General features: G+C 67.7%; 51 protein-coding genes and 1 other RNA gene (2 of these 52 cut by a window edge). 36 read left to right on the forward strand and 16 right to left on the reverse strand.

Translation table 11 applies throughout. The features are described 5' to 3' along the window. Window positions 1-738, forward strand: partial view of a type I glyceraldehyde-3-phosphate dehydrogenase gene (gene gap, locus H0X95_RS17300; protein WP_006485712.1) — the 3' portion only. Its footprint begins 273 nt before the window's first position; 738 of the gene's 1,011 nt are visible here — the last part of the coding sequence; its start codon lies beyond the left edge, outside the window; the stop codon is at window positions 736-738. Window positions 739-815: 77 nt separating this feature from the next. Here the strand turns inward: gap and H0X95_RS17305 are convergent, their stop codons facing one another. Continuing rightward, a complete protein-coding gene (locus H0X95_RS17305; protein WP_006496730.1) occupies window positions 816-1,706 on the reverse strand; it encodes a LysR family transcriptional regulator in 891 nt (296 codons plus the stop codon). Between the two features lie 150 nt (window positions 1,707-1,856). On the opposite strand from H0X95_RS17305, the gene H0X95_RS17310 reads away from it, so the two are divergent. Beyond that, window positions 1,857-2,630: an SDR family NAD(P)-dependent oxidoreductase gene (locus H0X95_RS17310; RefSeq protein WP_034201869.1), complete on the forward strand. Its 774-nt coding sequence runs from the start codon at window positions 1,857-1,859 to the stop codon at window positions 2,628-2,630. A 13-nt stretch (window positions 2,631-2,643) separates the two neighbouring features. After that, window positions 2,644-3,702: an L-idonate 5-dehydrogenase gene (locus H0X95_RS17315; protein WP_006496728.1), complete on the forward strand. Its 1,059-nt coding sequence runs from the start codon at window positions 2,644-2,646 to the stop codon at window positions 3,700-3,702. 125 nt (window positions 3,703-3,827) lie between these two features. On the opposite strand, the gene H0X95_RS17320 is transcribed toward H0X95_RS17315, so the two are convergent. Further along, a complete protein-coding gene (locus tag H0X95_RS17320) occupies window positions 3,828-5,027 on the reverse strand; it encodes an MFS transporter (protein WP_059721664.1) in 1,200 nt (399 codons plus the stop codon). A 309-nt stretch (window positions 5,028-5,336) separates the two neighbouring features. Between H0X95_RS17320 and cynR the strand changes: the two genes are divergently transcribed. Then, window positions 5,337-6,227 (forward strand): transcriptional regulator CynR, encoded by an 891-nt coding sequence (cynR, locus tag H0X95_RS17325; protein WP_196446126.1) that lies wholly within the window; start codon window positions 5,337-5,339, stop codon window positions 6,225-6,227. A 30-nt stretch (window positions 6,228-6,257) separates the two neighbouring features. On the opposite strand, the gene H0X95_RS17330 is transcribed toward cynR, so the two are convergent. After that, a complete protein-coding gene (locus H0X95_RS17330) occupies window positions 6,258-6,980 on the reverse strand; it encodes a FadR/GntR family transcriptional regulator (protein WP_006484666.1) in 723 nt (240 codons plus the stop codon). Between the two features lie 212 nt (window positions 6,981-7,192). Between H0X95_RS17330 and H0X95_RS17335 the strand changes: the two genes are divergently transcribed. The 3 genes from H0X95_RS17335 to H0X95_RS17345 all read left to right on the forward strand — a co-directional run bounded on the left by H0X95_RS17335 (window position 7,193) and on the right by H0X95_RS17345 (window position 10,172). After that, window positions 7,193-8,512, forward strand: a complete 1,320-nt coding sequence (locus tag H0X95_RS17335; RefSeq protein ID WP_006484664.1) for a C4-dicarboxylate transporter DctA — start codon at window positions 7,193-7,195, stop codon at window positions 8,510-8,512. Window positions 8,513-8,616: 104 nt separating this feature from the next. Further along, window positions 8,617-9,624, forward strand: a complete 1,008-nt coding sequence (alc, locus tag H0X95_RS17340; RefSeq protein WP_006476931.1) for an allantoicase — start codon at window positions 8,617-8,619, stop codon at window positions 9,622-9,624. 14 nt (window positions 9,625-9,638) lie between these two features. Further along, the gene (locus tag H0X95_RS17345) at window positions 9,639-10,172 is read left to right on the forward strand and encodes an ureidoglycolate lyase (RefSeq protein WP_059721692.1); all 534 of its coding nucleotides are present in this window, start codon (window positions 9,639-9,641) and stop codon (window positions 10,170-10,172) included. 94 nt (window positions 10,173-10,266) lie between these two features. On the opposite strand, the gene fur is transcribed toward H0X95_RS17345, so the two are convergent. Continuing rightward, complete coding sequence (fur, locus tag H0X95_RS17350) at window positions 10,267-10,695, reverse strand: ferric iron uptake transcriptional regulator (RefSeq protein ID WP_006400349.1); 429 nt, start codon at window positions 10,693-10,695, stop codon at window positions 10,267-10,269. Between the two features lie 141 nt (window positions 10,696-10,836). On the opposite strand from fur, the gene bamE reads away from it, so the two are divergent. The 9 genes from bamE to H0X95_RS17395 all read left to right on the forward strand — a co-directional run bounded on the left by bamE (window position 10,837) and on the right by H0X95_RS17395 (window position 20,156). Next, a complete protein-coding gene (gene bamE, locus H0X95_RS17355; RefSeq protein ID WP_006496725.1) occupies window positions 10,837-11,634 on the forward strand; it encodes an outer membrane protein assembly factor BamE in 798 nt (265 codons plus the stop codon). Between the two features lie 65 nt (window positions 11,635-11,699). Next, window positions 11,700-12,497: a 4-hydroxy-tetrahydrodipicolinate reductase gene (dapB, locus tag H0X95_RS17360; RefSeq protein ID WP_006485630.1), complete on the forward strand. Its 798-nt coding sequence runs from the start codon at window positions 11,700-11,702 to the stop codon at window positions 12,495-12,497. Window positions 12,498-12,515: 18 nt separating this feature from the next. Further along, window positions 12,516-13,184, forward strand: coding sequence for a MotA/TolQ/ExbB proton channel family protein (locus H0X95_RS17365; RefSeq protein WP_196446127.1), 669 nt, complete (start codon window positions 12,516-12,518; stop codon window positions 13,182-13,184). Between the two features lie 24 nt (window positions 13,185-13,208). After that, entirely contained in the window at window positions 13,209-13,667 is a 459-nt protein-coding gene (locus H0X95_RS17370; protein ID WP_196446128.1) for an ExbD/TolR family protein, read from the forward strand. A gap of 264 nt (window positions 13,668-13,931) precedes the next feature. After that, on the forward strand, window positions 13,932-16,526 hold the full coding sequence (gene leuS, locus H0X95_RS17375) for a leucine--tRNA ligase (RefSeq protein ID WP_059721662.1): 2,595 nt from the start codon (window positions 13,932-13,934) through the stop codon (window positions 16,524-16,526). Between the two features lie 38 nt (window positions 16,527-16,564). Next, complete coding sequence (locus H0X95_RS17380) at window positions 16,565-17,116, forward strand: LPS-assembly lipoprotein LptE (protein WP_006483412.1); 552 nt, start codon at window positions 16,565-16,567, stop codon at window positions 17,114-17,116. 18 nt (window positions 17,117-17,134) lie between these two features. Next, window positions 17,135-18,229, forward strand: a complete 1,095-nt coding sequence (gene holA / locus H0X95_RS17385; RefSeq protein WP_006483419.1) for a DNA polymerase III subunit delta — start codon at window positions 17,135-17,137, stop codon at window positions 18,227-18,229. 209 nt (window positions 18,230-18,438) lie between these two features. Beyond that, window positions 18,439-19,710: a glutamate-5-semialdehyde dehydrogenase gene (locus tag H0X95_RS17390; RefSeq protein WP_059721661.1), complete on the forward strand. Its 1,272-nt coding sequence runs from the start codon at window positions 18,439-18,441 to the stop codon at window positions 19,708-19,710. 23 nt (window positions 19,711-19,733) lie between these two features. Continuing rightward, window positions 19,734-20,156: a CopD family protein gene (locus H0X95_RS17395; protein WP_089434541.1), complete on the forward strand. Its 423-nt coding sequence runs from the start codon at window positions 19,734-19,736 to the stop codon at window positions 20,154-20,156. A 108-nt stretch (window positions 20,157-20,264) separates the two neighbouring features. On the opposite strand, the gene H0X95_RS17400 is transcribed toward H0X95_RS17395, so the two are convergent. Next, the gene (locus H0X95_RS17400; protein ID WP_006483414.1) at window positions 20,265-21,113 is read right to left on the reverse strand and encodes a MurR/RpiR family transcriptional regulator; all 849 of its coding nucleotides are present in this window, start codon (window positions 21,111-21,113) and stop codon (window positions 20,265-20,267) included. 294 nt (window positions 21,114-21,407) lie between these two features. Between H0X95_RS17400 and edd the strand changes: the two genes are divergently transcribed. The 4 genes from edd to H0X95_RS17420 all read left to right on the forward strand — a co-directional run bounded on the left by edd (window position 21,408) and on the right by H0X95_RS17420 (window position 26,008). Next, on the forward strand, window positions 21,408-23,264 hold the full coding sequence (gene edd / locus H0X95_RS17405) for a phosphogluconate dehydratase (protein WP_059721660.1): 1,857 nt from the start codon (window positions 21,408-21,410) through the stop codon (window positions 23,262-23,264). 19 nt (window positions 23,265-23,283) lie between these two features. After that, window positions 23,284-23,910, forward strand: coding sequence for a bifunctional 4-hydroxy-2-oxoglutarate aldolase/2-dehydro-3-deoxy-phosphogluconate aldolase (gene eda / locus H0X95_RS17410; protein ID WP_006483410.1), 627 nt, complete (start codon window positions 23,284-23,286; stop codon window positions 23,908-23,910). Window positions 23,911-24,129: 219 nt separating this feature from the next. Beyond that, entirely contained in the window at window positions 24,130-25,491 is a 1,362-nt protein-coding gene (locus tag H0X95_RS17415) for a GntP family permease (RefSeq protein ID WP_006483417.1), read from the forward strand. 13 nt (window positions 25,492-25,504) lie between these two features. Continuing rightward, a complete protein-coding gene (locus tag H0X95_RS17420; protein ID WP_059721659.1) occupies window positions 25,505-26,008 on the forward strand; it encodes a gluconokinase in 504 nt (167 codons plus the stop codon). A 71-nt stretch (window positions 26,009-26,079) separates the two neighbouring features. Here H0X95_RS17420 and H0X95_RS17425 read toward each other — a convergent pair whose 3' ends face one another. Beyond that, window positions 26,080-26,727, reverse strand: a complete 648-nt coding sequence (locus tag H0X95_RS17425; RefSeq protein WP_006483411.1) for a TetR/AcrR family transcriptional regulator — start codon at window positions 26,725-26,727, stop codon at window positions 26,080-26,082. Window positions 26,728-27,004: 277 nt separating this feature from the next. Between H0X95_RS17425 and H0X95_RS17430 the strand changes: the two genes are divergently transcribed. Next, window positions 27,005-28,426 (forward strand): NAD(P)/FAD-dependent oxidoreductase, encoded by a 1,422-nt coding sequence (locus H0X95_RS17430; protein WP_059721658.1) that lies wholly within the window; start codon window positions 27,005-27,007, stop codon window positions 28,424-28,426. Window positions 28,427-28,492: 66 nt separating this feature from the next. Here the strand turns inward: H0X95_RS17430 and purB are convergent, their stop codons facing one another. Then, the gene (gene purB / locus H0X95_RS17435) at window positions 28,493-29,881 is read right to left on the reverse strand and encodes an adenylosuccinate lyase (RefSeq protein ID WP_006483408.1); all 1,389 of its coding nucleotides are present in this window, start codon (window positions 29,879-29,881) and stop codon (window positions 28,493-28,495) included. Between the two features lie 255 nt (window positions 29,882-30,136). On the opposite strand from purB, the gene H0X95_RS17440 reads away from it, so the two are divergent. The 6 genes from H0X95_RS17440 to H0X95_RS17465 all read left to right on the forward strand — a co-directional run bounded on the left by H0X95_RS17440 (window position 30,137) and on the right by H0X95_RS17465 (window position 35,999). Then, on the forward strand, window positions 30,137-31,099 hold the full coding sequence (locus tag H0X95_RS17440) for a LysR substrate-binding domain-containing protein (RefSeq protein ID WP_006483851.1): 963 nt from the start codon (window positions 30,137-30,139) through the stop codon (window positions 31,097-31,099). Window positions 31,100-31,375: 276 nt separating this feature from the next. Next, entirely contained in the window at window positions 31,376-32,662 is a 1,287-nt protein-coding gene (locus H0X95_RS17445; protein ID WP_006483853.1) for a Glu/Leu/Phe/Val family dehydrogenase, read from the forward strand. A gap of 219 nt (window positions 32,663-32,881) precedes the next feature. Further along, the gene (locus H0X95_RS17450) at window positions 32,882-33,775 is read left to right on the forward strand and encodes a glutamate/aspartate ABC transporter substrate-binding protein (RefSeq protein WP_006483860.1); all 894 of its coding nucleotides are present in this window, start codon (window positions 32,882-32,884) and stop codon (window positions 33,773-33,775) included. Between the two features lie 84 nt (window positions 33,776-33,859). Then, window positions 33,860-34,600 (forward strand): amino acid ABC transporter permease, encoded by a 741-nt coding sequence (locus tag H0X95_RS17455; RefSeq protein WP_006483858.1) that lies wholly within the window; start codon window positions 33,860-33,862, stop codon window positions 34,598-34,600. Beyond that, window positions 34,600-35,277 carry a glutamate/aspartate ABC transporter permease GltK gene (gltK, locus tag H0X95_RS17460; RefSeq protein ID WP_006483854.1) on the forward strand — a complete coding sequence of 226 codons (678 nt, stop codon included), beginning with the start codon at window positions 34,600-34,602 and terminating at the stop codon, window positions 35,275-35,277. Before H0X95_RS17455 ends, gltK begins: the two co-directional genes overlap by 1 nt. Beyond that, window positions 35,274-35,999, forward strand: a complete 726-nt coding sequence (locus H0X95_RS17465) for an amino acid ABC transporter ATP-binding protein (RefSeq protein WP_006492344.1) — start codon at window positions 35,274-35,276, stop codon at window positions 35,997-35,999. The genes gltK and H0X95_RS17465 overlap by 4 nt, the downstream gene beginning before the upstream one ends. An 85-nt stretch (window positions 36,000-36,084) precedes the next feature. Here the strand turns inward: H0X95_RS17465 and H0X95_RS17470 are convergent, their stop codons facing one another. Together H0X95_RS17470 and H0X95_RS17475 are read right to left on the reverse strand one after the other, a co-directional pair. Then, the gene (locus tag H0X95_RS17470; protein ID WP_059721691.1) at window positions 36,085-41,367 is read right to left on the reverse strand and encodes an autotransporter outer membrane beta-barrel domain-containing protein; all 5,283 of its coding nucleotides are present in this window, start codon (window positions 41,365-41,367) and stop codon (window positions 36,085-36,087) included. Between the two features lie 614 nt (window positions 41,368-41,981). Further along, the gene (locus H0X95_RS17475; protein ID WP_006483857.1) at window positions 41,982-42,896 is read right to left on the reverse strand and encodes a class II glutamine amidotransferase; all 915 of its coding nucleotides are present in this window, start codon (window positions 42,894-42,896) and stop codon (window positions 41,982-41,984) included. A 205-nt stretch (window positions 42,897-43,101) separates the two neighbouring features. Between H0X95_RS17475 and pyrC the strand changes: the two genes are divergently transcribed. The 3 genes from pyrC to rnpB all read left to right on the forward strand — a co-directional run bounded on the left by pyrC (window position 43,102) and on the right by rnpB (window position 45,477). Further along, window positions 43,102-44,166 carry a dihydroorotase gene (pyrC, locus tag H0X95_RS17480; protein WP_006492342.1) on the forward strand — a complete coding sequence of 355 codons (1,065 nt, stop codon included), beginning with the start codon at window positions 43,102-43,104 and terminating at the stop codon, window positions 44,164-44,166. Further along, window positions 44,163-45,053, forward strand: coding sequence for a DUF3025 domain-containing protein (locus tag H0X95_RS17485; RefSeq protein ID WP_006497531.1), 891 nt, complete (start codon window positions 44,163-44,165; stop codon window positions 45,051-45,053). The genes pyrC and H0X95_RS17485 overlap by 4 nt, the downstream gene beginning before the upstream one ends. Window positions 45,054-45,065: 12 nt before the next feature. After that, window positions 45,066-45,477: RNase P RNA component class A (gene rnpB, locus H0X95_RS17490), an RNA gene on the forward strand. A gap of 68 nt (window positions 45,478-45,545) precedes the next feature. Here rnpB and H0X95_RS17495 read toward each other — a convergent pair. Continuing rightward, window positions 45,546-46,010 carry an OsmC family protein gene (locus H0X95_RS17495; RefSeq protein WP_012492957.1) on the reverse strand — a complete coding sequence of 155 codons (465 nt, stop codon included), beginning with the start codon at window positions 46,008-46,010 and terminating at the stop codon, window positions 45,546-45,548. A 410-nt stretch (window positions 46,011-46,420) separates the two neighbouring features. After that, entirely contained in the window at window positions 46,421-46,729 is a 309-nt protein-coding gene (locus H0X95_RS17500) for a DUF1090 family protein (protein ID WP_006497529.1), read from the reverse strand. Window positions 46,730-47,040: 311 nt separating this feature from the next. Here H0X95_RS17500 and rplM point away from each other — a divergent pair, with 311 nt between their 5' ends. The 3 genes from rplM (at window position 47,041) to erpA (ending at window position 48,472) form a co-directional block, all read left to right on the forward strand. Then, complete coding sequence (gene rplM, locus H0X95_RS17505) at window positions 47,041-47,469, forward strand: 50S ribosomal protein L13 (protein WP_009687896.1); 429 nt, start codon at window positions 47,041-47,043, stop codon at window positions 47,467-47,469. An 11-nt stretch (window positions 47,470-47,480) separates the two neighbouring features. After that, window positions 47,481-47,873: a 30S ribosomal protein S9 gene (rpsI, locus tag H0X95_RS17510; RefSeq protein ID WP_006476904.1), complete on the forward strand. Its 393-nt coding sequence runs from the start codon at window positions 47,481-47,483 to the stop codon at window positions 47,871-47,873. Window positions 47,874-48,100: 227 nt separating this feature from the next. Then, window positions 48,101-48,472: an iron-sulfur cluster insertion protein ErpA gene (gene erpA / locus H0X95_RS17515; protein WP_006476903.1), complete on the forward strand. Its 372-nt coding sequence runs from the start codon at window positions 48,101-48,103 to the stop codon at window positions 48,470-48,472. Window positions 48,473-48,579: 107 nt separating this feature from the next. Here erpA and H0X95_RS17520 read toward each other — a convergent pair whose 3' ends face one another. Continuing rightward, window positions 48,580-49,728 carry an anhydro-N-acetylmuramic acid kinase gene (locus H0X95_RS17520; protein WP_006483425.1) on the reverse strand — a complete coding sequence of 383 codons (1,149 nt, stop codon included), beginning with the start codon at window positions 49,726-49,728 and terminating at the stop codon, window positions 48,580-48,582. Window positions 49,729-49,870: 142 nt separating this feature from the next. Here H0X95_RS17520 and tyrS point away from each other — a divergent pair, with 142 nt between their 5' ends. From tyrS to H0X95_RS17535, 3 genes are read left to right on the forward strand one after another with little or no spacing between them, the layout of a single operon-like run. Further along, window positions 49,871-51,112 carry a tyrosine--tRNA ligase gene (tyrS, locus tag H0X95_RS17525; protein WP_006483424.1) on the forward strand — a complete coding sequence of 414 codons (1,242 nt, stop codon included), beginning with the start codon at window positions 49,871-49,873 and terminating at the stop codon, window positions 51,110-51,112. After that, entirely contained in the window at window positions 51,109-51,567 is a 459-nt protein-coding gene (gene dtd, locus H0X95_RS17530; protein WP_006483442.1) for a D-aminoacyl-tRNA deacylase, read from the forward strand. The genes tyrS and dtd overlap by 4 nt, the downstream gene beginning before the upstream one ends. 23 nt (window positions 51,568-51,590) lie before the next feature. After that, window positions 51,591-52,253 (forward strand): histidine phosphatase family protein, encoded by a 663-nt coding sequence (locus H0X95_RS17535; protein ID WP_006483446.1) that lies wholly within the window; start codon window positions 51,591-51,593, stop codon window positions 52,251-52,253. Window positions 52,254-52,315: 62 nt separating this feature from the next. Here H0X95_RS17535 and H0X95_RS17540 read toward each other — a convergent pair whose 3' ends face one another. From H0X95_RS17540 to ruvA, 4 genes are all read right to left on the reverse strand, one after another. Continuing rightward, window positions 52,316-53,440, reverse strand: coding sequence for a ParB/Srx family N-terminal domain-containing protein (locus H0X95_RS17540; RefSeq protein ID WP_034178361.1), 1,125 nt, complete (start codon window positions 53,438-53,440; stop codon window positions 52,316-52,318). Between the two features lie 153 nt (window positions 53,441-53,593). Then, a complete protein-coding gene (locus H0X95_RS17545) occupies window positions 53,594-54,547 on the reverse strand; it encodes an oxygenase MpaB family protein (RefSeq protein WP_006497524.1) in 954 nt (317 codons plus the stop codon). 23 nt (window positions 54,548-54,570) lie between these two features. Further along, window positions 54,571-55,641: a Holliday junction branch migration DNA helicase RuvB gene (ruvB, locus tag H0X95_RS17550; RefSeq protein WP_006483430.1), complete on the reverse strand. Its 1,071-nt coding sequence runs from the start codon at window positions 55,639-55,641 to the stop codon at window positions 54,571-54,573. Between the two features lie 108 nt (window positions 55,642-55,749). Beyond that, a protein-coding gene (gene ruvA / locus H0X95_RS17555; protein ID WP_021162490.1) for a Holliday junction branch migration protein RuvA crosses the window boundary here: on the reverse strand, window positions 55,750-55,776 show its end. It continues 555 nt past the right edge of the window; only the last 27 of its 582 coding nucleotides appear in the window; its start codon lies off the right edge, out of view; its stop codon occupies window positions 55,750-55,752.

Genomic DNA, 55,776 nt, shown 5'->3' on the forward strand with positions numbered 1-55,776 from the left:
GGCGTCGACGTCGTGATGGAATGCACGGGCTTCTTCACGACGAAGGAAAAGGCGAGCGCGCACCTGAAGGGCGGCGCGAAGAAGGTGATCATCTCGGCGCCGGGCGGCAAGGACGTCGACGCGACGATCGTCTACGGCGTGAACCACGACGTGCTGAAGGCCGAGCACACGGTCATCTCGAACGCATCGTGCACGACGAACTGCCTCGCGCCGCTCGTCAAGCCGCTGAACGACAAGATCGGCCTCGAAACCGGCCTGATGACGACGATCCACGCGTACACGAACGACCAGGTGCTGACGGACGTCTATCACGAAGACCTGCGCCGCGCGCGTTCGGCCACGCACAGCCAGATCCCGACGAAGACGGGCGCGGCATCGGCCGTCGGCCTCGTGCTGCCGGAACTGAACGGCAAGCTCGACGGTTACGCGATCCGCGTCCCGACGATCAACGTGTCGATCGTCGACCTGTCGTTCATCGCGAAGCGCGACACGACGGTCGAGGAAGTCAACGCGATCATGAAGGAAGCATCGGAAGGCGCGCTGAAGGGCATCCTCGGCTACAACGACGCACCGCTGGTGTCGATCGACTTCAACCACAACCCGGCTTCGTCGACGTTCGACGCGACGCTGACCAAGGTGTCGGGCCGCCTCGTGAAGGTGTCGAGCTGGTACGACAACGAGTGGGGTTTCTCGAACCGCATGCTGGATACGGCTGTCGCGTTCGCGAACGCGAAGTAATCCCGCACGTCGCGCGGCCGTCGCAACGCGGCCGGCGTGGCGAACGAGCCCGGCCCGGGGTTTCCCGGCCGGGTTTTTTATTGCCCGGCGTTCGCCGTCACGTGCTCGATCGCATCGACGAACGCGCGCTTCAGCGGGCTGTCGAGATCGGTCCACGCGAGGCCGATGCCGCTGCGATGCCCGGCCAGGTCGAGCGGCCGCGCGAGCACGTTCGGCGGCAGCGCGCTGGCCGCTTCCGCCGGGATCAGCCCGATCCCCATTCCCGCCGCGACGAGCGCGAGCATCGTCGTGAATTCGCCGAACTCCTGCGCAATGTCGAGCGTCGTGCCCGCACGGCTCAGCGCGAGCAGCATGTCGTCGTGAAAGCCGGGCGCGTAGCGGCGCGCGAGCACGAACACGGGCTGGCCGCGCAGTGCGGCTGCCGAAACCGTGTGGTGCGCGGCGAGCGGATGGTCGAGCGGCAGCGCGACGACGAACCCTTCCTCGAGCACCACGCGCGTGTCGATGCCCGCATACGCGGCCGGCAGCCGGATCATCCCGAAGTCGATCCGGCGGTCGCGCAGCGCGGCGACCTGGTCGGGCGTCGGCATGTCCTTCAGTTCGAGCGCGATCAGCGGGTAGCGCTCGCGCATCGTGCGCAGCACGGCCGGCAGCAGCGCCGGCAACACCGACGATACGAACGCGATCCGCAGCGTGCCGATTTCGCCGCGGCTCGACAGCCGCGCGATCTGTTCCGCGCGCGCGGCCTGCTGCAGCGTCGCCCGCGCTTCCGGCAGGAACACGCGCCCGGTGTCGCTCAACTCGACCTTGTGCCGGTCGCGCTCGAACAGGCGCGCGCCGAGTTCCGCCTCGAGCGCCTTGATCTGCATGCTCAGCGCGGGCTGCACGATGAACAGGCGCTGCGCGGCGCGCCCGAAATGCAGCTCTTCCGCGAGCGTGACGAAGGCGCGCAATTGCTTGAGTTCCATGGGTGGCGGGGACGACGCGACGGTAATCAGTTTTCATGATAACCGGATCAAAAAAGACCATTGGCGCGGGCCGGGCCGGCGGCCGAAGATATCGTGAACAGGAGACCGGGCGCGACGGGCGGCCGGCTCGACTGGCACGAGGAGACATCCATGACCCATGCGCTTGACCGGTTCCGCCTCGACGGCCGCCGTGCGCTGATTACCGGTTCCGGCCGCGGGATCGGACTGACGCTCGCCCGCGGGCTCGCGGAAGCCGGCGCGGCGATCGTCATCAACGATCGCAATGAAGAGAAGGCCGCGACGCTCGCGCGCCGGTTTCGCGACGAAGGCTTCGCGGCCGACCATGCGGTGTTCGACGTGGCCGAGCACGCGCAGGTCCGTGCGGCGATCGACGAGTTCGAGGCGCGCGTCGGCGCGATCGACATCCTCGTGAACAATGCGGGCATCCAGCGCCGCGCGCCGCTCGACGCTTTCGACCCGGACGACTGGCATGCGCTGATGCGCGTGAATCTCGACGGCGTGTTCAACGTCGCGCAGGCCGTCGCGCGGCACATGATTGCGCGTGGCCACGGCAAGATCATCAACATCTGCTCGGTGCAGAGCGAGCTCGCCCGGCCCACGATCGCACCGTATGCGGCGACCAAGGGCGCGGTGCGGATGCTGACCAAAGGGATGTGCGCCGACTGGGCGCGCCACGGCATCCAGGCGAACGGCCTCGCACCCGGCTATTTCGAAACCGAACTGAATCGCGCGCTGGTCGACGACGCGGCGTTTTCTGACTGGCTGTGCAAGCGTACGCCCGCCGGCCGCTGGGGGCAGGTCGACGAGCTGTGCGGCGCGGCGATCTTCCTCGCGTCGGCCGCGTCCGATTTCGTGAACGGCCAGACGCTGTTCGTCGACGGCGGGCTGACCAGTGCCGTCTAACCAGGAGCGCGTCATGCGGTTGCGTTGCATGTGTGTGGTGATCCACGGGCCGAACGACCTGCGGGTCGAGGAGCAGGACGCGGGCGAGATCGGCCCGGGCCAGGTGCGTGTCGACGTCGCGATGGGCGGCATCTGCGGCTCGGACCTGCATTATTTCCGGCATGGCGGCTTCGGCGCGATCCGGTTGCAGCAGCCGATGGTGCTCGGCCACGAAGTCGCGGGCACGGTCGCGGCAGTGGCGCCGGACGTGACGTCGGTGAAGGTCGGCGATCGCGTCGCGGTCAATCCGAGCCGGCCGTGCGGTGTGTGCCGCTACTGTCTCGAAGGGCTGCCGAACCAGTGTCTCGACATGCGCTTCTACGGCAGCGCGATGCGGATGCCGCACGTGCAGGGCGCGTTCCGCAACGCGCTCGTGTGCGACGCGGTGCAGTGCGTGAAGGTCGCCGATCACGTGCCGCTGTCGCTCGCGGCGCTCGCCGAGCCGTTCGCGGTCGGGCTGCATGCGGTGTCGCGGGCAGGCCCGCTGATCGGCAAGCGCGTGCTCGTATCGGGGTGCGGGCCGATCGGCGTGCTGGCGGTCGCGGCGGCGCGCGTGCACGGCGCGGCGGAGATCGTCGCGACCGACGTCGTCGACGCGCCGCTGGAAATCGCGAGCGCGCTCGGCGCGGACCGCACGATCAATGCGGCGGCCGATGCCGGCTGGGTCGAGCGCTACGGCGCCGGCAAGGGCACGTTCGACGTGATGATCGAGTGTTCGGGCAATGCGCGCGCGCTGCGCGACGGGCTGGACGTGATGCGCCCGCGCGGCATCGTCGTGCAGCTCGGGCTCGGCGGCGACGTGAGCCTGCCGCAGAACGTCGTGGTCGCGAAGGAGCTGTCGATCTGCGGCTCGTTCCGCTTCCACGCGGAATTCGCGCTGGCGGTGCAGTTGATCAACGCGGGGCGCGTCGACCTGCGGCCGGCCGTCACGCGCGTGTTCCCGATGCGCGACGCGAACCTCGCATTCGAACTGGCAGGCGACCGCCAGCGGGCGATGAAGGTGCTGATCGATTTCGCGAACGAGGCCGCGTGACGGTGCGGCGCTGGCGCGTCGAGACGGCAGTGACGCCCCTGGCACAAAGGCACGCCCGCGATGCGCGGCGCGTGCCTTTTTCGTCGTGCGGCGCAAACGAATTGCTGGATTGCCGCTCTACCGCCTCATTGCGTGACCTGCCGCGAACCGACGCGTTGCGACGCGAGCCACAGCGCGATCAGTACGCCCGATAGCGCCGCACCCGCGATACACACGCCGCGCCAGCCGTCGAGGCCGTACGCGACGCTCGCCGCGAACGAGCCGAGCGCGCCGCCGATGAAGTAGCTCGTCAGGTAGATCGTCGTCACGCGGCTGCGCGCATGGCCGGCCAGCGCATAGATCACGCTCTGGTTCGAGATGTGCATGCCCTGCACGCCGACGTCGAGCAGCAGTATGCCGGCGATCAGCGCCGCGAGCGAATGCGCGCCGGTCGCGATCAGCGCGAACGCGCCGAGCACGGCCGCCGCGAACAGGCCGGTGGCGGCATTGCCGTGGCCGCGATCGACCAGCCGGCCGGCCGACGTCGCCGCGAGCGCACCGACTGCGCCGACGATGCCGAACAGGCCGATCTGTCCTTCGGAATAGCTGTACGGCGGCTGGCTCAGCAGGAACGTGAGACCCGTCCACAGCAGGCTGAAGCACGCGAACACGAGCGCGCCGTAGGTCGAGCGCAGCGCGATCAGCGGCTGCGCGCGCACCAGCGCGACGAGCGACTTCATCAGCGCCGCATAGTCGAGCCGCGCGTCGCGCCGATCCTTCGGCAGCTTCACGGCGAGCACTGCGGTCAGCGCGAGCACCAGCACCGCGGCGATGCCGTACACCGCGCGCCAGCCGAACCCGTCGGCGATCGCGCCGGCCGCGACGCGCGCGAGCAGGATGCCGAGCAGGAGCCCGCTCATCACGGTGCCGACCGCGCGGCCGCGCGAGCGCGCATCGGCGAGCGACGCCGCGAACGGCACGAGCAGCTGCGTCGAACAGGTGACGAAGCCGACCGCGATGTTCGCGACGACGAACATCGTGAAGTTGGTGCTGAACGTGACCGCGACCAGCGCGACGACGTTCAGCATCAGCAACCGCACGATCAGCGTATGGCGATTGACCGCATCGCCGAGCGGCACGATCAGCAGCAGGCTGGCCGCATAGCCGAGCTGCGTCAGCGTGACGAGATAGCCGAGCTCGGTCGGCGCGCGCCCGAAGCTGTGCGCGATCGCGGCGAGCAGCGGCTGCGCGTAGTAGATGTTGCCGATGACGATGCCGCACGCGCACGCGAACAGCAGTGTCATGCCGCGGGTGAGGGGAGGGTGGTTGTCGTGATGCGGTTCCATGATCGCGAAAAACGGCGGCGCCGGCCGGCGGCACGGGGCCGTCGGCTGCGCGGGGTGACGGAAATCGGGGCCGGCGTCGACGGATCGGCGGTGAGCCGATGCGCGCCGGGCGGATCGCGGCCGGGCCCGGATCGGGCGGCCGGCGGATCGTCGTGCGGCGGGCGGCAGGGCAGGCCCGGGCGTGCCGCTCCGGTGCGCCGGCAGCGGCGGTGCGCGGAAGCGGATGTGCGTATGATGCGGGAATCGACCCATAGCGTCCAAGACTGGATCGTTATGGTCTCTATTGGCAAAACCAATATGTTGGCCGCGATGCTTCTCCGCCACATCCGCTATTTCCTGGCCGTCGCCGAGCAGCGCAGTTTCACGCGCGCGGCCGACGCGCTGCACGTGTCGCAGCCGACGCTGTCGCAGCAGGTCCGCCAGCTCGAGGAAACGCTCGGCGTGCAGCTGTTCGACCGCTCGGGCCGCACGGTGCGGCTCACCGAATTCGGCGAGGTCTATGCGCGCCATGCGCGCGCGGCGCTGCACGAGCTCGATACCGGGCAGCGCGCGCTGCACGATGTCGCGGATCTCGGCCGCGGTTCGCTGCGGCTCGCGATGATGCCGACTTTCGCGGCCTACCTGAGCGGCTCGCTGATCGACGCGTTCCATGCCGACCATCCGAACGTCGCGCTGACGATCGACGCGATGCCGCAGGAACGCATCGAGGCGCTGCTCGCCGACGACCGGCTCGACGCCGGTTTCGCGTTCATGCCGCCGCGCGCGCCGGACATCGACGCGCTGCCGCTGTGGGACGAGCCGCTCGCGCTGGTGACGGGCCGCACGCATCGGCTCGCGCGCCATCGCCGCGCGCTCACGCCGGCCGAACTCGGCGGCGAGCCGCTGGTGCTGCTGAGCCGTGCGTTCGCGACGCGCGAGCGGATCGACCGGTATTTCGTCGAGCACGACGCGCGACCGTTGATCGCGATCGAGACGAATACGGTCAGCGCGGTGCTGGCGCTCGTGCGGCGCGGCCGGCTCGCGACGGTGCTGCCCGACGCGGTCGCGCGCGAGAGCGGCGACCTGTGCGCGCTGGAGATCGATCCGCCGCTGCCGACGCGCACGGCCGCGCTGCTCACGCGCAAGGGCGCATACCGCAGCGTCGCGGCCCGCGCGTTCATCGACTGCGTGCGCGCGTATCGCGATCGGTCGGAACGGTGACCGGACCGGCCGGGCGGCGGCGCGGGGGGATTACGCGCCGGGCGTCGGGAAGAAGATGCCCGCGCGCTGCGCGGCGTTCGCGATGTGCGTTTCGATCGCGGTGCCGGCGGCCGCCGCATCGCGCGCGATCAGCGCGTCGACGATCGCGCGGTGCTCGTGCCACGTCGACAGCAGCAGCTCGCGCCGGTAGAACGGCATGCGCTGGCTTTCCTTCATGATGTCCGCGCTGCTGCGCAGGATGGACTCGATCGCCGCGTTGCCGGCCAGATGGATGATCCGCATGTGGAAGTCGAAATCGAGCCGCGACGCCTCGTCGAGCGCGCTTTCGGTCAGCGCGACGTGCAGGTCGGCGAGGTTGTCCTCGAACCACGCGATGTCGGCATCGCTGACCACGTGCGCGGCCATTCGCGCGGCGAACCCTTCGAGCGCATAGCGCATCTGGTAGGTATCGGGCGGCGACGACTGCTCGGCGAATTGCCACGGATGCGCGGCCGACGCCTGCGCGCTTTCGACGTACACGCCCTTGCCCGCGCGGATGCGCAGCATCCCGAGCGCCTCGAGCGTCGACAGCGCCTCGCGCAGCGACGCGCGGCTGATCTCCAGCTCCTCGGAGAGCTGGCGCTGGGCCGGCAGCAGGCTGCCGACCGGATACACGCCTGCCTCGATCCGGTCGCGGATCGTCGCGATGGCGGCGTCGGTCACGGTATGCGGAACATTTTTCATGATGTGAACGATGGCCGGTCTGACCGGCATTGTAATCCGCACGCGGGCGGTGCACGACGGCCCTACGGGAAAGCCACGATCCGCCCCTTTCCGATGCGCCGGCGGTGCGTGCGCAGGGGCGGGAAATCCCTATTTTGTCCGTCCTTGACGCCACTATATCGGCTTCCTACTATCCACCATAACATCACTGGTCTTACCAGTATGAACAGACGAAACTGCAACCGTTGGATCGGGAGAGCGCCGTGTCGAAATTCCTCAATTCGCTGTTTGGCCGGGTAGTCGTCGCATTGATCCTGGGGGTCGCGCTAGGCGCGTTCTTCCCGCATTTCGCCGAGTCGCTGCGACCGCTCGGCGACGGCTTCCTGAAGCTCATCAAGATGGTCATCGGCCCGATCGTGTTCTGCGTCGTGGTCAGCGGGATGGCCAATGCGGGCGACCTGAAGAAGGTCGGCCGGGTCGGCCTGAAAGCCGTCGTCTACTTCGAGGTGATGACGACGCTCGCGCTCGGCATCGGGCTCGTGCTCGCGTGGCTCACGCGCCCGGGCGTCGGGATGAACATCGACCTGCGCTCGCTCGACGCGGCGTCGCTGTCGACGTACGCGAAGAACGCCGAAAGCCTGAAGGACACGGCCGGCTACCTGATGAAGATCATCCCCGAGACCGCGATCGACGCGTTCGCGAAGGGCGACATCCTGCAGATCCTCGTGTTCGCGGTGCTGTTCGGCTCCGCGCTGTCGCTGCTCGGCGACAAGGCGCAACGCGTCAATTCGCTGATCGAGGAACTGTCGCACGTGTTCTTCCGGATCATCGGCTTCATCATCAAGCTCGCGCCGCTCGGCGTGCTCGGCGCGATCGCGTTCACGACCGGCAAGTACGGCGTCGCGTCGCTCAAGCAGCTCGGCTACCTGGTCGCGGTGTTCTACCTGAGCTGCTTCGTGTTCGTCACGGTCGTGCTCGGTGCGGTGATGCGGCTCGCGGGCTTCTCGGTGTTCAAGCTGATCCGCTACCTGCGCGAGGAACTGTCGATCGTGCTCGGCACGGCATCGTCGGACGCGGTGCTGCCGCAGGTGATGAGCAAGCTCGAATACATGGGCATCAAGGATTCGACCGTCGGCCTCGTGATCCCGACCGGCTATTCGTTCAACCTCGACGGCTTCTCGATCTACCTGACGCTCGCCGTGCTGTTCATCGCACAGGCCACCAACACGCCGCTGTCCACGCACGACCTGATCGTCGTGCTGCTCGTGTCGCTCGTCACGTCGAAGGGCGCGCACGGCATCCCCGGCTCGGCGATCGTGATCCTCGCGGCGACGCTGTCGGCGATTCCCGCGATTCCGGTGCTCGGCCTCGTGCTGATCCTGCCGGTCGACTGGTTCGTCGGCATCGCCCGCGCGCTGACCAACCTGATCGGCAACTGCGTCGCGACGGTCGTCGTCGCGGTGTGGGAGAACGACATCGACCGCGCCCGCGCGAAACGCGTGCTGAACCGCGAGCTGCGCTACGTGGCCGACGCGCCGGGCAGCGCCGCACCGGTCGCCGGCGACCAGGCCCACGCGCTCTGAACGCGACTCCCGCGCGGCGCGGCGCCCCTGGCCGCCCCGCGCGACCGAACTTCATGCGACCGGTGCGATGACGTGCCGGCGCTTCTCAACATGATGGAGACGACATGGCAGCCCCCATTCTCGATCCGAACGCGCCGGCTTTCACGCGGCGCTACATGAACCTCGCCGACCCGCGCCTCGGGGCGCAGGCGCTGTTCGCCAGCGACGAATTCTTCGCGCCGAAGGAGCGCATGCTGAATCCGGAGCCGGCCGTGTTCATTCCCGGCAAGTACGACGACCACGGCAAGTGGATGGACGGCTGGGAAACGCGCCGCAAGCGCACGACCGGCCACGACTTTTGCGTGGTGCGTCTGGCGCGGCCGGGCGTGATTGTCGGCGTCGATCTCGATACGAGCCACTTCACCGGCAACTTCCCGCCGGCCGCGTCGATCGAGGCCTGCGCGGTGGACGGCGACACGCCGCCCGACGACGCCGAGTGGCGCACCATCGTCCCCGCGACGACGCTGCAGGGCAACTCGCATCACTACGTGAGCGTCGACGATGCGCGGCCGGTCACGCACCTGCGCGTGAACCTGTATCCGGACGGCGGGCTCGCGCGGCTGCGCGTGTACGGCCAGCCGCAGCGCGACTGGCGTCACGTGCCGGCCGGCGAGCTGGTCGATCTCGCGGCGATCGAGAACGGCGGTTATCTGGTGGCCGCGAATAACCAGCACTTCGGCCCGGCCTCGCAGATGCTGATGCCGGGGCGCGGCGTGAACATGGGCGACGGCTGGGAAACGCGGCGCCGCCGCGAGCCCGGCAACGACTGGGCGATCGTCGCGCTCGCGCGGCCGGGCATCATCCGGCGCGTCGAGGTCGACACGGCGTTCTTCAAGGGTAATTTCCCCGATCGCTGCTCACTGCAGGCCGCGCACGTCACGGGCGGCACCGACGATTCGCTCGTCACGCAGGCGATGTTCTGGGCCGAACTGCTCGGCGAGCAGAAGCTGCAGATGGATCACGTGCACACGTTCGACCAGCTCGCGGCGCTCGGTCCTGTCACGCACGTGCGGTTCAACATCTTCCCGGACGGCGGCGTGTCGCGCCTGCGTCTGTGGGGCGAGCCGGCTTGAAGGAGGGCAGCGGCATGAGCGGAACCCCGATCCTGCGCGTCGAGCGCCTGACCCGCGAAGCGTTCGCGCCGTTCGGCGACGTGATCGCGCTCGAAGGCGCGCGGCATTTCCCGATCAACGGCGGCACGACCGAGCGCTTTCACGATCTCGCGACGATCGACGTCTGCGCGGACGGCGGCCGGCCGCTCGTCAGCGTGTTTCGCGCGCAGCCGCGCGCGGTGCCGGTCGCGATCACGCTGATGGAGCGTCATCCGCACGGCAGCCAGGCGTTCATCCCGCTCGCGGCGGTGTCGCGCTACGCGATCGTCGTCGCGCCGGCCGGCGAATTCCGGCCCGACGCGATGCGCGCGTTCCTGGCCGAGGGCTGGCAGGGCGTCAATTATGCGAAGGGCGTCTGGCACCATCCGCTGCTCGCGCTCGACGCGGTCAGCGATTTCGTGATCGTCGATCGCGGCGGGCCGCAGCCGAATTGCGACGAGATCCCGCTGGAACGCGCGTGGGCGCTCGAGTTCGAGCCGGCCTGCGCGGGCGCCGAAGGGCTTTCGTAAGCCTTCCGGGCGCGCGGCACCATTCCCCGAAAAAGCGGACGGCCCGGGCGGCGAGATGCCGGCCGGGCCGTCTTGCGTGCGCGGGTGGCGCGCTTCAGTGCTTGCGGTGCGGGCAGTTCTCGGTCGTGCACGAACCGTACATCGCGAGCGAGTGCTCCTGGAGCCGGAAGCCGCGTTCCTTCGCGATCGCCTGCTGGCGGCTCTCGATCTCGGCGTCGAAGAATTCCTCGACGCGGCCGCAATCGAGGCACACGAGGTGGTCGTGGTGCGAACCTTCGTTCAGCTCGAACACCGCCTTGCCGGATTCGAAGTTGCTGCGCGACAGCAGGCCGGCCTGCTCGAACTGCGTGAGCACGCGATAGACGGTGGCGAGCCCGATGTCGAGCTGCTCGTTGAGCAGGTTGCGGTAGACGTCTTCGGCCGTCAGGTGGCGCACGGGGCTCTGCTGGAAGATCTCGAGAATCTTGAGGCGCGGTAGGGTGGCCTTTAGCCCGATATTCTTGAGATCCGTCGGATTGGTCATGGCTAGGCATCCCTAGAGTACAATGCAGGGCTTCAATGTTACCGGCTTTTCGCCGTTCCAGATATACGCGCGGCCTGCACGCGGGCCAGCACGGTGAAGGAAATGATCCCAGAATCGCTTTCGCACTTTCAGAGGAGTCGCATGCGGAGTGCCATCATCGCTGCCGCCGCCGTTGTCGCGCTGGCGGGTTGTTCGTCGTACGACAGCGTGACGCAGCGCATTGCGCAGAGCATCACGCCGTATCGGATCACCGTCGTGCAGGGCAACTTCGTGTCGCAGGAGAAAGCCGCACAGTTGCAGGCCGGCATGACGCGCGAGCAGGTCCGCGCGCTGCTCGGCACACCGCTGCTGGCGGACATGTTCCACGCGGATCGCTGGGATTATCTCTTCTACTTCAAGCGCGGCTCGACGTCGATCGTCCAGCAGCGCGACCTCGTGGTCAACTTCTCGGGCGATCGCGTCACGAGCTGGACCGGCGCCGACAACCTGCCGTCCGAGCTCGACCTGCTGGCCGACATCGACGGGGACCGCGGCGGCAAGAAGGCGAAGGCCGCTGCCGCGGCGAAGAAGGCTTCCGAAGCCGCGGCCGCCGCGAGCGCCGCGCAGGCTGCCGCTGCGGCGAGCCCGGCCACCGTGCCGGCGTCCGGCGCGGCGGTCGACCAGGATGCGAACGCCCAGGCGGCGCGCGCGGCGAACCGCGCGACCAACCAGGTGTCGGGGCAGGGTTCGGGTTCGCGTCGGTTCACGCCGGCCGCGCAGGCCTCGGGCGGCGCGCCGGTGCCGGGTGGCCAGCCGCCGGGCGCCGCGCCGGCGATCCAGCCGCAGTTCCAGTTCCATCGTCCGCCGCCGCCGAACGTGTCGAACGAGGCGTCGCCGCCCGTCGGCCCGCAAGGCTCGGACAACCTGCAGAACCAGCCGCTCACCGCACCGGCGCAGTAAGCGGCCGGCGTGCGGAAACGGGGCGGCATGCGCCGCCCGCCTTTAGACCTGTCGTGTAGAAAGCCATGAAGATTGCGATTGCCGGCGCATCGGGCCGAATGGGCCGGATGCTGATCGAAGCCGTTCTCAACGATGCCGACGCGCAGCTCGTCGGCGCGCTCGACCGCGCCGGTTCGCCGTTCCTCGGCCAGGACGCCGGTGCGTTCCTCGGCAAGGACACCGGGATCAAGCTGACCGACGATCTCGACGCCGTGTTCGCGCAGGCCGAGTACCTGATCGATTTCACGCGTCCGGAAGGCACGATGGCCCATATTGCGGCCGCGCTGCGCCACGACGTGAAGCTCGTGATCGGCACGACCGGCTTCACCGCCGAGCAGAAGGCCGAGCTGCAAGCCGCGGCGGGCAAGATCGGCATCGTGTTCGCGGCGAACATGAGCGTCGGCGTGAACGTCACGCTGAAGTTGCTCGAATTCGCGGCGAAGCATTTCTCGCACGGCTACGACATCGAGATCATCGAAGCGCATCACCGCCACAAGGTCGACGCGCCGTCGGGCACCGCGCTGATGATGGGCGAAGCCGTCGCCGGCGCGCTCGGCCGCTCGCTCGACGACTGCGCGGTGTACGGCCGCCACGGCGTGACGGGCGAGCGCGATCCGTCGTCGATCGGCTTTGCCGCGGTGCGCGGCGGCGACATCGTCGGCGATCACACCGTGCTGTTCGCCGGGATCGGCGAGCGCATCGAGATCACGCACAAGTCGTCGAGCCGCGTGTCGTACGCGCAGGGCGCGTTGCGTGCGGTCCGCTTCCTGTCGGCGCGCGGCGCCGGCTTGTTCGACATGCAGGACGTGCTCGGCCTGCGCTGACACCGCGAGGAAACTCCGATGGCGATTCCCACCGGCGTTGTCCACTACCTCGAAAGCGGCGATGCGATCACGCACGCCGTCTCCTATGTGCTGCTGGCGATGTCCGTCGCCAGCTGGTGCTTCCTCTTCATGAAAGCCTGGCTGCTGGTCCGCGCGAAGCGGCAGGGGCCGCGCGCGCTCGCCGCGTTCTGGCGCGCGCCGTCGCTCGACGCGGGCATCGCCGCGCTGGCCGGCGCCGATCGCGAGCGCGTGTTCGTGCCGCTCGCCGAAGCCGCGCGCGATGCGGCCGACGACCACGACCCGGCCGCGCTGGCCGCGCGTATCGAGCGCAGCGAACGCGTGCTGCGCGCGTTGCGTCACGCGATGCTGCGCTCGCAGCGGCGTCTCGAATTCGGCCAGGTGCTGCTCGCGTCGATCGGCAGCACCGCGCCGTTCGTCGGGCTGCTCGGCACCGTGTGGGGCATCTATCACGCGCTCGGCAGCATCGCCGCGAGCGGGCAGGCGCAGATCGAGAACGTCGCGGGGCCGGTCGGCGAGGCGCTGATCATGACCGCGTTCGGGCTGGTCGTCGCGATTCCCGCAGTGCTCGCGTACAACATCCTCGGCCGGCTCGTCCGGCAGCTCGCCGAGGAACTCGACGGCTTCGCGCGCGATCTGCACGTCTTCGTGTGCGCGCAGGGCGCCTGACGCGACGGTTCCGGAGGAACGACCATGGCATTCGGCGGGCTCGAGCACCACAAGGCGTCCGCGCCGATGGCGGAAATCAACATGACGCCGCTGATCGACGTGATGCTCGTGCTGCTCGTCATCTTCATCATCACCGCGCCGCTGATGACGCACGCGATCCGGCTCGACCTGCCGAAGGTCGCGGCGAGTGTCGCGCGCGACACGCCGCAATCCGTCACCCTGTCGATCGACGACGCGGGCAAGCTCTACTGGGACGACGCGCCCGTGGCGCTCGACGCGCTGCCGGCGCGGTTCAAGGCCGCTGCCGCGGGCGCCGCGCCGCCCGAGCTGCGGCTGCGCGCGTCGCGCGCGACGCGCTACGACGTGATCGCGCAGGTGATGGGCGCCGCGCAGGCCGCGGGCCTCACGCGGATCGGCTTCGTGACCGACGTGCCGCCGGCCGGGAGCGCGGCCGCGCCGGCCGCCGCCGGCGCGAAACCCTGATACGCCTGATACGCCGTCGCTGCGGGCCCCGGCGCGCGCTCCCCGGTTTGGAAAAATTCATTCCGGGGGGCGGCGCAAGCCCGTTATTGGCGTGAACGGGCCCTGGCCCGCGCGACCGGCCGTGCGGGCCCGCACGGGCGGTATAATCGACGTTTTTCCCGGCGCGGAACCGGTCAGCCCGTTCCCGCGCCGGGCACGCACGATTTTCGATCCAATCCTGCGCGCGAGCCGTCGCGCCGCTTAAAGCCTAGCCCGAACCACACCATGCACGAGAGATACGTACCCGCCGACGTCGAAGCCGCCGCCCAGGGCGACTGGCGCGCAGCCGATGCCTACAAGACGAAGGAAGATTCGCAGAAGCCGAAGTTCTACTGCGTATCGATGCTGCCGTACCCGTCCGGCAAGCTGCACATGGGTCACGTGCGCAACTACACGATCAACGACGTGATGTACCGCTATCTGCGGATGAACGGCTACAACACGCTGATGCCGATGGGCTGGGACGCGTTCGGGATGCCGGCCGAGAACGCCGCGATGGCGAACGGCGTGCCGCCCGCGAAGTGGACCTACGACAACATCGACTACATGAAGGGCCAGATGCAGTCGATGGGTCTCGCGATCGACTGGTCGCGCGAAATCGCGACGTGCAAGCCCGACTACTACAAGTGGAACCAGTGGCTGTTCCTGAAGATGCTCGAGAAGGGCATCGCGTACAAGAAGACGGGCACCGTGAACTGGGACCCGGTCGACCAGACCGTGCTCGCGAACGAGCAGGTGATCGACGGCCGCGGCTGGCGCTCGGGCGCGCTCGTCGAGAAGCGCGAGATCCCGATGTACTACCTGCGCATCACGCAGTACGCGGATGAGCTGCTGAACGATCTCGACGGCCTCGGCTGGCCCGAGCGCGTGAAGATCATGCAGCAGAACTGGATCGGCAAGAGCTTCGGCGTGAACTTCGGCTTCCCGTACGAACTCGACGGCGAGCAGAAGCTGCTGCGCGTGTTCACGACGCGCGCCGACACGATCATGGGCGTCACGTTCTGCGCCATCGCGGCCGAGCACCCGCTCGCCACGCGCCTCGCGCAGGACAAGCCGGAACTGCTCGCGTTCATCGAAGAATGCAAGCGCGGCGGTGTCGCCGAGGCCGACGTCGCGACGATGGAGAAGAAGGGCGTCGCGACCGGCTTCTCGGTCAAGCACCCGCTGACCGGCGAGCCGGTCGAGGTGTGGATCGGCAACTACGTGCTGATGAGCTATGGCGAAGGCGCGGTGATGGGCGTGCCGGGCCACGACGAGCGCGATTTCGCGTTCGCGAAGAAATACGACCTGCCGATCAAGCAGGTGATCGCGAGCGAAGGACAGACGTACTCGCTCGACGCATGGCAAGAGTGGTACGGCGACAAGGAAACCGCGGTCTGCGTGAACAGCGGCAAGTACGACGGCCTGCGCTACGCGGAAGCGGTCGACGTGGTCGCGGCCGACCTGAAGGCCGGCGGCTTCGGCGACAAGCAAGTCACGTGGCGCCTGCGCGACTGGGGCGTGTCGCGCCAGCGCTACTGGGGCACGCCGATCCCGATCATCCACTGCCCGTCGTGCGGCGACGTGCCGGTGCCGGAGCAGGATCTGCCGGTCGTGCTGCCGGAAGACCTCGTGCCGGACGGCACGGGCAACCCGCTCGCGAAGTCGGAAGCGTTCCTGAACTGCACGTGCCCGAAGTGTGGCGCGGCCGCGAAGCGCGAAACCGACACGATGGACACCTTCGTCGATTCGTCGTGGTACTTCTCGCGCTACACGGCGCCGGACGCCGAGACCATGGTCGACGCGCGCACCGATTACTGGATGCCGATGGACCAATACATCGGCGGCATCGAGCACGCGATCCTGCACCTGCTGTATTCGCGTTTCTGGACCAAGGTGATGCGCGACCTCGGCCTCGTGAAGTTCGGCGAGCCGGCGAAGAACCTGCTCACGCAGGGGATGGTGCTGAACGAGACGTACTACCGCGAGGACGCGGCAGGCAAGAAGACCTGGTACAACCCGCTCGACGTGACGGTCACGCACGACGACAAGGGGCGCCCGGTCGGTGCGACGCTGAACGCGGACGGCCAGCCGGTCGTGCTCGGCGGCATCGAGAAGATGTCGAAGTCGAAGAACAACGGCGTCGATCCGCAACTGCTGATCGACCAGTACGGCGCCGATACCGCGCGCCTGTTCACGATGTTCGCGGCACCGCCCGAGCAGCAACTCGAGTGGTCGGGCGCGGGCGTCGAAGGCGCGAGCCGCTTCCTGCGCCGCGTGTGGAGCTTCGGCTACGGCAACCGCGAAGCGCTCGCCGCCCGCGCCGGGTTCGACGCAGCGACGCTCGGCGACGCCGACAAGGCGCTGCGCCGCGAGATCTACAGCGTGCTGAAGCAGGCCGATTTCGACTACCAGCGCCTGCAGTACAACACGGTCGTGTCGGCCGCGATGAAGATGCTGAACGCAATCGACGGCGCGAAGGGCGCGACGCCCGCCGTGCTGCGCGAGACGTACGGCGTGCTGCTGCGCGTGCTGTACCCGGTCGTGCCGCACGTCACGTTCGAGCTGTGGAAGGCGCTCGGCTACGCGGACGAATTCGGCCCGCTGCTCGATGCGCCGTGGCCGAAGGTCGACGAGGCTGCGCTCGAGCAGGCCGAGATCGAACTCGTGCTGCAGGTGAACGGCAAGGTGCGCGGTGCGCTGAAGGTCGCGAAGGATGCGAGCCGCGACGCGATCGAAGCGGCGGCGGTCGCCGACGAGGCATTCGCGAAGTTCAGCGACGGCAAGCCGGCGAAGAAGATCGTCGTCGTGCCGGGCCGCCTCGTGAACATCGTCGTCTGACGGCCGCCGGCCGTCGGACGTACCCAGAAGGAGCGAAGGTGATCCGCAGATCGTTTTTGATGCTCGTCGGCAGCGCGGTCGCGCTGTCGGCATGCGGCTTCCAGTTGCGCGGCCAGCAGGACTACGCGTTCAAGCACCTGTTCGTGGCCGGTGCGCCGGCGCCCGTCGAGGCGCGGCTCACGCGCCTCGTTCAGGCCGGCAGCGACACGAAGATCGTCAAGTCGGCGGACGACGCCGACGCCGTGCTGCGCATGTGGGAGTCGCGTGGCCAGAACACGCTGACGCTCAACAAGTACGGCTCCGCGCAGGAATACGCGCTGTTCTACACGCTGAACTACACGCTGACGAGCAAGGACGGCACCGTGCTGATCCCGCCGAGCGCGATCGCGCTGAACCGCGCGATGACGTACAGCGACCAGTACACGAACGCGAAGGCGCAGGAAGCCGACATCCTGTACGGCGACATGCAGAACGACGCGGTCGACCAGCTGATGCGGCGCCTCGCGATCGTCCACTCGCTGACGCCGGCGCCGGAGGACGTGGTGCCGGGCGTGGCGCCGCGCGCGCCGCTGCCGCCGCCGCCGCTCTGATCGCGGGCGCACGCAGCGATGCAATTGCGACTTGATGCGCTGGAGCCGCACCTCGCGAAGGGGTTGGCCGGGCTCTATACCGTCTACGGCGACGAGCCGCTGCTCGCGCAGGAAGCGTGCGACCGCATTCGTGCGGCCGCACGCGCGGCCGGCTTCACCGAGCGGTCGGTGCATACGGTCGAGCGCGGCTTCGACTGGAGCGTGCTGCTCGGCGCGACCCAGGCGATGTCGCTGTTCGGCGAGCGCCAGCTGATCGAACTGCGCATTCCGTCGGGCAAGCCCGGCAAGGAAGGCGCCGACGCGCTGAAGACGCTCGCGGCCACGCCCAACCCCGACGCGCTGATGCTCGTCACGTTGCCGCGCCTCGACGCGGCCACGCAGAAATCCGCATGGTTTACCGCGCTGCAGAACGGCGGCGTCGCGCTGAAGATCGATCCGGTCGACCGTGCGCAACTGCCGAACTGGATCGGCCAGCGACTCGCGATGCAGGGCCAGCGCGCCGCGCCCGGCGAGGACGGGCGCCGCGCGCTGCAGTTCATCGCGGAGCGTGTCGAGGGCAACCTGCTCGCCGCGCACCAGGAAATCCAGAAGCTCGGGCTGCTGTATCCGCAGGGCGCGCTGTCGTTCGAGCAGGTGCACGACGCGGTGCTGAACGTCGCGCGCTACGACGTGTTCAAGCTGAACGAAGCGATGCTCGCCGGCGACGCCGCGCGGCTCGCGCGGATGATCGACGGGCTGAAAGGCGAGGGCGAGGCGATCGTGCTCGTGATGTGGGCCGTCGTCGAGGAGTTGCGCACGCTGCTGCGGATCAAGCGCGGCACGACGGCCGGCAAGCCGCTCGCGACGCTGCTGCGCGAGAACCGTGTGTGGGGGCCGCGCGAGCGACTGATCGCGCCCGCGCTGAACCGCGTGTCGGAGGCGGTGCTCGAAAAGGCGCTCGCGTTCGCCGCGAAGCTCGACCGGCAGGTCAAGGGGCTGACGGCCGTCACGCCGGGCCGCCGCACGCAGGACGAACCGCCGCCCGATCCGTGGGACGGGCTGTTCCAGCTCGCGATGACGGTCGCGGGCGCCCGCGGCGAGCGACCGCCGACCGCGGGTCGCGTGCGACGCTAAGTCCCGTTCGGGCCTTCAGCGCGCGCTGCGCAACCCGCTTACAATGCTTCGATAGCTGGCGCGGCACATCGGCCGCTGCCCTGCACGGACGGTTGTCCCGCGAATCATCACTCCCGGACGGCCGTCCCGGGTGGCCGTCCCCGGGTGGCCGTCCCCCGCTTCCCCACGAATTCATGCCGCTCCGCGCGGCTCGCTTCTCGAGTCACACGATGGATATCGATCAGTACATGACCGACCTGGGCCGCCGCGCCCGGCACGCTTCCCGCGCGATGGCGCGCGCCAGCACGGCCGCGAAGAACGCGGCCCTCGACGCCGTGGCCCGCGCGATCGAGCGCGACGCGCAGGCGCTGAAGGAGGCGAACGCACGCGACGTCGCCCGTGCCCGTGAAAAGGGGCTCGATGCGGCGTTCGTCGACCGCCTGACGCTGTCGGACAAGGCGCTGAAGACGATGGTCGAAGGGCTGCGCCAGGTTGCGTCGCTCGCCGATCCGATCGGTGAGATCGGTAACCTCAAGTTCCGCCCGAGCGGGATCCAGGTCGGCCAGATGCGCGTGCCGCTCGGCGTGATCGGCATCATCTACGAGTCGCGCCCGAACGTGACGATCGACGCGGCCGCGCTGTGCCTGAAGTCGGGCAACGCGACGATCCTGCGCGGCGGCTCCGAGGCGCTCGAATCGAACGCGGCGCTCGCGAAGCTGATCGGCGAAGGGCTCGAGGCGGCCGGCCTGCCGCAGGATGCGGTGCAGGTCGTCGCGACGGCCGATCGCGCGGCGGTCGGCAAGCTGATCACGATGACCGAATACGTCGACGTGATCGTGCCGCGCGGCGGCAAGAGCCTGATCGAACGGCTGATCAACGAGGCGCGCGTGCCGATGATCAAGCATCTCGACGGCATCTGCCATGTGTACGTCGACGATCGCGCCGATCTCGACAAGGCGCTGACCGTCTGCGACAACGCGAAGACGCACCGCTACGGCACCTGCAACACGATGGAGACGCTGCTCGTCGCGAGCGGCATCGCCGCGAAGCTGCTGCCGCCGCTCGGCAAGCTGTATCGCGACAAGCAGGTCGAACTGCGCGTCGATGCGGCCGCGCGCGCGGTGCTCGCCGATGCGGGCGTCGGCCCGCTCGTCGACGCGACGGAAGAAGACTGGCACACCGAATATCTGGCGCCGGTGCTCGCGATCAAGGTCGTCGACGGCCTCGACGCCGCGATCGAGCACATCAACCATTACGGCTCGCATCACACGGACGCGATCGTCACCGAGGATCACGACCGTGCGATGCGTTTCCTGCGCGAAGTCGATTCGGCGAGCGTGATGGTCAACGCGTCGACGCGCTTCGCGGACGGTTTCGAATTCGGCCTCGGCGCGGAAATCGGCATCTCGAACGACAAGCTGCACGCACGCGGCCCGGTCGGCCTGGAAGGGCTCACGTCGCTGAAGTACGTGGTGCTCGGGCACGGCGAAGGCCGTCAGTAAGTCAACAGCGAGGCGCACAACCGATGGCAATGCTCTGGGTCAAGACGTTCCATGTCGTTCTGATCGCCGCGTGGTTCGCGGGGCTGTTCTACCTGCCGCGCATCTACGTGAACCTGGCCATGGAGACCGATCCGGCCGCGGTGCGGCGCCTGCTGCTGATGGCGCGCAAGCTGTTCCGTTTCATGACGATGATCGCGGTGCCGGCGCTCGCGTGCGGGCTGTGGTTGTGGCTCGTGATCGGCATCGGCCAGGGGCAGGGCTGGATCCACGCGAAGGTGACCGTGGTGCTGCTGCTGATCGTCTACCACGCGTATTGCGGGCACCTGCTGCGGGTGTTCGAGCGCGGCGAGAACCGCCGCACCGACAAGTGGTATCGCGTGTTCAACGAGCTGCCGGTGCTCGGCATGCTCGCGGCGGTCGCGCTGGTGGTGATCAAGCCGTTCTGAGCGGCGCGGCCGGCGGCGGCGCGGCCGGCGGTACGTCACCGCCGAATCATGCGCAACGGCGCCCCTCGGGGCGCCGTTGTTCGTTTACGCGCGGCGTCGCCGCGACCGCTACTCCTTCGTCGGGTCGTCGATCCGGCGCCGCGTGATCGCTTCCTTCGCGCGGCCGACCCGTTCCATCAGCGCGGGGCCGCGCGACAGCGCGACGCCGACCGCGAGGATGTCGCCGATCGCGAGATGCGACATTCGCGACGTCATCGGCGAGAACACGTCGGTTTCCTCGGCGACGTTCGACGCGAGGCTGACCGTCGCGAGCTTCGCGAGCGGCGAATGGCTTTGCGTGATCGCGACGACTTTCGCGCCGCACGCGAGCGCGGAGCGCGCGGCGTCGACGATGTCGCGCGTGCGGCCGGTGTTCGAGATCGCGACGACGACGTCGTGCGGCCCGAGCAGCGCCGACGACATCGAGAACGTGTGCGGATCCGAATACGCGACGCTCGGCACGCCGAGCCGGAAGAACTTGTGCTGGATGTCCTGCGCGGCGATGCCCGAGCCGCCGGCGCCATAGAACTCGATCCGCGACGCGTTCGACAGCAGCGCGATCGCGTCGGCGACGCTGCCCGCCGACAGGCTGTTGCGCACCTCGATCAGCGCGCCGATCGTGCGGTCGAACACCTTGCCGATGATGCCCGGCGCGGGTTCGTCGGGCTCGACGTCGCGGTACACCGACGACACGCCTGGCGCGACGCTCTGCGCGAGCCGGATCTTGAATTCGCGAAAGCCGCTGCAGCCGAGCGCCTGGCAGAAGCGCGCGATCGTCGGCTGGCTGACGCCGGCGCGGGTCGACAGCTCGGTCATCGCGAGGTCGAGCACCTCGCGCGGCGCGGCGAGGATGTAGTCGGCGAGCTTGCGCTCGGACGGGCGCAGCTCGGGGCGGATCGCTTCAATGCGGGGCAGCATGGGACGGCACGTGGAAATCGGGTTCGGATGCGGGAGTGTATCGCAATCGAATTGTAGAAAATCTACATAAAAATACTAGCGATATTGCAGAAGTTTCGGCGTGGGTCGAGTAAGGTGGATTAGGGTTTTCACTGATTAAAGCCTTGCTGGTGGCGGGAATAACGGTTGCGAGGGCGCGAAACCACATTGCGTGCTTGTAGTTTTTCTACTAGACTGCCTTCGTTCGATCGACGAAGCTCGACCGTCCCCACGATTCCAACCGCCGGTGTCGGCCGGCATACAGGAGCGCCCAGCATGACGTCGCTGCACCCCACTCTGGCGAAGGTCACCGAACGCGTGATCGCCCGCAGCCAATCGACCCGTTCCGCCTATCTGCAGCGCATCGACGGCGCGCAAGGCAAGTTCCCGGCACGCGGCGCGCTGTCGTGCGCGAATCTCGCGCACGGCTTCGCGGGCCTCGAGGGTAACGACAAGTTCGCGATCAAGGCGATCCGCGAGCCGAACATCGGCATCGTGTCCTCGTACAACGAGATGCTGTCCGCGCATGCGCCGTACAAGGACTTCCCCGACATCATCAAGGCCGCCGCGCGCGAGAACGGCGGGGTCGCGCAGTTCGCGGGCGGCGTGCCGGCGATGTGCGACGGCGTCACGCAGGGCAACCCGGGAATGGAGCTGTCGCTGTTTTCGCGCGAAGCGATCGCGATGGGCACGGCGATCGCGCTCACGCACAACATGTTCGACGCGGCGCTCTGCCTCGGCATCTGCGACAAGATCGTGCCGGGCCTCCTGATCGGCGCGCTGCAGTTCGGCCACCTGCCGACGATCTTCGTGCCGGCCGGCCCGATGACGAGCGGCCTGTCGAACGACGACAAGGCGAAGATCCGCCAGCAGTTCGCGACCGGCCAGGTCGGCCGCGACGCGCTGCTCGAAGCCGAGTCGGCCGCGTATCACGGCCACGGCACCTGCACGTTCTACGGCACCGCGAACAGCAACCAGATGCTGATGGAGCTGATGGGGCTGCACCTGCCGGGCTCGGCCTTCGTTCACCCGCACACGCCGCTGCGCACCGCGCTGACGGCCGAGGCCGCGCGCCGCGTACTCGACCTGACCGTCGAGCGCGGCCACTACACGCCGATCGGCCATGTGATCGACGAAAAGGCGATCGTCAACGGGATCGTCGCGCTGCTCGCGACGGGCGGCTCGACCAATCACACGCTGCACCTCGTCGCGATCGCGCGCGCGGCCGGCATCCTGATCGACTGGAACGACTTCGACGAGCTGTCGGCGGTCGTGCCGCTGCTCGCGAAGATCTACCCGAACGGCAAGGCCGACGTGAACCATTTCCACGCGGCGGGTGGTGTCGCGTTCCTGGTACGCAACCTGCTCGAAGGCGGGCTGCTGCACGAGGACGTGACGACGGTCGCCGGCAAGGGGCTGGCGCACTACACGAAGGAGCCGAAGCTGATCGACGGCAAGCTGACGTGGGTCGACGGCGCGGCCGAGAGCCACGACACGAAGGTGCTGCGCGGCATTCGCGAGCCGTTCCAGCCGGACGGCGGCCTGCGCCTGATGCAGGGCCGGCTCGGTCGCGGCGTGATCAAGATCTCGGCGGTCGCGCCCGAGCACCGCAAGGTGACGGCGCCCGCGATCGTGTTCGACTCGCAGGAAGCCGTGCAGGAAGCGTTCGATCGCGGCGAGCTGAAGCGCGATTTCGTCGCGGTGGTGCGCTTCCAGGGCGCGCGCGCCAACGGCATGCCCGAGCTGCACCGTTTGACGCCGCTGCTCGGCGTGCTGCAGGATCAGGGCTTCCACGTCGCGCTGGTCACCGACGGCCGCATGTCGGGTGCGTCGGGCAAGGTGCCGGCCGTGATCCACGTGTCGCCGGAGGCGCTGCTGGCCGGCCCGATCGGCAAGGTGAAGACGGGCGACATGCTCGTGATCGACGCGGAAGCCGGCGTGCTCGACATCGAGGTCGACGACGCCGAGTGGCACGCGCGCCCGGTCGCGCAGCCGCAGCACCAGGCCGACAACGAAGTCGGTTTCGGGCGTGAACTGTTCGGCGTGTTCCGTGCGGCGGCCGCACCGGCCGAGCAGGGCGCATCGGTTTTCGGGACGCTGGTCGGCGAAACCGCCGTCAGCGTCGCCGCATGAATTTCAAGGAGCCAATTCAATGAAGACGATTGCTGAAATCGTGAAGCTGGGCCCGGTCATTCCGGTGCTCGCATTCGACTCGGTCGAGCAGGGCGAAAACGTGTCGCGTGCATTGCACGCGGGCGGCGTGAAGGTGCTCGAGATCACGCTGCGCACGCCGGCCGGCCTGGAGGCGATCCAGCGCGCGAGCCAGCTCGCGGACGACATCGTCGTCGGCGTCGGCACGATCACGAAGCCCGAGCACTGCGCGCAGGCGAAGCGCGCGGGCGCCACGTTCGGCGTGTCGCCGGGCCTGACGAAGGAGCTGCACCTCGCGTCGCTCGACGCGGGCCTGCCGCTGCTGCCGGGCGTGATGACGCCGAGCGACATCATCCAGGCGCTCGAATTCGGCTACGACATCGTGAAGTTCTTCCCCGCGCAGCAGGCGGGCGGCGTGCCGATGCTGCAGGCGTTCCACGGTCCGTTCCCGGCGCTGAAGTTCTGCCCGACGGGCGGCATCACGGTCGATACCGCGCCGAACTTCCTGAAACTGCCGAACGTCGTGTGCGTCGGCGGCTCGTGGCTCACGCCGAAGGCCGCGCTCGCCGCGCAGGACTGGGCCGAAGTCACGCGCCTCGCGCAAGCGGCGAGCCAGCTGCCCCGTTAATACTTGTATGAAATGAAGAATCAGCCCTCGGAAAGCGAGCGTTAGTGCTTGTTTTACCGAGGGTTTTTGCTGATGGAACCGGTTCTATCCGCGGATCGCAAAGATAAGTAAAATTCAGCGTCCTGACGGGGTGGGTACCCCCCGTGTTTCGGAGACCTGCATAGCCGGGCATACTCGCAACGACTCGCCCGGTTCGAACAATTCTAGGAGGAGTGCCACATGGGGGCCGTCCAAGGCAGCATGCTGCTCGTATTCACGCTGATCGCGATTGCCGCGCTGATCCTGATGATCGCGCGCTACAAGATCTACCCGTTCCTGGTGCTGATCATCGTCTCGCTCGGCCTCGGTCTCGTCGTCGGCATGCCGATGGACAAGATCGTCAAGTCGTTCGAAACGGGCACCGGCGGCACGCTCGGCCACATTGCGATCGTCGTCGGCCTCGGCACGATGCTCGGCAAGATGATGGCCGAATCGGGCGGCGCCGAACGGATCGCGACCACGCTGATCGACTGGTTCGGTGAAAAGAACATCCACTGGGCGATGATGTTCGTCGCGATCATCGTCGGCCTGCCGGTGTTCTTCGAAGTCGGCTTCGTGCTGCTGATCCCGATCGCGTTCAACGTCGCGAAGCGCACCGGCAAGTCGCTGCTCGTCGTCGGCCTGCCGATGGTGGCCGGCCTGTCGGTCGTGCACGGGCTGATCCCGCCGCACCCGGCCGCGCTGCTGGCCGTCCAGCAATACGGCGCCGATATCGGCAAGACGATCGCATTCGGTCTCGTCGTCGGCGTGCCGACCGCGATCATCGCGGGCCCGCTGTTCGCGCTGACGATCTCGAAGTTCGTGAAGCTGCCGGAAAACAACCCGCTCGCGTCGCAATTCGTCGATTCGAACGCGGATGGCCGCAAGCGCGAACTGCCGAGCTTCGGCATCACGCTGTTCACGATCCTGCTGCCCGTCGTGCTGATGCTCGTCGGCAGCTGGGCCGACCTGGTGTTCGCACCGAAGTCGCTGCCGAACAACCTGCTGCGCTTTGCCGGCAACTCGGACGTCGCGCTGCTGATCGCCGTGCTCGTGAGCTTCTTCACGTTCGGCAAGCTGCAGGGCTTCAACCGCGACCAGATCCAGAAGTTCTGCGGCGAGTGCCTGGCGCCGATCGCCGGGATCACGCTGATCGTCGGCGCGGGCGGCGGCTTCGGCGGTGTCCTGCGCGACAGCGGGATCTCGCAGCAGATCGTCGAGACCGCCAAGCATGCGCACCTGTCGCCGCTGCTGCTCGGCTGGTTCGTCGCGGCGCTGATGCGTCTCGCGACGGGTTCGGCGACGGTCGCGATGACGACGGCCTGCGGTATCGTCGCGCCGATCGCGGCGGCGTCGGGCGCGTCGGTCAGCCCGGAGCTGCTGGTGCTCGCGACGGGCTCGGGCTCGCTGATCTTCTCGCACGTGAACGACGGCGGGTTCTGGCTGATCAAGGAATACTTCGGGATGACGGTGGGTCAGACGTTCAAGACCTGGTCGCTGCTTGAAACCATCATCTCGGTGCTCGGTCTCAGTTTCACGTTGCTGCTGAGCATGGTTCTGTAACAAGGGGTAGTCAATGATTCTGATCGCAATGGGCGTGTCGGGCGCCGGCAAGTCGCTGATCGGCGAAATGCTGGCGGAACGCCTGTCGTGCAGCTATACCGATGGCGACGCGTTTCACAGCGCGGCGAACAAGGAAAAGATGCACCACGGTATTCCGCTGACCGATGAAGACCGCTGGCCGTGGCTGCGCACGATTCGCGCGGCCATCGAGGAAAAGCAGCACGCGGGCGAGACGGCCGTGTTCACGTGCTCGTCGCTGAAGCGGTCGTACCGCGACGTGCTGCGCGGCGCCGACACCGACGTGCGGTTCGTGTATCTGAAGGGTTCGTTCGAAGTGTTGCAGGAGCGCCTGAAGAGCCGCACCGGCCATTTCTTCGATCCGTCGCTGCTGAAGAGCCAGCTGGACACGCTCGAGGAGCCGGGCCCGGACGAGGCGATCGAGGTCAGCATCGAGCTGACGCCCGAGCAGATCGTCGATCAGGTCATGCTGAAGATCGGTCTCGCGCAGCAGCACTGAGCGCGGTCCGCGGCCATCGTCATGGAAAAGGCGCCTTCGGGCGCCTTTTTCGTTTGCGATGCGTGGGCCGGTCAGGCCGTGCGCGCGCGTTGCGCGATCCCGTCGAGCAGCACGTCGAGCATCGTGTCGTGCACGACGGCCGGATCGAGTTGCGCATAGAGCGGGGCGGCCGACTTGACGAGCGGATGCCCGGCGTCGGACAGCGCGTGCATTTCCGCGAGTTCGACGTCGTTCGCGGCACGCGTGAGGCCGCCCGTTTCGGCGGCGGCGAGGCCGATCACGCTCGCGTACCAGCCGACGCATACCGCCGGCAGCGCCGCACGCGGGATGCCGGCGTCGGTCAGCGCGCGATGCACGGCCTCGATGTGCGCGAGATCGGCCGGCCCCGTACTCATGTGCCGCTGCAGCAGCGCGAACGCGGCCGGGTAGCGCAACGCGAGTGCGCGGTACTGACGCGCGAGGTCGCGCAGCCGTTCGCGCCACGGCAGGGAAGGATCGACCGGCACGAGCGAGCGCGACAGCGCATTCGCGATCGCGCGGCTCAGGCCTTCCTTCGACTTGAAGTGATACAGCACGCTCATCGGGTCGCAGCCGACCGACTGCGCGAGCTTGCGCACGCTGAACGCGGCTTCGCCGACGTCTTCGAGCAGCGCGAGCGCGGCCGCGACGATCGCGTCCTTGTCGAGGCCGCGCGGCCCCTGGGCAGGTTTGTCTTTCATCGAGACGGGCTGGCAGGCCGGCACGGCGCCAGTTGTAAACTTGACGAAAGCTTATTCTACACTGTAGAATTATTTCTGCGGTGTAGAAATTGGGTGTCCCGGCACCTTTCAATACGTGCTTTCGCACAGTCCGGGATCCAGGCGGCACGAGCGTGCCCGCCGTCAACACGGGCCATCGCGCCCCCTTTCTCGTTGACACCCATGTGGAACCGGCTGCCCCCACCCGCGAAGCCAGCAGGCTCATCGACAGGCGGCCCAAGACCATGCAAGTGCAATCATGACGTCCAACAACAAACCCCTGATCCAGGGAGAAGCGCGTTTCGAGCAAACGCAACTGAACATCGAAAAAGACAACTGGAACTGGTGCGATCCGGCCCGCTACGACGGCGAGCATCCGGCGAACTGGTACGAAGCGTCGCTGTCGCGCCATGAAAACAGCGCGCCGCTCGCGCATGACATCGTGTGCGACGTGCTCGTGATCGGCGCGGGCTTGCTCGGCGCGTCGGCCGCGCTGCATCTCGCGCAAGCGGGCGTCGACACGATCCTCGTCGACAAGCATCACGTCGGTTCGGCCGCGTCGGGCCGCAACGGCGGCCAGCTGACGCCCGGCCTCGCGCGCTGGGAAGCCGCCGACATGATCGACCACCTGGCGCACGACGACGCGAAGCGGCTGTGGCGCTTCGCGTCGGCCGAGTCGATGGACCTGATCGACGAGATCGGCGCGCGTTACGCGCTCGATCTCGACCGCAAGCGCGGCCACGTGACGGCGGCGGTTCACCCCGGCCACATGAGCGCGCTGCTCGACGGCGCGGATGCGCGCCGTCATCTCGGCGATGCGGGCGTGACGCTCGTCGGCCGCCATCAGCTGCACGACGAATACGTGCGCTCGGGGCTGTACCACGGCGCGGCGATCGACGCGATCGGCGGGCAGATCCATCCGCTCGCGCTGGTGCGCGGCCTCGTGCACGGCTTCCAGCTGAACGGCGGCGCGCTGTACGAGGGCACCGAAGTGCTCGAGCTCGACGAGACGCCCGCGGGCGTCGTCGCGACGACGCCGGGCGGCACGATCACCGCGCGCCGCGGCGTCGTGCTCGCGCTGCACAACACGACGTTCCGGCTGCTGGACGACGGCGCGGCGACCACCGTGCCGTTCTTCACGTACGTGAGCGTGACGGCGCCGCTCGACGTCGACGTCGCGACGCTGATGCCGGCCGGGATGCCGGTGTACGACACGCAGTTCCAGATCGACTACTACCGGCCGGTACGCGGCAACCGGCTGCTGTTCGGCGGGCAGGGCACCGGCACCTGCTGGGCGCAGCCCGACGTCAACGCGTATCTGCTGACGCGGCTGAACACGGTGTTTCCGCAGCACGACGGCCGCTTCGCGCTCGACTACTGCTGGAGCGGCGTCAGCGACTTCACGCTGAACGGCGCCACCGACAGCCGCAAGACCGACGGCCGCGTGCCGATGTACATGGTGCAGGGCTGGAGCGGGCACGGCGTCGCGCAGACGGTGCGGATCGGCAAGGCGATCTGCGACGATTTCGTCGGTCGCAACGACGATTTCTCGATGCTCACGGGCATCGACCATCGCGCGATTCCGCTTGGCCGGCAGTTGTCGCCGATCGCGATTCCGGCCGCGAAGGCGGCGATGAGCGTGATGAGCGCGCTCAACCCGGGGCGGATGATTTCGTTCTGATCGTCCGACAAGCAAAAAGCCCGATGCGATTGCTCGCATCGGGCTTTTTTCGTCAGGCGGCGGCGCTTACGCGATCCGCTTCGCGAGTTCGACGGCCTTGCCGATGTACGACGCCGGCGTCATCGCGAGCAGGCGCTCCTTCGCATCCTGCGGGATCGCCAGCGTGCCGACGAATTCCTGCAGCGCCTCGCGCGTGATGCCCTTGCCGCGCGTCAGTTCCTTCAGCTGCTCGTACGGGTTCTCGATGCCGTAGCGGCGCATCACCGTCTGCACCGGCTCGGCGAGCACTTCCCAACAGTTGTCGAGATCTTCGTTCAGGCGCTGCGGGTTCACTTCGAGCTTGTCGAGGCCGCGGATCAGCGAGTCGTACGCGAGCAGCGAGTAGCCGAGCGCGACGCCCATGTTGCGCAGCACCGTCGAGTCGGTCAGGTCGCGCTGCCAGCGCGACACCGGCAGCTTGTCGGCGAGGTGGCGCAGCGTCGCGTTCGCGAGGCCGAGGTTGCCTTCCGAGTTCTCGAAGTCGATCGGGTTGACCTTGTGCGGCATCGTCGACGAGCCGATTTCGCCGGCTTTCGTCTTCTGCTTGAAGTAGCCGACCGAGATGTAGCCCCACACGTCGCGGTCGAGGTCGAGCAGGATCGTGTTCGCGCGGGCGACCGCGTCGAACAGTTCGGCCATGTAGTCGTGCGGCTCGATCTGGATCGTGTACGGGTTGAACGTGAGCTTCAGGCGGTTTTCGATCACGTCGCGCGAGAACGCTTCCCAGTCGAATTCCGGATACGCCGACAGGTGCGCGTTGAAGTTGCCGACCGCGCCGTTCATCTTGCCGAGGATCTCGACCTTCTCGATGCGCGTGATCGCGCGGGCGAGGCGGGCCGCGACGTTCGCGAGTTCCTTGCCGAGCGTCGTCGGGCTGGCCGGCTGGCCGTGCGTGCGCGACAGCATCGGCTGTTCGGCGTGGGCGTGCGCGAGCGCGACGAGGCGCTGGTAGACCGTGCGCAGCGCCGGCAGGATCACGTGTTCGCGCGCGCCGGCGAGCATCATCCCGTGCGACGTGTTGTTGATGTCCTCGGACGTGCACGCGAAGTGGATGAATTCGCTCGCCTTCTCGAGTTCGGCCTGGCCCTTCACCGATTCCTTCAGCCAGTATTCGACGGCCTTCACGTCGTGATTCGTCACGCGCTCGATTTCCTTGATGCGCGCGGCGTCGTGCGCGGTGAAGCGCTCGGCGAGCTGCAGCAGGAACTGTTCCGACGCATCGGAGAAGCGCGGGACTTCCGCGAAGCCGGCGCGCGACAGCGCGATCAGCCAGTGCACCTCGACGGTGACGCGGTGGCGCATGAAAGCGGCTTCGGAGAGCCAGTCGCGCAGCGCTTCGGTCTTGCTGGCGTAGCGGCCGTCGATGGGCGAGAGCGCGGTGAGGGCGAAAAGCGTATCGGGACGAGTGTCGGACATGATCGGGCGGGCCTTGGGGCCGGGTCGAGCGAGGGGAAGGAGAATCCGACATTTTACCATTGGCGCGGGCCGATCCCGGCCGAACCGGTCCGGCCGCGGTGGCCGCGGGCGCGCGACGCCCGGGCGGCGCCGCAGCGACGCGCGAATGGCCGGCCGGCGGGCGCCCGCGCCGGCTCGCCGGGCCGCGCTCGACACCGCCGGCCGGGTCCGCCCGCCGGTAGAATGCAGGCTTCTTCCCGACCGCCGCCCGCCTGCATGGAACTGAAATGGCTCGAAGACTTCGTCTCCCTCGCGGAAACGCGCAGCTTTAGCCGGTCCGCCGAGCTGCGGCACGTGTCGCAGCCGGCGTTTTCGCGGCGTATCCAGGCGCTCGAGGCGTGGCTCGCGACCGAGCTGATCGATCGGTCGGTCTATCCGACGCGGCTCACGCAGGCCGGACAGATCTTCTACGAGCAGGCGCTGACGATGCTGTCGCAGGCGCACGAGGCGCGCACGCTGCTGCGTGGCCACGTCGGCGCGCCGGTGCCGACGATCGAATTCGCGGTGCCGCACACGCTGTCGCTCACGTATTTCCCGCGCTGGCTGCAGCGGATCGAGGCGAAGATGGGCCAGGTCCACACGCGGCTGCGCGCGCTGAACGTGCACGACGCGGTGCTGTCGCTCGTCGAGGGCGGCTGCGATCTCGTGATGGGCTACCACCACCCGAGCCACCCGGTCGCGCTCGACCCGGCGCGCTACGACATGCTGATCCTCGGCAGCGAGCCGATCAGCCCGTTCTCGGCGCCCGGCCGCGCGGGCCGGCCGCGCCATACGCTGCCGGGCGCGGCCGACGCGCGCGTGCCGTACCTGTCGTATACGCCGAACGCGTATCTCGGCCGGATGACCGAAGTCATCATCGCGAATGCGCCGACCCGGCTGTTCCTCGATCGCGTGTACGAAACCGACATGGCCGAAGGGCTGAAGGCGATGGCGCTCGCGGGGCACGGCGTCGCGTTCCTGCCGCACAGCGCGGTCGACGATGCGGTCGCGGGCGGCCGGCTGATCCGGCTCGACCGGTCGGCGCGCGGCGCGCATCCGTTCACGCTGACGATGGAGATCCGGCTGTACTGCGACAAGCTCGCGCTGCAGGGCGACGAGCCGCGGCAGAAACTGGTGCGCGCACTGTGGGACGTCGTGCGTGACGAACTGCGCGACACAGCCGGCGACACGGCGGATTAACCGCCGGCGGTTAATCCGCCAACCGGGCCCGGCCGGCCAACGGCGGCCTTGCGGCGCCTGTCGGACGGCGGTCCGGCGGGCGGCATGCATCCACGCCATCCGATTTTTCGCGAACGCGATGCACGGCCGATCGCGGCCGTTCTTGCGCAAATCGACCGCGGATTTGCGAAAAATCGCGATCATGCAAGAAACGCATAATCGAATAAACAAACGGCATTGGATAAAAAAAACGGGTTTTTCGACAATGTGCGCAATCCGTTGAACGTTGGAGCATCCATGTCTTCGCAACAGCAGTCCATCCCGTCCTACCTGCACGCCGACGATCTCGGCCCGTGGGGCAACTACCTTCAGCAGGTCGATCGCGTCGCGCCGTACCTCGGTTCGCTGTCGCGCTGGCTCGAAACGCTGAAGCGCCCGAAGCGCATCCTGATCGTCGACTGCCCGATCGAGCTCGACAACGGCACCGTCGCGCACTTCGAAGGCTATCGCGTGCAGCACAACGTGTCGCGCGGCCCGGGCAAGGGCGGCGTGCGCTACCACCAGGACGTGACGCTGTCGGAAGTGATGGCGCTGTCGGCATGGATGTCGGTGAAGAACGCGGCCGTGAACGTGCCGTACGGCGGTGCGAAGGGCGGCATCCGCGTCGACCCGCGCAAGCTGTCGCGTGGTGAGCTCGAGCGCGTGACGCGCCGCTACACCAGCGAAATCGGCATCATCATCGGGCCGAACACCGACATTCCGGCACCGGACGTCAACACCAACGAACAGGTGATGGCGTGGATGATGGACACGTACTCGATGAACCAGGGCCAGACGTCGACCGGCGTCGTGACCGGCAAGCCGATCTCGCTCGGCGGTTCGCTCGGCCGCAAGGAAGCAACGGGCCGGGGCGTGTTCGTCGTCGGTTCGGAAGCGGCGAAGAAGAAGGGCCTCGAGATCGAAGGCGCGCGCATCGCGGTGCAGGGCTTCGGCAACGTCGGCGGCATCGCGGCGAAGCTGTTCCAGGAAGCGGGTGCGAAGGTGATCGCGGTGCAGGATCACACGGGCACGATCTACCAGCCGGCCGGCCTCGATTCGAACAAGCTGCTCGACCACGTCGCACGCACGGGCGGCGTCGCGGGCTTCGAAGGCGCCGAGCCGATGCCGAACGACGAGTTCTGGACGGTCGAGACCGACATCCTGATCCCGGCGGCACTGGAAAACCAGATCACCGAGAAGAACGCGGCGAAGATCCGCACGAAGATCATCGTCGAAGGCGCGAACGGCCCGACGACGACGGCGGCGGACGACATCCTGAGCGCGAACGGCGTGCTGGTGATCCCCGACGTGATCGCGAACGCGGGCGGCGTGACCGTGTCGTACTTCGAGTGGGTGCAGGATTTCTCGAGCTTCTTCTGGACGGAAGACGAGATCAACCATCGTCTCGAGCGCGTGATGCGCGAAGCGTTCGCCGGCGTGTGGGCGGTCGCGGAAGAGCACAAGGTGACGGTGCGTACGGCGGCGTTCATCGTCGCGTGCAAGCGCATCCTGATGGCGCGCGAAATGCGCGGCCTCTACCCCTGATCGTCGACTATGATCGATTCATGACGCAATCCACCCGATTGCGGATATGAACCCTCGCGGGCGGTGCCGGATCCGGCATCGCCCGCGCGCGCATTCGGAGCGCCCGAAGCCTGGAGGAAGGCTTCGCACAGGGCGATTCGTAGTGCGGTAAACAACCAGTACTTTCAAAAATATTACTTTGATACACTGGCGCGGGTTTTAGCCAAGGAGATGACCAAAATGAAATTCCACAAGGCAGTCCTGACGGTCGCGGCGCTTTGCGCGTTCGCAAGCGGCGCGCATGCTCAGGAGACGGGCACGCTGAAGAAGATCAAGGACACGGGCGTGATCGCGCTGGGCCACCGCGAATCGTCGATTCCGTTCTCCTATTACGACCAGAACCAGCAGGTGGTCGGCTATTCGCGCGAGTTCCAGCTGAAGGTGGTCGACGCGGTGAAGAAGAAGCTGAACCTGCCGAACCTGCAGGTGAAGAACATCCCCGTCACGTCGCAGAACCGTATTCCGCTGGTGCAGAACGGCACGGTCGACATCGAGTGCGGCTCGACGACCAACAACCTCGAGCGCCAGCAGCAGGCTGCGTTCTCCGACACGATCTTCGTGATCGGCACGCGCCTGATGACGAAGAAGGATTCGGGCGTCAAGGATTTCGCCGACCTGAAGGGCAAGACGGTCGTGACGACGGCCGGCACGACGTCGGAGCGCCTGCTGCGCAAGATGAACAACGACAAGCAGCTCGGCATGAACATCATCAGCGCGAAGGATCACGGCGATTCGTTCAACACGCTGGAATCGGGCCGTGCGGTCGCATTCATGATGGATGACGCGTTGCTCGCGGGCGAGCGCGCGAAGGCGAAGCAGCCGGGCGAATGGGTGATCGTCGGCACGCCGCAATCGGAAGAGGCTTACGGCTGCATGATGCGCAAGGGCGACGCCGACTTCAAGAAGGTCGTCGACGACGCGATCTCGCAAGTCGAGAAGTCGGGCGAAGCCGCGAAGATCTACGCGAAGTGGTTCGAGAACCCGATCCCGCCGAAGGGGCTGAACCTGAACTTCCCGCTGTCCGATTCGATGAAGAAGCTGTACGCGAACCCGAACGACAAGGCGCTCGACTGACCACACGGCCGTTGATGCAGAAATGACGCTACTGAAACGGAAGAGGCCACGCTTCTTCCGTTTCTTTTTGCTGGAGTCTTGCCCATGTCTTACCACTGGAACTGGGGCATCTTTCTGAGCCCCGTGTCGACCGGCGAGCCGACGACTTATTTCGGATGGCTGATGTCCGGCTTCTGGGTGACGATCGAAGTGTCGCTCGTCGCCTGGGTCATCGCGCTGATCGTCGGGTCGCTGTTCGGCGTGCTGCGCACCGTGCCGAACAAATGGCTGTCCGCGATCGGTACCGTGTACGTGTCGATCTTCCGGAACATTCCGCTGATCGTGCAGTTCTTCGTCTGGTATCTCGTGATACCCGAGTTGCTGCCTGCGTCGATCGGCACCTGGATCAAGCAGTTGCCGCCGACCACGCAGTTCTTTACCGCGTCGATCGTCTGTCTCGGCCTGTTCACGGGCGCGCGCGTGTGCGAACAGGTGCGTTCGGGGATCAACGCGCTGCCGAAGGGCCAGCGCGCGGCCGGCCTCGCGATGGGTTTCACGCAATGGCAGACGTATCGCTACGTGCTGCTGCCCGTGGCATACCGGATCATCGTGCCGCCGCTCACGTCGGAATTCCTGAACATCTTCAAGAACTCCGCCGTCGCGTCGACGATCGGTCTGCTCGACCTGTCCGCGCAGGCGCGCCAGCTCGTCGACTACACCGCGCAGACCTACGAGTCGTTCATCGCGGTCACGCTCGCCTACGTGCTGATCAACCTCGTCGTGATGGCGTTCATGCGCTGGATCGAAGGCCGTACGCGGCTGCCCGGCTATATCGGAGGCAAGTGATGCATCAGTTCGACTGGAGTAGTATTCCCGGCGCGCTGCCGACGCTGTGGTCGGGGGCGGTCGTCACGTTCAAGATCACGCTGATCGCGATCGTGGTCGGGATCGTCTGGGGCACGCTGCTGGCGCTGCTGCGGCTGTCCGGCGTCAAGCCGCTCGCATGGTTCGCGAAGGCGTACGTGACGGTGTTCCGCTCGATCCCGCTCGTGATGGTGCTGCTGTGGTTCTTCCTGATCGTGCCGCAGGTGCTGCAGGGCGTGCTCGGGCTGTCGCCGACGATCGACATCCGCCTTGCCTCGGCGATGGTCGCGTTCTCGTTGTTCGAAGCCGCGTATTATTCCGAGATCATCCGCGCCGGCATCCAGGCGGTGCCGCGCGGGCAGGTGAATGCCGCGTTCGCGCTCGGCATGAACTACGCGCAGGCGATGCGCCTCGTGATCCTGCCGCAGGCGTTCCGCGCGATGGTGCCGCTGCTGCTCACGCAGGCGATCGTCCTGTTCCAGGATACGTCGCTCGTGTACGTGATCAGTCTCGCGGACTTCTTCCGCACGGCCGCCAACATAGGCGATCGCGACGGCACGACCGTCGAGATGGTCCTGTTCGCCGGCGCATGCTATTTCGTGATTTGCTCGTTGGCGTCTGCTCTCGTCAAGGGTCTCCAGAAAAAGGTCACAAGATGATTTCCATCAAGAACGTTTCGAAGTGGTACGGCCAGTTTCAGGTCCTCACCGAATGCACGACCGAGGTCAAGAAAGGCGAGGTGGTCGTCGTGTGCGGGCCGTCGGGCTCGGGCAAGTCGACGCTGATCAAGACCGTGAACGGCCTGGAGCCGTTCCAGCAGGGCGAGATCCTCGTGAACGGCCAGTCGGTCGGCGACAAGAAGACGAACCTGTCGAAGCTGCGCTCGAAGGTCGGGATGGTGTTCCAGCATTTCGAACTGTTCCCGCACCTGTCGATCACCGAGAACCTGACGCTCGCGCAGATCAAGGTGCTCGGCCGCGGCAAGGACGAAGCGGCGGAGAAGGGCATGAAGCTGCTCGATCGCGTCGGCCTGAAGGCGCATGCGCACAAGTATCCGGGCCAGTTGTCGGGCGGCCAGCAGCAGCGTGTCGCGATCGCGCGCGCGCTGTCGATGGACCCGATCGCGATGCTGTTCGACGAGCCGACGTCCGCGCTCGATCCCGAGATGATCAACGAAGTGCTCGACGTGATGGTCGAACTCGCGCAGGAAGGGATGACGATGATGGTCGTCACGCACGAGATGGGCTTCGCGAAGAAGGTCGCGCATCGCGTGATCTTCATGGACAAGGGCGCGATCGTCGAGGACGACCGCAAGGACGATTTCTTCTCGAATCCGAAATCGGAACGCGCGAAGGACTTCCTCGCGAAGATCCTGCACTGATGAGTGTTCGCGCGTTTTGGCGCGCGACCATGCGAAAACCGCCCGGCAGGCAGCCGGGCGGTTTTTTTTCGTCCGCCGCCGGGCGTTACCAGCTGTACCGGTAGCCGACCTGCCCGACGATCCCGCGCCGGTAGTCACCGCCGATGTTGCGCGCGATCTTCGCGTTCGCGTACAGCTCGCCCGACTTGCCGAAGCCGGCGGTCACGCCGACGCCGAGCTCGTACCAGGTGCGCCCGAGATGCGTGGCGAACGGCGTGCCGCCGACGACGGTCTGCCCCGACGACAGGAAGTCGTGCAGCACGTCGGCCGTGAAGTACGGCGTCGCGGCGCCGCCGCCCGCGTCCGACTGGAGGTTCGGCCGGAAGATGCGCACGCCGACGCGGCCGCGCAGCGCATTCGTCGTCGTGCCCGATACGGCCGACACGTTGTCGTTGAACCCGTTCAGCTTCAGGTATTGATACATCAGCTGCGCCTGCGGCTCGATCGCGACGGGGAACGTGCCGATCGCGAACGGCTTGCCGACTTCCTGCGACAGCGCGACGCCGAAGCCGTTCTGCGACGCTTCGTTGCCGTAGCTGTCGCGATAGCGGTTGCCGTAGTGCGTGACCTGCCCGACGCTGTCGAAGTAGGTGCCGTCGGACAGGTAGCGGGTCCAGTAGCCGCCGACGCTCTGTGCATGCATCTCGACCGAGCCCGTCGACGTCGACAGGTTCGGCGAGCCGGCGCGCGCCATGTCGCTGAAGCTCGCATTCGACACGCCGATGCTGGCCGTCACGCCCGCATGCGTGCTGCCGGCGCCGCCCGGTGCCTGGTCGAGCGTCCAGTCCTTGCCGAACTGCGCGAAGAACGTGCGTTCGTCGGCCGAGAAGCGACCCGCGTTCGCATCGAGACTCTGGCCGCCGATGCGCCCCCACACGCCGTCGCGATTGCCGGGCTGTTGCTTCTCGACGTTGTAGAGGTCGCCGACGCGCTCGTGCAGCCTGCCGAGCGTCGAGAAGCCGTAGTCGGCGTTCAGCAGCGGCGTCATCGCGTAGCCGGAGACGCCCGGACGATACGCGAGCGCGCCGCCGTTGCCGTTGCCATTCCCGTTGCTGCCGCCGTCGCCGCCGCCGGACGGGTGGATCGGGTCGACCGGGTCGGTCGGGTCGAGCTGCGAACGCAGGTACCAGCCGTTCGCATCGCCTTGCCCGCCGCGATAGAGCCGGTATTCGTACGCGCCGGCCTGTACCGGGCCGGCGAGATGGAACGCCGACGCGGTGGTCGTGCCGCCGTTGGCCGTGACGACCACGGCAATCCCGTCGCCGGTCGTCTGCGCGCCGGCGCCGGCCGTGTTGGCGATCTTCAGGCCGGTCGTGCCGGTCGCCGCGCCGCCGTTCACGATCAGCCGGTCGGTCGGCGATGCGTCGGCGCCGAGATACGTGTTCAGCGCGATCGTGCCGCCGTTGCCGACGTAGCCGCCGGTCGTCAGCGTCTTGTAGCTGCCCGTCAGCGTCGGCGAGCCGGTCGGCGCGGCGAACGCGACGAGGCCCGCGTTGGTCAGGCTGCTCAGCACCGAGCTGCCCGTCATGCGCCACGTGCTCGTGCCGTCGACGGTCAGTGCGACCGGGTCGATCTTGCCGGTCAGCGTGGTGCCGTTCGCGAGGAACACGTTGCCGGTGCTCGACGCGTCCGACACGATGTCGCCCGCGAGGTTGACCGCCGATGCGCTGAACGTCACGTTGCTGCCGTTCGTGAGATTCAGCAGCGTGCCGTTGCCGGCCGTCACGACCGTGCCGTTGCGCACCGCGATGTCGGCCGTGCCGCCGCGCGCGGCGAAGGCCGGCCCGGTGGCGGACGTCACGCTGCCGCCGTCGACGAGCACCGAGCTGGTCGCGCCGTTCGCGAGCGTGTCCGACGTCAGCACGCCGGCCGTCGCGCCCGTGAGCGCCGTGCCGGTCAACGCGAGCACGCCGCCGCTGTTCGCGGTGGCGCCGTTGCCGGCCGCGCTGGCGAGCGACGAACCCGTATCGGCGATGCGGCCGCCGTTTTGCGCGACGATGCCGTCGGCCGCGTTGCCCGACGCGGTGACTTTCGCGCCCGACAGCAGGGCTGTCGCGCCACCGTCCATGATGATCGCATGCGCGTTCGCGCCGGTCGTCGCGATGGTCGTCCCGTTGGCCGTGAGCGTGGAGTCGGCGCCCGACACGGACACGCCGCGCGCATCGGCCCCCGCCGTGCGGACGACCGTGGCCGCATCGGTCGCGATACGCGCGCCGGCGCCGGTCGACGTGAGGCCGTCGGCGCCGTTGCCGGTCGTGGCGACCTGCGTGCCGGACAGCGCGATCGTTGCATTCGCACCCAGGTTGCGGACCCCGCTGCCCGAGCCGCCGACCGCGATCGACGTCGCGCCGGCCGCGATGCCGCCGCCCGTGACGGTCGAGTCGATCAGCACGCCGTCGGCGTTGCCGTTCGCGATGACGGTGCCGGCGCCCGACAACGCGACCGATGCGCCGGCCCCCGTCAGACGCACGCCCGCGACACCGTCGTCGGCTTCGATCGAACCCGCATTGGCGAGCGTGGCCGACGCACCCTGCACGAGCGCGCCGGTGCCGTTGGTCACGCGGATCGTCGACGCGTTGTTCACCGTGCCGAGCGTGCCGGCCACGACGCCCGTCGAGCCGGCGCCGGTCAGCAGCACCGTGCTGCGGTTCTCGAGCGTGCCGAGATTCTGCGCGATGAAGCCGGTCACGCCGGCGGTCGACGACGTGACGGCCGCGTGGTTGGTCAGCGTCGTCGCGACCGGCGCGCCGGCATTCGCGCCGGCGAGGTCGTGCGCCTGCCCGTCGACGACGCCCGCGGTCGCGCCGGCCGCGTTCAGGTTGATCGTCGCGCCGGCGTCGATCGTGCCCTTCGCGCCGCCTTCGACCGCGATCGCGATGCCGTTCGCGCCGTTGACGTCGTAGACCGCGTTGCCGGTCGACAGCGTGGTGCCGGCGTCGGTTGCGAGTACGCCGCGCGAGCGCTGGCCGTTGACGTCGGTCGTCAGCACGCCGGCCGTCGATGCACCCGTGTAGGCCGCGCCACCCGCGACGCGGAACAGCGTCGAATCGTCGGTGTCGACGCTCAGGTGCTGCGCGGCGACGTTGATTTTCGAGCCCGCGCCGTAGGCGTAGAAGCCGATCTGGTTGGTGCCGGACATGAAGGCCGGCACGGCGTTCGCGCCGACGTCGATCGTCGCGCCCGAACGCGCATGCACGCCGATCGCGCCCGCGCCCGTCAGGTTCAGCGCGCCGTCGAGCGTGGCCTTCGCGAGCGGCCCCTCGGCCCAGACGCCATAGTTGCGCGTGCCCGACGCAGGATCGAGGCCACCCGCCACGTTGATCGTGCCGGTCGACGTCGCGGCCGTCGCGTTCGTGCCGGTGCCGACGACCATGATGCCGATGCCGTTCACGCCATTCAGCGTGATCGTGCCCGTGTTGGTCACGGTCGCGGCGGTGTTGGCCGCCAGCATGCCGACGTTGGCGAGCGGCGTGCCGGCCGCGGCGCCGTTGACGACGATCGCGCCCGCGTTGGTCAGCGTGCCGGAAGTCGAGCCGATGCTCGCCAGCGCGGCGCCGTTCTGGGTCTGCGTGCCGATCACGATCGTGCCGAGATTGCTCGCGGTGCCCGACGCGCCGAGCAGGATGCCGTACGCGTGCGCGGCGAGCGCGACGTCGTTCGTGGCTTCGGGCGCGGCGACGTCGTACTGCGCGGCGCGGCCGAGATAGATCGTGCCGCCGGCTTCGTTCGTGAAGCTGCCGCCGGCGACGAGGCCGCCGATCACCTGGCTGTCCAGCGTCGTCGCGTTGACGCCGACGTTGATCGTGCCGGCGTTCGACGCGTGCGCGCCGTCCGTCGCGGCCACCGCGTAGTTCTGCAGGTCGAGCCGGTTGCGGGTGAGATCCCACGCGCCGACGTTCATCACGCCGTTGTTGACGAACGTGGTGCCCGTGCCGTTCGCATACACGCCGCTGCCTTCGACATACGTGCCGAGCCCGAAGTTGTCGGGCCGGGCGGTGCCCGTGTCGACGTTGTCGCCGGCCGTGTAGCCGGATGAGATCGTGCCGTTGTTGACGCCGCTCGCGCCGCTCAGCAGGCGCACCAGCGTGAAGTCGCCCGACAGGCGCCCGTCGTTGACGAAGTGCGCACCGTTCTCCGCGACGACCGCCGCGCTCGCGTCGATCGTGTTGGAGCCGCGGAAGTCGATCTGGCCGTCCTTGCCGATGTGCAGCGTCGCGTTTGCGCCCGTGCCGTGCATCGCGGACGGGTAGTTCCGGGGCAGCGCGTTCTTGTCGCCGGGCGACACGTTGTTCGCATACTCGAAGGTCTGCGGGGAGAGCGTCACGGCCTGGCCGAATGCGTTGTCGTAGGCGGTCTGCGAGCCGAGCGCGCCGTTGCGGACCGAACGCACGAGAAAGTCGTTGTACGCGGCGAGCGACGCGGCATCGGTGACGGTCCACGTGCTGCCGTCGAACGCGGTGAAGGTACCGGCGTAGGTCGGCACGTCGAGCTGGATGCTGCCGACGGGGCCGCCGCTCGCGAGATAGTCGCCGGTGATGAACCAGATCTGGTTGCGCGAATTCCAGTTGATGACGCTCGGGACCGAGCCGGTGCCGTCCGCGTAGGTGAGATCGCTCTGCTTGGCCGCGATCGTCATTACGTTGCCGGTCGCCGCGGGCGCGTTCGCCGCGTTGCCGATCGAGACGTCGAGCGTGCCGCCCGAGCTTGCGACCGTGCCGATCCGCGTGTTCACGTACTGGTCGCCGTTCACGTCGTGGTACACCTGCACGACGGTCGAGCCGGCGTTCGACGACACGAACGCGGACGAGTCGTAGGTGGCGACGGACGTGCGACCGCCCGTGATCGAATCGGGGGTGCCGACGCTTTGCGTCTTGCCGCCGAGCGTGACCAACGGCTGATTCGGGTTGCCCGAAATGATGGACGTGTTGGCGAGCGGCATCGGCGTGTAGCCCATGTCGCCGGTCGCGCCCGTCCAGGCGCCCGTCAGGCCGACCCGGTCGCCGCCCGACACGGTCGTGGCGCCGACGAGGTCGTTGTTGACGGTCGGGTTGAAACTGTCGAGCACGCAGGTGCCGCCGCTCGCGATTGCGGCGCCGTTGCCGCAGGTCGACGCGTGTACGGTGCCGACCGACAGCGCGGCCAGGGCGGCGCCGAGCGCCGCGACGCGCAGTGGCGACCGGCGCGTGGCGTGACGCGTTGCCTCGTGCGCGGTGCGGCGACTTGCCCCCGATGCGCTGCCCGAGCGCTTGCCGCGCGCCCGGGTCGTTTCCGCCGCCGCGACCCAGCAGCCGGCGGCCTCGCTCCATATCGATCGAAATGAGTGATTCACGACATACCCCTCTTTCTTCTTTTGACGTGGCATTCGCCGCCATTCGGCGAATTCGCATTCCGCGGTGGGGAAATAATCCGAAGGGGCGTGCGGCGGCTATGGCTGCGTGTCGCGCCAATCGTGTTTAGTTACACCGAGGATGGGCGGAGTCTACTGATTCGAATGGGCGTCGATTATCGATAAACTGGAAACTGTAATGATGCGAACCGTAGTGCGTGGTATTTTTGATTTGTGTGGGTAATCGAACCGAAAGCTATGATGGAGGCGGGTTTGGGCGGTGGGTGTGAGAATCCGGTAGGGTGACCGGAGTAGGTGGGATAGCGCACGGTTCCGGCAGGCGTGGCGCGTTAAAATGCAGGTCCGGGATTTTGGTTTTAATTGGTGATTATTTTGTTTGCTGCATCTTTTATTTATTTTCGCTTGTAATTTAATAAAATCAAGCGAATGTTGCGTGGCATCGATTGATTGCGCCGACTGGTGCTCGAAATGGAACCCGATTGGCTGGAGCCGAGCGATTTGCGCCGACGACGCGCGTCGTCGACAGTGCGGTATGACGCCTGCGCAGCCAGCGGAAAATGAGCAGAAAGCGGGCGCAGCCGATGCCGCGCCGGGCGTCAGAAATCGATCGCGTCGTCGGAATCGCCGTCGGCCGCGGTAGCGAGCGCTTCGCGAACCACCGCGCGCGGCGCGGACGCCGACGCGTCGAGTGACGGGTTGCGCAGCTTCTCGAGCACGCGCTCGGGCACCGGAATCTGCATCCGCGCGGCGACGTCGCCGCACTGGAACATGATCAGCTCGCCCGGCTCGAATGCGGTCCAGACTTCGTTGTCGGTGAGCGGCTGTGTCGCGATCACCGCGACGCGATCCTCGGGCGTCGTGTATTTGGCGAAGTCGATCGACAGGTCTTCGTCGACGAGATGCGCGGTCGAGAACGGCCAGCGCCGCACGAGGTAGTGCAGCCGCGTCGAGCAGTGCGCGAAGAGCGCCTGGCCGTTCGACATCAGGAAGTTGAACACGCCGTGATCGGTGATGCCGCGCGTCAGTTCGCCGACCCGCTCGAACAGCTCCGGCAGCGGCGGCTGCGCGCCGGGAAAGGCTTCGCGCAGCCCCTGCATCAGCACGCAGAACGCCTGTTCGCTGTCGGTCGTGCCGACCGGATGGTAGACGCTGCCGTCCATGTCCGGCGCGTAGTCCTGCAGGTCGCCGTTATGCGCGAAGATCCAGTGCCGGCCCCACAGTTCGCGCATGAAAGGATGGCTGTTCTCGAGCAGGATGTGCCCCTGCGTCGCCTTGCGGATGTGCGCGATCGTGTTCTTGGACTTGATCGGGTAGCGCTTCACCATTTCGGCGATCGGCGACGTGGCCGATGCCTGGTGATCGATGAAGAGGCGGCAGGCCTTGTCTTCGAAGAACGCGATGCCCCAGCCGTCGGCATGGTGATCGGTGAGCCCGCCCCGGGCCGCGAAACCTGTGAAGGAGAATGTGACGTCCGTCGGCGCGGCGCAGTTCATTCCTAGGAGTTGGCACATTTTACGTGGGGCGGCAGGCTGAAGCAGGGGGTAACGAACCGGGCGAACCCCGGTACAATGCGGCTTCTAGCATATCACCGAGCCCTGAGCGGTAAAAAGCGGATTCCGCTGGCCAAAGGCCCCGTGTTGCGGTTTGCCGTCAGTCGGCCCGCGCACGTGCGTTCCGGCCCCGCCGATGGCACGCCCGTTCCTCACGACGCCTCCTATGACTGCCTCGAACGCTTCTTCCCCGGCGACGCTTTCGCTCGCCCGTCCCGACGACTGGCACCTGCACCTGCGAGACGGCGACATGCTCGCCGCCGTGCTGCCGCACACCGCCCGCCAGTTCGGCCGCGCCATCGTCATGCCGAACCTGAAGCCGCCGGTCACGACCACCGCGCAGGCGCAGGCGTATCGCGAGCGTATCCTCGCCGCGCTGCCGGCCGGGATGACGTTCGAGCCGCTGATGACGCTGTACCTGACCGACAACACGCCGCCCGACGAAATCCGCCGCGCGCGCGAAAGCGGCTTCGTGCACGGCGTGAAGCTGTATCCGGCAGGCGCTACGACGAATTCCGACCATGGCGTCACCGATCTCGCGAAATGTGCGAAGACGCTCGAGGCGATGCAGGAAACCGGCATGCCGCTGCTCGTGCACGGCGAGGTGACCGATGCGTCGATCGACCTGTTCGACCGCGAGAAGGTGTTCATCGACCGCGTGATGACGCCGCTGCGCCGCGATTTCCCGGGCCTGAAGGTCGTGTTCGAACACATCACGACGAAGGACGCGGCCGACTACGTGCGCGATGCCGACGCGGCGCCCGGCCTGCTCGGCGCGACGATCACCGCGCATCACCTGCTGTACAACCGCAACGCGCTGTTCGTCGGCGGGATCCGCCCGCATTACTACTGCCTGCCGGTGCTGAAGCGCGAGACGCATCGCGTGGCGCTGGTCGAGGCCGCGACGTCGGGCAACCCGCGCTTCTTCCTCGGCACCGACAGCGCGCCGCACGCGCGCGACGCGAAGGAAACCGCGTGCGGTTGCGCGGGCTGCTACACGGCGCTGCACGCGCTCGAGCTGTACGCGGAAGCGTTCGACACGGCCGGCGCGCTCGACAAGCTGGAAGGGTTCGCGAGTTTCTTCGGTGCCGATTTCTACGGGCTGCCGCGCAGCGCCGAGACGGTCACGCTGCGCCGCGAGCCGTGGGAACTGCCGCGCGAGATCTTCGCGGGCGAGACGCCGGTCGTGCCGCTGCGCGGCGGCGAGACGATCGGCTGGAAACTGGCGTGAGCTGCGCGCCGCCGCGCGAACCGGGCCCCGCGGCCGGTCGCGCGGCGGCGGATTTCGCGCGGATCGACTGGTCCGCGCCGTGGCTCGTGCCTTACGCGGAGCCGGGCCGCGCGTGGCAGGCGGCTGCCCGTGCGGGCGCGGCCGCGCTGCTCGATGCGTTGAACGGCGCGTTGGATCGCGTATCGCGAGGCGGCGATCGCGTCACCGGTCGCGGCAGGCCGCTGCGCTTCGTGCCGCAGGCCGAACTGCCGCCCGGCGTCGCGTACGAGACCCATATTGCCGACACCGGGCGGGTGCCGACCCGCCACCATCTTCACGACTACTTCAATGCGCTCGTCTGGTTCGCGTACCCGCGCACCAAGGCCGCGTTGAACGCGCGCCAGGCCGCGGCGATCGACGCGGCGGGCGGCGTCGGCCCGGTGCGCGGCACGTTGCGCGATGCGCTCACGTTGTTCGACGAGAACGGCGCGCTGTTCGTCACCGCCGACCGCGCGCTCGCCGACGCGCTGCGCGGCTTCGACTGGCCGCGGCTGCTGGTGAGCTCGCGCGATGCGTGGGGCACGCGTTGCGAAGCGCGGCTCGTCGGCCATGCGCTGCTCGAACAGCTCGTCGCACCGTACAAGTCCTGCACCGCGCACGCCTGGATCGTCGAAGTGAGCGCCGACTATTTTTCATGGCCCGACGCGCGACGGATCGCGCATGTCGACGCGCACATCGCCGCCGAACTGGCGACGCGCGCGCTGACGAGCCGCGACTTCGCGCCGCTGCCGGTGCTCGGCGTGCCGGGCTGGTGCGCGGCGAACGCCGACGCCGCGTTCTACGACGATCCGGCCGTGTTTCGCCGCGGCCGCCGCTCGCGCGCTGCCGACGGCGGCGCGCAGTGCTAGAATGCGCGTCGCAAAGCAGGCCAGGCAGTCGCGGCCTCGCCGCCTTCGGGCGCGCGGGGGCGAGGAAAGTCCGGACTCCACAGGGCAGGGTGATGGCTAACGGCCATCCGTGGCGACACGCGGAACAGGGCAACAGAAAGCAAACCGCCGATGGCCCGGCGCAAGCCGGGATCAGGTAAGGGTGAAACGGTGCGGTAAGAGCGCACCGCGGCGACGGCGACGTTCGCCGGCACGGTAACCTCCACCCGGAGCAATTCCAAGTAGGCAGGCGCGCATTTTCGGATGCAGGACGGGGCCCCCGTCTCGTCTGCGGGTAGGAAGCTTGAGCGCGTCAGCAATGGCGCGCCTAGAGGAATGACTGCCACGCGTTGCGTGCTTCGGCGCGCGGCGTGCACAGAATCCGGCTTATCGGCCTGCTTTGCCGTTCGAATGCGAAAGGGCCGGCGTCTCCTTGCGGAGCGCCGGCCCTTTTTTCTTGCGCGCGCCGTGCGGTCAGGCCGCGACGATGTCGAACGAATGCGTGAGTTCGGCCGTCTTCGCGATCATGATCGACGCGGAGCAGTACTTGTCGTGCGACAGGTTGATCGCGCGCTCGACCGTGGCCGGGTTCAGGTTGCGGCCCGTGACCGTGAAGTGGAAGTGCACCTTCGTGAACACCTTCGGATCTTCGCTCGCGCGCTCGGCCTTCAGCGTAACCGAGCAGCCGGTGACTTCCTGGCGGCTCTTCTTCAGGATCAGCACGACGTCATAGGCCGTGCAGCCGCCGGTGCCGAGCAGCACCATTTCCATCGGACGCGGCGCGAGGTTGTGGCCGCCGCCTTCCGGCGCGCCGTCCATCGTGACGAGGTGCCCGCTGCCGGTCTCGGCGGAAAACGCCATGCCGTCCTGACCCATCCAGCTTACTTTGCATTCCATGCTTGCACTCCAGCGTTGCCTGATTCGGATTCGATCCGGCATTGTAGCCCGCGGTGCAACGATCGGCTGATGCGCTGCACGACGCGCCATGCCGGCGCCGCGCGAGCGGGGCACCGGCCGATGATTTCCCTGCCGGATTTAGGGGTTTTGCTCTAGGCGAGGACGGTTTCAGGTCGTGTGAGAGGTGGTTATGTACCTGATTTAAAACAGAAAGTAGCCTCCTTAAGCTTGCCGGTCGAAATCCCGCATCATGAGATTTGATTTCGCAATGCAAATTTTCTTGTGAAGTCGGCGGGGCATTCGTATAATGAGCCTCATTGGTTGTCGCGCTGCGGCAACCTCCGAATGTCTCCTCCACCCTCCTCCTAAGGTGGATTAAGCCCGAACCAGCCGTTCGGGCTTTTTTTCGTCCCATGCAAACATCGGCGCGCGGCTTGCGCGCATCGGCACCGTTACACCGGCTGGCGCGCAGCCGGCTGCGAGGTCGCGTCGGGCGGCGTGCCGCGCGAGCCGGCATCGGGCGCCGGCGCATGGGCGGCGGCCGATGCATGGCCGTGGCTGCGCGCGCAGAAGTGGCGGACGCGTTCGCGCACCGCGCGCAGGCGCGCGATACGATCTTCGGCATGGGCGGTTCGGGCCTCGGCGATGCGCGCATCGAGCGCGTCGAGCTTGGCTTCGCAGCCGGAGCGGGCGGCGACGGCGGGCGCCGCGGCGGCCAGCAGGGCGGCCGCGACGAAGGGCGTAAGTCGTTGTTTCATCATGCTGGTTTGTTGTTTTTCGGGTTCGGCCGGTCTGGCGCGGCAAGGTCATGTGCCGCGCGTCGAGGGGTGCCGCCGCAGGCGCTCGGTTCGCCTGGCTTGTCGGGGCACGACCGAATTTTGGCCCATTTCGGCCGCCGCGGACACGGGACGTGGATTCTCTTTGACCACGCAACCGTATTTCCTTTATAATTCAGGGCTTTTCCGCATTCATGCCCACGGAAAAAGAACAGGGAGAGCCTGCACCGCGCCTCGAAGCGCACACAGACAAGCAGGAAGAACACATCGGGCAAAGCATTTTTTTTGGATCGATCATGAAGACGTTTTCCGCAAAAGCCCATGAGGTGACGCGCGAATGGTACGTGATTGACGCGACGGATAAGGTTCTCGGCCGTGTTGCCAGCGAAGTGGCACGCCGTCTGCGCGGCAAGCACAAGCCTGAGTTCACCCCGCACGTCGACACTGGTGATTTCATCATCATCATCAACGCGAGCAAGTTGAAGGTCACGGGCAACAAGACGCTGGACAAGAAGTACTACCGTCACTCGGGCTACCCGGGCGGTATCTATGAAACGACGTTCGGCAAGATGCAGGAACGCTTCCCGGGCCGCGCGCTCGAGAAGGCGGTCAAGGGCATGCTGCCGAAGGGCCCGCTCGGCTACGCGATGATCAAGAAGCTGAAGGTCTACGCAGAAGCGACGCATCCGCACTCGGCTCAACAGCCGAAGGCGCTCGAGATCTAAGGGGAGCCCACATGATCGGTAACTGGAACTACGGCACGGGCCGCCGCAAGAGCGCTGTCGCACGTGTCTTCATCAAGGCTGGCAAGGGCGACATCATCGTCAACGGCAAGCCCATCGCTGACTACTTCTCGCGCGAAACGTCGCTGATGATCGTGCGTCAACCGCTGGAACTCACGAACCACGGCCAGACGTTCGACATCAAGGTGAACGTCAACGGCGGCGGCGAAACGGGTCAGGCAGGCGCAGTGCGCCACGGCATCACCCGTGCACTGATCGACTACGATGCGACGCTCAAGCCGTCGCTGTCGAGCGCAGGCTTCGTCACGCGCGATGCGCGTGAAGTCGAGCGTAAGAAGGTCGGTCTGCGCAAGGCACGCCGCGCAAAGCAGTTCTCGAAGCGTTAATTCCGCTTCATGGCCTCGCCGCTTTCGGGTGGCGTCCGCCGGAAAAACCGCCAGCTTTCACGCTGGCGGTTTTTTTATGCGCGCTGTTTCCCGCGCCCGGGCCGCTGCGGCGGCCGCCCGCGCGGGCACGCTTGATGAAATCGACAAGAACCTATTGATTTCATGGACTTCGGCACGATCTTCTGATCGGCCCTACAATAGCGGCTAAAGCTTTTTGGAGAGTTCGAATGAACGCTGTTACCGAAACCGCAGCAACGACGACCGATATGCCGCTGCCGTTCGTCTTCACCGACGCCGCGGCCGACAAGGTCAAGCAACTGATCGACGAAGAGGGCAATCCCGACCTGAAGCTGCGCGTGTTCGTGCAGGGTGGCGGCTGCTCCGGCTTCCAGTATGGCTTCACGTTCGACGAGGAAGTCAACGAGGACGACACCGTGATGAACAAGAACGGCGTCCAGCTCCTGATCGACTCGATGAGCTACCAGTACCTGGTCGGCGCCGAGATCGACTACAAGGACGACCTCAACGGCGCCCAGTTCGTGATCAAGAACCCGAACGCGACCACCACCTGCGGGTGCGGTTCGTCGTTCTCGGTCTGAGCGCGCGACAGATTCGCGCCGGTTCGCCGGAATGAAAAACGGGGCTTCATGCCCCGTTTTTTTATGCGCGCTCGCGCTGCAGCGCTCGCCGCGCGGCGGATATCGCGTCAGCGCGGATAGAGCGCGCCCAGCACGCGGTTGCCGGCTGCGCCGGTGACCGTCGCGAGATTGCCGGGCTGGCGCGCGGTGAAGCGGTACGCGAGCCACGCGAACGCGAGCGCTTCGACCTGCTGCGGTGGCACGCCGAGCGCGGCCGTCGTATCGACGGTGGCCGGCACGCCGGCTTCACGCAGCGCGTGCCGGAGTGCGTCGAGCAGCACCGGATTGCGTGCGCCGCCGCCGCATACGAACACGGCCTTGCAGCCGGGTGCGTGCTGCGCGACTTCGCGCGCCACCGACACGGCGGTGAGCGCGGTGAGCGTCGCCTGCACGTCCTCCGGTGCGACCTGCGAGAACGCGGCGAGCTTCGCATCGAGCCACGCGGGATTGAACAGGTCGCGTCCGGTGCTTTTCGGCGGCGGCGCGGTGAAATACGGTTCGTCGAGCAGCGCAGCGAGCAGCGCCGCGTGGACGGTGCCGCGGGCGGCGAATTTGCCGCCGTCGTCGTACGGCTTGCCCAGATGGCGGGTCGCCCATGCGTCGATCAGCGCATTGGCGGGGCCGCAGTCGAAGCCGCGCACGTCGCCGCCCGCGCCGGGCAGGATCGTGATGTTGCTGATCCCGCCGAGATTGCAGACGACCCGCGTTTCGCCCGGTGCGCCGAACACCGTCGCATGGAACGCGGGCGCGAGCGGCGCGCCGTGACCGCCGGCGGCCACGTCGCGGCTGCGGAAATCGGCGATCACGTCGACCTGCGTCAGTTCGGCGAGCAGCGCTGGATTGTTGAGCTGGCGCGTATAGCCGCGCTCGGGGCGATGGCGCACGGTCTGGCCGTGCACGCCGATCGCGCGGATCTCGTCGCGCGACAGGCCGGCCGTGCGCTGCAATTCATGACAGCACACCGCATAGCGCGTGACGAGCGCATTCGCCGCGAGCGATTCGCGGTCGATCTCGTTGTCGCCGGGCTGCTGCAGCGCGAACAGCGCGTCGCGCAGCGATTGCGCGAAGCCGACGAACGCTTCCGCGAGCACGACCGGCGCGCGGCCGGCCTCGAAACGCACGGCGACGCCGTCGACGCCGTCCATGCTGGTTCCCGACATCAGCCCGAAGTAGATGCCGTCTGCCGGATGGGCAGGCTGCGGCTGTCGTTGCGGCACGTTGGGTTCTCCTGGATCGTGCGGCGCGGGCCGGTGCCGCGCGCCTTGCGCCCGATTATCCGCGTAACGTGACGCGTCGTTAAGCGATGCGCGCGCAAGTTATGGGAAAATCCCTGTTTTTGCGACATTCTTCCTGGCACCGATGAGCACCGAACCCAGTTCCAAGCCCGTTTTCCCGATCACCGACGAAGTCCGGCATGCGCTCGCCGTCACGAAGCGCGGCGTCGACGAACTGCTGATCGAGGAAGAGTTCGCGCAGAAGCTCGCGCGCAGCGCAGCCACGGGCACGCCGCTGCGCATCAAGCTCGGCCTCGATCCGACCGCACCGGACATCCACATCGGCCATACGGTCGTGCTGAACAAGATGCGCCAGCTGCAGGATCTCGGCCATACGGTGATCTTCCTGATCGGCGATTTCACGTCGCTGATCGGCGATCCGTCGGGTCGCAACGCGACGCGCCCGCCGCTCACGCGCGAGCAGATCGAATCGAACGCGAAGACCTACTTCGAGCAGGCCGCGCTCGTGCTCGATCGCGACAAGACCGAGATCCGCTACAACAGCGAATGGTCGATGCCGCTCGGCGCGGACGGGATGATCAAGCTCGCGTCGCGCTACACGGTCGCGCGGATCCTCGAGCGCGAGGATTTCACGAAGCGCTTCCAGGGCGGCGTGCCGATCTCGATCCACGAATTCCTGTACCCGCTGATGCAGGGCTACGATTCGGTCGCGCTGAACGCCGATCTCGAACTCGGCGGCACCGACCAGAAGTTCAACCTGCTGGTCGGCCGCGAACTGCAGAAGCAGTACGGCCAGGAACAGCAGTGCATCCTGACGATGCCGCTGCTCGAAGGCCTCGACGGCGTCGAGAAGATGTCCAAGTCGAAGGGCAACTACGTCGGCATCAGCGAGAAGCCGACCGACATGTTCGGCAAGCTGATGAGCATCTCGGACACGCTGATGTGGCGTTACTTCGAGCTGCTGTCGTTCCGCAGCCTCGACGAGATCGCCGGCTTCAAGCGCGAGGCCGAAGGCGGTCGCAACCCGCGCGATTTCAAGGTGCTGCTCGCGCAGGAAATCGTCGCGCGGTTCCACTCGCAGCCCGACGCCGAGCGCGCGCTCGAGGACTTCAACCACCGCGCGAAGGGCGGCGTGCCGGACGACATTCCGTCGGTCACGCTGGCCGGTGCGCCGCTGGCGATCGGGCAGTTGCTGAAGCAGGCGGGCCTCGTGCCGTCGACCAGCGAAGCGCTGCGCAACATCGAGCAGGGCGGCGTGAAGATCGACGGCGCGACCGTGTCGGACAAGGGCCTGAAGGTCGAGGCCGGCGAGTTCGTCGTGCAGGTCGGCAAGCGCCGCTTCGCACGCGTCACGCTGACCGCATGATCGCGCTGATCCAGCGTGTGACGCGCGCCGACGTGCGCGTCGGCGGCCGGACGACGGGCGAGATCGGCGCGGGCCTGCTCGCGCTGGTCTGCGCGGAGCGTGGCGATACCGAGGCCGCGGCCGACAAGCTGCTCGCGAAGCTGCTCGGCTACCGCGTGTTCAGCGACGCAGCCGGCAAGATGAACCTCCCGGTATCGAACATCGACGGCGAAGGCCGCGCGGGCGGGCTGCTGCTCGTGTCGCAGTTCACGCTGGCAGCCGATACCAACAGCGGACTGCGTCCGAGCTTCACGCCGGCCGCGCCGCCCGACGAAGGCGCGCGGCTGTTCGACTATTTCGTCGCCGCCGCGCGGGCGCGCCATCCGGTCGTCGAGACGGGCGAGTTCGGCGCCGACATGCAGGTGTCGCTCGTCAACGACGGCCCCGTGACGTTCTGGCTGCAAGTGCGGCCCTGATTCTTCCCCGGAGATTCGCCGCGATGGCCACCACGCAGATTCTTTTCATCCGCCATGGCGAGACGGCCTGGAACCGCATCAAGCGTATCCAGGGGCATATCGACATCCCGCTGGCCGACACCGGGCTCGAGCAGGCGCAGCGGCTGGCGGCGCGGCTCGCGAGAGAGGCGCGCGACGGCGCGCGGATCGACGCGGTGTATTCGAGCGACCTGATGCGCGCGCAACAGACCGCGCAACCGTTCGCCGATGCGCTCGGGTTGCCGCTGCTGCTGCGCGAAGGGTTGCGCGAGCGTTCGTACGGCGCATTCCAGGGGCACGACAGCACCGAGATCGAGGCGCTGTTTCCGGACGCGTATGCGGCCTGGCAGACGCGCGACCCGGGCTTCGCGCCGGAGGGCGGCGAGTCGCAGCGTGCGTTCTATCACCGCGTGCTGCATGCGCTCGAACCGATCGTCGCCGCGCATCCGGGCGGCCGCATCGCGTGCGTCGCGCACGGCGGCGTGCTCGATTGCGTGTATCGCTTCGCGAACGGGATCGAGCTGTCGGCGCCGCGTACCTATCAGCTGCTCAACACCAGCATCAACGTCGTCGATTACGTGGATGGTCGTGCGCAGGTCGTGCGGTGGGCCGACGTGTCGCATCTCGAAGCCGCGAGCGACGACGACGGGTACCGCAAGGTGCTTTGAGCGCGCCACCCCCGTCCGGCATGGCCGGCCCGGGGTGCCCTTTCTTCCTTTCGGTGTGGTGCTTACTGCGGCAGCCCGTGACGCGTCTTGTAGTCGAGCGCGTACGCGATCTTGCCGGGCTTGTCGGCCGTGATCGGCTGGCGCAGCTTGTCGAATTCCCCCTTGCTGTATTTCTTCCCGCCGTTGATCGCATCGGCGCGCCCGAGGTCGGCGCCCGTCTTGCCGTCGATCACGGGGTCGGTGGCCGCGACCATCCGCGTCGATGCGTTCCAGACCGCATTCAGGTAGCCGGTGTCGGCCTTCGCCGGGTCGGGATCGGTCGTGCCGCCGCGCGTGAGGTCGTAGCTCGCCAGCGCGAACGTGCCGGGCTGCGCGCGCAGCCAGTCGGCCCAGTAGAACTCGAGGTAGTCGGTTGCTTGTGCGGGCTTGCTGTAGCCGATGTCGCGCGTGAAATAGACGAGCGAGCGGTAGCGGTCGTTCGTCATCCCGAGTGTCAGGCCGAGGCCGGTCGGCAGTTGCGCGGTCGTGATCGGCTTGCCTTCGCCGTTCTTCAGGCGCAGGTAGCCGCGGCTTTGCATCTGCTGCCAGAACGCGTCGCCCGAGTAGTCGCTGAGGTTGTCCTTGACGACGACGTGCACGTGCAGCGCCGGGCCGCCGTCGGGCGTCTCGTAATAGGTCGACAGGCCGTGGTGGCCGTCGGTCAGGTACAGCGCGTCGCCGTTCGGGCCGATCACGACGGGGTTCAGCACCGAGCGGTCGCGGGCGTTCGCGTCGGTCGTCGCGCACGTGTAGCTGGCCGGCTCGCGCAGCGACGATCGGGCCGTGTAGCCGCTCGATGCGACGCCGCCGAGGCCTTCGTCCGCGCAGAAGTCGTCGAACTTCTTGTCGGGCTGCAGTTCATAGCGGCCGAGCTTGTAGTAGATCTGGTCGTAGCCGATCGCACCCTGCGTCGGATGGAGATCGCCGAGCGTGACGTCGATCAGGTCGCCGGCGCGGGCCGCCTTCCACTTGCCCGGTGGCGGGGTGGTCGTGGCGGGCGGCGTGGGAGCCGGCGTCGTCGTGCCGCCGGATGGCGGTTGTGCGTCCGTGCGTGCGACGGCGACGACATCATCGCCGCCGCACGCGGCGAGGGCGAAGAGGGTGGACAGGCTGGCGGCAAGGGCGAAACGGATCGGCAGGCGTGGCATCGCGGGCATCGGGTGTCGGTAGCGGGTGGCGGGACACCGCGCGGGCCGCGGGCATGCGTGACAGGCAGGACGTGCGACCGTGCGCGGGTGCAAGCCCGTCAGCTTGTCACAGGTATTTGACAGTAAATTGAAATGATCCGAACAAGCGGATCGTCAGGCTGGCGGAGTGTCGTCGGACGGGGTGGCCGTCGCGCGGCGGCGCGCACGCTTCGACGCGCCGTTGACGAGCGCCCAGCGCAGCACGGGGGCGACCGCGCGGATGCCGGGCCGGACCACCGCACGCCGCAACGGCGCGAACGTCGACACGCCGAGCATGCGCTGCGCCCACGGCGGCAGCAGGTCGATCCCGGCATGCATCACCAGCGACGCGGCAGGCCGCAGCGCGGGCCTCGCGACCGGCACGTTCAGCAGGATCGACATCACGTCGAAGGTACGCGGCCCGGCTTCGAGTTCGGGCAGCATGCGCGCGAGATAGGCCGCCACCTCGGCGCGTGAACGAGGGACCTCATCGGCGCCGAGCAGCTCGGCGATCAGTGCCGTCTCCGCGTAGTAGCGGTCCTGCAGTTCGCCCGGCAGCGCCGGATTCACGTAACGCAGATGCGCGGCGAGGAAGCTCGACACTTCCGCGACGTGCACCCAGGTCAGCAACGCGGGATCGTCGGCGCGGTACGGCCGGCCATCCGGCGCGCTGCCCGTGACGCGCGCATGGATCGCTTTCACGCGCTCGATCAGCGCGAGCGCGTCCGCGCGGCTGCCGAACGTCGTCCCCGTGATGAACGTGGCGGTGCGCCGCAAGCGGCCGAAGATGTCGGTGCGGAACGACGAATGATCCCAGACGCCCGCGAGCGCGAGCGGGTGGAGCGCCTGCAGCAGCAACGCGGCGATGCCGCCCGTCATCATCGACGTGAAATCGGCATGCACGCGCCAGCAGACGGCGTCGGGGCCGAACAGCCCCGGGTCTCCGGGCGGAGAGGAGAGATCGATCGACGGGCCACCGCCGCCGGCCGTCAGGTGCGTGATGCCGGCCACGAGCCGCTTGCGGATCGGCTCGGCCCAGCGCGGGCCCGGCGCGGGCGCGGTGGGGTGGCGGCTGGGCGGCGTCGTCATGGCGGTGCGGCTCGGGCGACGGATTACTTCCCGTCGGGGGTATCCCACTCGTCGCGTTCGGGGCGGCGCGCGTCGGGTACCGACAGCCCGAAGTGGCGATACGTGAGCAGCGTCGCGACGCGCCCGCGCGGCGTGCGCTGCAGGAAGCCCTGCTGGATCAGGTACGGTTCGAGCACGTCCTCGATCGTGTCGCGCTCCTCGCCGATCGCCGCCGCGAGGTTGTCGATGCCGACCGGGCCGCCATCGAACTTGTACAGGATCGCTTCCAGCAGCTTGCGGTCCATCAGGTCGAAGCCGACCGGATCGACGTCGAGCATCGCGAGCGCGGCGTCGGCAACCGCCGCGGTGATCTGGCCGTCGGCCTTCACTTCCGCGAAGTCGCGCACGCGACGCAGCAGCCGGTTCGCGATCCGCGGCGTGCCGCGCGAGCGTTTCGCGATTTCCAGCGCGCCGTTCGGATCGATCTGCGCATTCAGCAGCGACGCCGAGCGCCGTACGATGCGCGACAGTTGATCGGCGTCGTAGAACTCGAGGCGCGCGACGATCCCGAAACGATCGCGCAGCGGGTTGGTGAGCATCCCCGCGCGGGTGGTCGCGCCGACCAGCGTGAACGGCTGCAGGTCGAGCTTCACGCTGCGCGCGGCCGGGCCTTCGCCGATCATGATGTCGATCTGGTAATCCTCGAGCGCCGGATACAGGATTTCCTCGACGACCGGCGACAACCGGTGGATTTCGTCGATGAACAGCACGTCGTTCGCTTCGAGGTTCGTCAGCAGCGCGGCGAGATCGCCCGCGCGCTCGAGCACGGGGCCCGACGTCTGGCGCAGGTTCACGCCCATCTCGCGCGCGATGATGTGTGCGAGCGTCGTCTTGCCGAGACCCGGCGGCCCGAACAGCAGCACGTGGTCGAGCGGCTCGGAGCGGCGCTTCGCGGCTTCGATGAAAATCTCGAGCTGGCCGCGCACCTTTTCCTGGCCGACGTAGTCGTCGAGCTGGCGTGGTCGCAACGCACGTTCGAACACCTCCTCGTGCGACGAGGCAGGTGTGGCGGCGATGATCCGCTGCTCGGTGGCGAGTTTGTCGGTTTCAATCATGCGGCCATTGTACCGCGCGACGCAGCCCGGGCCACCTGGCCGAACGGCCGACTGGCGAGCGCCGCGCGGCGGCGCGACACTGGCTTCGACGGCCGGATCGAGCGCGCGTTACGCCTTCGACAATGCCTTCAGCGC

It is taken from the genome of Burkholderia sp. 9779_493 (assembly GCF_015712215.1).
GTDB classification, from domain to species: domain Bacteria; phylum Pseudomonadota; class Gammaproteobacteria; order Burkholderiales; family Burkholderiaceae; genus Burkholderia; species Burkholderia cenocepacia.

What these genes read in the sequence shown, in the direction of transcription:
- H0X95_RS17420 (WP_059721659.1), top strand. Translation starts at nt 25,505, where the DNA reads ATGATTCTGATCGCAATGGGCGTGTCGGGCGCCGGCAAGTCGCTGATC.
- gltK (WP_006483854.1), top strand. Translation starts at nt 34,600, where the DNA reads ATGCATCAGTTCGACTGGAGTAGTATTCCCGGCGCGCTGCCGACGCTG.
- H0X95_RS17365 (WP_196446127.1), top strand. Translation starts at nt 12,516, where the DNA reads ATGGCGATTCCCACCGGCGTTGTCCACTACCTCGAAAGCGGCGATGCG.
- bamE (WP_006496725.1), top strand. Translation starts at nt 10,837, where the DNA reads ATGCGGAGTGCCATCATCGCTGCCGCCGCCGTTGTCGCGCTGGCGGGT.
- leuS (WP_059721662.1), top strand. Translation starts at nt 13,932, where the DNA reads ATGCACGAGAGATACGTACCCGCCGACGTCGAAGCCGCCGCCCAGGGC.
- fur (WP_006400349.1), bottom strand. Translation starts at nt 10,695, where the DNA reads ATGACCAATCCGACGGATCTCAAGAATATCGGGCTAAAGGCCACCCTA.
- tyrS (WP_006483424.1), top strand. Translation starts at nt 49,871, where the DNA reads ATGAGCACCGAACCCAGTTCCAAGCCCGTTTTCCCGATCACCGACGAA.
- H0X95_RS17475 (WP_006483857.1), bottom strand. Translation starts at nt 42,896, where the DNA reads ATGTGCCAACTCCTAGGAATGAACTGCGCCGCGCCGACGGACGTCACA.
- H0X95_RS17370 (WP_196446128.1), top strand. Translation starts at nt 13,209, where the DNA reads ATGGCATTCGGCGGGCTCGAGCACCACAAGGCGTCCGCGCCGATGGCG.
- dapB (WP_006485630.1), top strand. Translation starts at nt 11,700, where the DNA reads ATGAAGATTGCGATTGCCGGCGCATCGGGCCGAATGGGCCGGATGCTG.
- H0X95_RS17465 (WP_006492344.1), top strand. Translation starts at nt 35,274, where the DNA reads ATGATTTCCATCAAGAACGTTTCGAAGTGGTACGGCCAGTTTCAGGTC.
- H0X95_RS17345 (WP_059721692.1), top strand. Translation starts at nt 9,639, where the DNA reads ATGAGCGGAACCCCGATCCTGCGCGTCGAGCGCCTGACCCGCGAAGCG.
- H0X95_RS17330 (WP_006484666.1), bottom strand. Translation starts at nt 6,980, where the DNA reads ATGCCGGTCAGACCGGCCATCGTTCACATCATGAAAAATGTTCCGCAT.
- dtd (WP_006483442.1), top strand. Translation starts at nt 51,109, where the DNA reads ATGATCGCGCTGATCCAGCGTGTGACGCGCGCCGACGTGCGCGTCGGC.
- H0X95_RS17315 (WP_006496728.1), top strand. Translation starts at nt 2,644, where the DNA reads ATGCGGTTGCGTTGCATGTGTGTGGTGATCCACGGGCCGAACGACCTG.
- holA (WP_006483419.1), top strand. Translation starts at nt 17,135, where the DNA reads ATGCAATTGCGACTTGATGCGCTGGAGCCGCACCTCGCGAAGGGGTTG.
- alc (WP_006476931.1), top strand. Translation starts at nt 8,617, where the DNA reads ATGGCAGCCCCCATTCTCGATCCGAACGCGCCGGCTTTCACGCGGCGC.
- pyrC (WP_006492342.1), top strand. Translation starts at nt 43,102, where the DNA reads ATGACTGCCTCGAACGCTTCTTCCCCGGCGACGCTTTCGCTCGCCCGT.
- rplM (WP_009687896.1), top strand. Translation starts at nt 47,041, where the DNA reads ATGAAGACGTTTTCCGCAAAAGCCCATGAGGTGACGCGCGAATGGTAC.
- edd (WP_059721660.1), top strand. Translation starts at nt 21,408, where the DNA reads ATGACGTCGCTGCACCCCACTCTGGCGAAGGTCACCGAACGCGTGATC.
- rpsI (WP_006476904.1), top strand. Translation starts at nt 47,481, where the DNA reads ATGATCGGTAACTGGAACTACGGCACGGGCCGCCGCAAGAGCGCTGTC.
- H0X95_RS17535 (WP_006483446.1), top strand. Translation starts at nt 51,591, where the DNA reads ATGGCCACCACGCAGATTCTTTTCATCCGCCATGGCGAGACGGCCTGG.
- eda (WP_006483410.1), top strand. Translation starts at nt 23,284, where the DNA reads ATGAAGACGATTGCTGAAATCGTGAAGCTGGGCCCGGTCATTCCGGTG.
- H0X95_RS17545 (WP_006497524.1), bottom strand. Translation starts at nt 54,547, where the DNA reads ATGACGACGCCGCCCAGCCGCCACCCCACCGCGCCCGCGCCGGGCCCG.
- H0X95_RS17305 (WP_006496730.1), bottom strand. Translation starts at nt 1,706, where the DNA reads ATGGAACTCAAGCAATTGCGCGCCTTCGTCACGCTCGCGGAAGAGCTG.
- erpA (WP_006476903.1), top strand. Translation starts at nt 48,101, where the DNA reads ATGAACGCTGTTACCGAAACCGCAGCAACGACGACCGATATGCCGCTG.
- H0X95_RS17440 (WP_006483851.1), top strand. Translation starts at nt 30,137, where the DNA reads ATGGAACTGAAATGGCTCGAAGACTTCGTCTCCCTCGCGGAAACGCGC.
- H0X95_RS17390 (WP_059721661.1), top strand. Translation starts at nt 18,439, where the DNA reads ATGGATATCGATCAGTACATGACCGACCTGGGCCGCCGCGCCCGGCAC.
- H0X95_RS17310 (WP_034201869.1), top strand. Translation starts at nt 1,857, where the DNA reads ATGACCCATGCGCTTGACCGGTTCCGCCTCGACGGCCGCCGTGCGCTG.
- H0X95_RS17495 (WP_012492957.1), bottom strand. Translation starts at nt 46,010, where the DNA reads ATGCCGGATCGAATCCGAATCAGGCAACGCTGGAGTGCAAGCATGGAA.
- H0X95_RS17500 (WP_006497529.1), bottom strand. Translation starts at nt 46,729, where the DNA reads ATGATGAAACAACGACTTACGCCCTTCGTCGCGGCCGCCCTGCTGGCC.
- H0X95_RS17540 (WP_034178361.1), bottom strand. Translation starts at nt 53,440, where the DNA reads ATGCCACGCCTGCCGATCCGTTTCGCCCTTGCCGCCAGCCTGTCCACC.
- purB (WP_006483408.1), bottom strand. Translation starts at nt 29,881, where the DNA reads ATGTCCGACACTCGTCCCGATACGCTTTTCGCCCTCACCGCGCTCTCG.
- H0X95_RS17320 (WP_059721664.1), bottom strand. Translation starts at nt 5,027, where the DNA reads ATGGAACCGCATCACGACAACCACCCTCCCCTCACCCGCGGCATGACA.
- H0X95_RS17395 (WP_089434541.1), top strand. Translation starts at nt 19,734, where the DNA reads ATGGCAATGCTCTGGGTCAAGACGTTCCATGTCGTTCTGATCGCCGCG.
- H0X95_RS17430 (WP_059721658.1), top strand. Translation starts at nt 27,005, where the DNA reads ATGACGTCCAACAACAAACCCCTGATCCAGGGAGAAGCGCGTTTCGAG.
- H0X95_RS17425 (WP_006483411.1), bottom strand. Translation starts at nt 26,727, where the DNA reads ATGAAAGACAAACCTGCCCAGGGGCCGCGCGGCCTCGACAAGGACGCG.
- H0X95_RS17455 (WP_006483858.1), top strand. Translation starts at nt 33,860, where the DNA reads ATGTCTTACCACTGGAACTGGGGCATCTTTCTGAGCCCCGTGTCGACC.
- H0X95_RS17445 (WP_006483853.1), top strand. Translation starts at nt 31,376, where the DNA reads ATGTCTTCGCAACAGCAGTCCATCCCGTCCTACCTGCACGCCGACGAT.
- cynR (WP_196446126.1), top strand. Translation starts at nt 5,337, where the DNA reads ATGCTTCTCCGCCACATCCGCTATTTCCTGGCCGTCGCCGAGCAGCGC.
- H0X95_RS17450 (WP_006483860.1), top strand. Translation starts at nt 32,882, where the DNA reads ATGAAATTCCACAAGGCAGTCCTGACGGTCGCGGCGCTTTGCGCGTTC.
- ruvB (WP_006483430.1), bottom strand. Translation starts at nt 55,641, where the DNA reads ATGATTGAAACCGACAAACTCGCCACCGAGCAGCGGATCATCGCCGCC.
- H0X95_RS17415 (WP_006483417.1), top strand. Translation starts at nt 24,130, where the DNA reads ATGGGGGCCGTCCAAGGCAGCATGCTGCTCGTATTCACGCTGATCGCG.
- H0X95_RS17400 (WP_006483414.1), bottom strand. Translation starts at nt 21,113, where the DNA reads ATGCTGCCCCGCATTGAAGCGATCCGCCCCGAGCTGCGCCCGTCCGAG.